Annotated in this window: 53 protein-coding genes (2 of these 53 cut by a window edge); 29 read left to right on the top strand and 24 right to left on the bottom strand. The window is 67.9% G+C overall.

The genetic code is table 11. The features are described 5' to 3' along the window. Positions 1-416: the 5' end (the start) of an acyl-CoA dehydrogenase family protein gene (locus DJ018_RS02175; protein WP_111513165.1), read on the bottom strand. 808 nt of this gene lie to the left of the window's left edge; only the first 416 of its 1,224 coding nucleotides appear in the window; the start codon lies at positions 414-416; the stop codon falls past the left edge of the window. Between the two features lie 148 nt (positions 417-564). Here DJ018_RS02175 and DJ018_RS02170 point away from each other — a divergent pair, with 148 nt between their 5' ends. Then, positions 565-2,241 carry a GNAT family N-acetyltransferase gene (locus tag DJ018_RS02170; protein WP_111513164.1) on the top strand — a complete coding sequence of 559 codons (1,677 nt, stop codon included), beginning with the start codon at positions 565-567 and terminating at the stop codon, positions 2,239-2,241. Here the strand turns inward: DJ018_RS02170 and DJ018_RS02165 are convergent. Further along, positions 2,238-2,447, bottom strand: coding sequence for a hypothetical protein (locus DJ018_RS02165; protein ID WP_111513163.1), 210 nt, complete (start codon positions 2,445-2,447; stop codon positions 2,238-2,240). The two genes, DJ018_RS02170 and DJ018_RS02165, sit on opposite strands and share 4 nt — an antisense overlap. A gap of 167 nt (positions 2,448-2,614) precedes the next feature. On the opposite strand from DJ018_RS02165, the gene DJ018_RS02160 reads away from it, so the two are divergent. Genes DJ018_RS02160 through DJ018_RS02150 form a run of 3 tightly spaced genes read left to right on the top strand, consistent with a single transcriptional unit; the run spans position 2,615 to position 7,085 of the window. After that, the gene (locus DJ018_RS02160) at positions 2,615-5,365 is read left to right on the top strand and encodes an SEL1-like repeat protein (RefSeq protein WP_111513162.1); all 2,751 of its coding nucleotides are present in this window, start codon (positions 2,615-2,617) and stop codon (positions 5,363-5,365) included. Between the two features lie 41 nt (positions 5,366-5,406). Then, a complete protein-coding gene (locus DJ018_RS02155; RefSeq protein ID WP_111513160.1) occupies positions 5,407-6,330 on the top strand; it encodes a sulfite exporter TauE/SafE family protein in 924 nt (307 codons plus the stop codon). Continuing rightward, positions 6,327-7,085 (top strand): TIGR02186 family protein, encoded by a 759-nt coding sequence (locus tag DJ018_RS02150; RefSeq protein WP_111513158.1) that lies wholly within the window; start codon positions 6,327-6,329, stop codon positions 7,083-7,085. Before DJ018_RS02155 ends, DJ018_RS02150 begins: the two co-directional genes overlap by 4 nt. Here DJ018_RS02150 and pdeM read toward each other — a convergent pair. Then, on the bottom strand, positions 7,082-7,807 hold the full coding sequence (gene pdeM, locus DJ018_RS02145; protein ID WP_240609431.1) for a ligase-associated DNA damage response endonuclease PdeM: 726 nt from the start codon (positions 7,805-7,807) through the stop codon (positions 7,082-7,084). The two genes, DJ018_RS02150 and pdeM, sit on opposite strands and share 4 nt — an antisense overlap. Continuing rightward, a complete protein-coding gene (locus DJ018_RS02140; RefSeq protein ID WP_111513156.1) occupies positions 7,804-10,269 on the bottom strand; it encodes a ligase-associated DNA damage response DEXH box helicase in 2,466 nt (821 codons plus the stop codon). Before DJ018_RS02140 ends, pdeM begins: the two co-directional genes overlap by 4 nt. A 156-nt stretch (positions 10,270-10,425) precedes the next feature. On the opposite strand from DJ018_RS02140, the gene DJ018_RS02135 reads away from it, so the two are divergent. Beyond that, positions 10,426-10,920, top strand: a complete 495-nt coding sequence (locus tag DJ018_RS02135) for an RcnB family protein (protein ID WP_111513154.1) — start codon at positions 10,426-10,428, stop codon at positions 10,918-10,920. 69 nt (positions 10,921-10,989) lie between these two features. On the opposite strand, the gene DJ018_RS02130 is transcribed toward DJ018_RS02135, so the two are convergent. From DJ018_RS02130 to DJ018_RS02115, 4 genes are read right to left on the bottom strand one after another with little or no spacing between them, the layout of a single operon-like run. After that, on the bottom strand, positions 10,990-11,286 hold the full coding sequence (locus tag DJ018_RS02130; protein WP_111513153.1) for a hypothetical protein: 297 nt from the start codon (positions 11,284-11,286) through the stop codon (positions 10,990-10,992). A gap of 51 nt (positions 11,287-11,337) precedes the next feature. Beyond that, a complete protein-coding gene (locus tag DJ018_RS02125; protein ID WP_111513151.1) occupies positions 11,338-11,922 on the bottom strand; it encodes a YdeI/OmpD-associated family protein in 585 nt (194 codons plus the stop codon). Between the two features lie 2 nt (positions 11,923-11,924). Continuing rightward, a complete protein-coding gene (locus tag DJ018_RS02120; protein ID WP_111513149.1) occupies positions 11,925-12,266 on the bottom strand; it encodes a VOC family protein in 342 nt (113 codons plus the stop codon). Positions 12,267-12,306: 40 nt separating this feature from the next. Continuing rightward, on the bottom strand, positions 12,307-12,972 hold the full coding sequence (locus DJ018_RS02115; protein ID WP_111513147.1) for a class I SAM-dependent methyltransferase: 666 nt from the start codon (positions 12,970-12,972) through the stop codon (positions 12,307-12,309). Positions 12,973-13,137: 165 nt separating this feature from the next. Between DJ018_RS02115 and DJ018_RS02110 the strand changes: the two genes are divergently transcribed. Further along, positions 13,138-15,036: an ATP-binding protein gene (locus DJ018_RS02110; protein ID WP_111513145.1), complete on the top strand. Its 1,899-nt coding sequence runs from the start codon at positions 13,138-13,140 to the stop codon at positions 15,034-15,036. On the opposite strand, the gene DJ018_RS02105 is transcribed toward DJ018_RS02110, so the two are convergent. Next, positions 15,033-15,551, bottom strand: coding sequence for a MarR family winged helix-turn-helix transcriptional regulator (locus DJ018_RS02105; RefSeq protein ID WP_111513144.1), 519 nt, complete (start codon positions 15,549-15,551; stop codon positions 15,033-15,035). The two genes, DJ018_RS02110 and DJ018_RS02105, sit on opposite strands and share 4 nt — an antisense overlap. A gap of 183 nt (positions 15,552-15,734) precedes the next feature. Between DJ018_RS02105 and DJ018_RS02100 the strand changes: the two genes are divergently transcribed. Both DJ018_RS02100 and DJ018_RS02095 read left to right on the top strand, forming a co-directional pair. After that, positions 15,735-17,228: a methyl-accepting chemotaxis protein gene (locus tag DJ018_RS02100; protein ID WP_111513142.1), complete on the top strand. Its 1,494-nt coding sequence runs from the start codon at positions 15,735-15,737 to the stop codon at positions 17,226-17,228. A 146-nt stretch (positions 17,229-17,374) separates the two neighbouring features. After that, complete coding sequence (locus DJ018_RS02095) at positions 17,375-17,965, top strand: carbohydrate binding domain-containing protein (RefSeq protein ID WP_165842772.1); 591 nt, start codon at positions 17,375-17,377, stop codon at positions 17,963-17,965. Between the two features lie 3 nt (positions 17,966-17,968). Here the strand turns inward: DJ018_RS02095 and ubiA are convergent, their stop codons facing one another. Further along, entirely contained in the window at positions 17,969-18,979 is a 1,011-nt protein-coding gene (gene ubiA / locus DJ018_RS02090) for a 4-hydroxybenzoate octaprenyltransferase (RefSeq protein ID WP_111513139.1), read from the bottom strand. 58 nt (positions 18,980-19,037) lie between these two features. Between ubiA and DJ018_RS02085 the strand changes: the two genes are divergently transcribed. Then, positions 19,038-20,834: an ABC transporter ATP-binding protein gene (locus DJ018_RS02085; protein ID WP_111514630.1), complete on the top strand. Its 1,797-nt coding sequence runs from the start codon at positions 19,038-19,040 to the stop codon at positions 20,832-20,834. On the opposite strand, the gene DJ018_RS02080 is transcribed toward DJ018_RS02085, so the two are convergent. Genes DJ018_RS02080 through ppk2 form a run of 4 tightly spaced genes read right to left on the bottom strand, consistent with a single transcriptional unit; the run spans position 20,831 to position 24,804 of the window. Beyond that, entirely contained in the window at positions 20,831-22,033 is a 1,203-nt protein-coding gene (locus tag DJ018_RS02080) for a winged helix-turn-helix domain-containing protein (RefSeq protein WP_111513138.1), read from the bottom strand. The genes DJ018_RS02085 and DJ018_RS02080 overlap by 4 nt on opposite strands. Further along, the gene (locus DJ018_RS02075) at positions 22,030-23,022 is read right to left on the bottom strand and encodes an alpha/beta fold hydrolase (RefSeq protein ID WP_111513136.1); all 993 of its coding nucleotides are present in this window, start codon (positions 23,020-23,022) and stop codon (positions 22,030-22,032) included. Before DJ018_RS02075 ends, DJ018_RS02080 begins: the two co-directional genes overlap by 4 nt. Positions 23,023-23,030: 8 nt before the next feature. Then, on the bottom strand, positions 23,031-24,011 hold the full coding sequence (locus DJ018_RS02070; protein ID WP_111513135.1) for an aldo/keto reductase: 981 nt from the start codon (positions 24,009-24,011) through the stop codon (positions 23,031-23,033). A gap of 25 nt (positions 24,012-24,036) precedes the next feature. Continuing rightward, the gene (gene ppk2 / locus DJ018_RS02065) at positions 24,037-24,804 is read right to left on the bottom strand and encodes a polyphosphate kinase 2 (protein WP_111513134.1); all 768 of its coding nucleotides are present in this window, start codon (positions 24,802-24,804) and stop codon (positions 24,037-24,039) included. A 180-nt stretch (positions 24,805-24,984) separates the two neighbouring features. Here ppk2 and DJ018_RS02060 point away from each other — a divergent pair, with 180 nt between their 5' ends. Beyond that, a complete protein-coding gene (locus tag DJ018_RS02060) occupies positions 24,985-25,407 on the top strand; it encodes a YciI family protein (RefSeq protein ID WP_111513133.1) in 423 nt (140 codons plus the stop codon). A 211-nt stretch (positions 25,408-25,618) separates the two neighbouring features. Here the strand turns inward: DJ018_RS02060 and DJ018_RS02055 are convergent, their stop codons facing one another. After that, positions 25,619-25,966 (bottom strand): GFA family protein, encoded by a 348-nt coding sequence (locus DJ018_RS02055; RefSeq protein WP_111513132.1) that lies wholly within the window; start codon positions 25,964-25,966, stop codon positions 25,619-25,621. A gap of 87 nt (positions 25,967-26,053) precedes the next feature. Between DJ018_RS02055 and DJ018_RS02050 the strand changes: the two genes are divergently transcribed. Next, entirely contained in the window at positions 26,054-26,776 is a 723-nt protein-coding gene (locus DJ018_RS02050) for a 16S rRNA (uracil(1498)-N(3))-methyltransferase (protein WP_111513131.1), read from the top strand. Positions 26,777-26,913: 137 nt separating this feature from the next. Further along, positions 26,914-28,269, top strand: coding sequence for a glutamate--cysteine ligase (locus DJ018_RS02045; RefSeq protein ID WP_111513130.1), 1,356 nt, complete (start codon positions 26,914-26,916; stop codon positions 28,267-28,269). Here the strand turns inward: DJ018_RS02045 and DJ018_RS02040 are convergent. Both DJ018_RS02040 and DJ018_RS02035 read right to left on the bottom strand, forming a co-directional pair. Then, complete coding sequence (locus tag DJ018_RS02040; protein WP_111513129.1) at positions 28,266-28,553, bottom strand: DUF2218 domain-containing protein; 288 nt, start codon at positions 28,551-28,553, stop codon at positions 28,266-28,268. The genes DJ018_RS02045 and DJ018_RS02040 overlap by 4 nt on opposite strands. Positions 28,554-28,597: 44 nt before the next feature. Then, complete coding sequence (locus DJ018_RS02035; protein WP_111513128.1) at positions 28,598-29,122, bottom strand: DUF427 domain-containing protein; 525 nt, start codon at positions 29,120-29,122, stop codon at positions 28,598-28,600. 184 nt (positions 29,123-29,306) lie between these two features. On the opposite strand from DJ018_RS02035, the gene DJ018_RS02030 reads away from it, so the two are divergent. Continuing rightward, complete coding sequence (locus DJ018_RS02030; protein ID WP_111513127.1) at positions 29,307-31,154, top strand: peptide MFS transporter; 1,848 nt, start codon at positions 29,307-29,309, stop codon at positions 31,152-31,154. Between the two features lie 78 nt (positions 31,155-31,232). Here DJ018_RS02030 and DJ018_RS02025 read toward each other — a convergent pair whose 3' ends face one another. The 3 genes from DJ018_RS02025 to DJ018_RS02015 all read right to left on the bottom strand — a co-directional run bounded on the left by DJ018_RS02025 (position 31,233) and on the right by DJ018_RS02015 (position 35,348). Next, positions 31,233-33,275 (bottom strand): TonB-dependent receptor plug domain-containing protein, encoded by a 2,043-nt coding sequence (locus tag DJ018_RS02025; RefSeq protein ID WP_111513126.1) that lies wholly within the window; start codon positions 33,273-33,275, stop codon positions 31,233-31,235. A gap of 101 nt (positions 33,276-33,376) precedes the next feature. Then, positions 33,377-34,807: a metalloprotease TldD gene (gene tldD / locus DJ018_RS02020; protein WP_111514629.1), complete on the bottom strand. Its 1,431-nt coding sequence runs from the start codon at positions 34,805-34,807 to the stop codon at positions 33,377-33,379. Positions 34,808-34,862: 55 nt separating this feature from the next. After that, complete coding sequence (locus DJ018_RS02015) at positions 34,863-35,348, bottom strand: MarR family transcriptional regulator (RefSeq protein ID WP_111513125.1); 486 nt, start codon at positions 35,346-35,348, stop codon at positions 34,863-34,865. Between the two features lie 373 nt (positions 35,349-35,721). On the opposite strand from DJ018_RS02015, the gene coxB reads away from it, so the two are divergent. The 12 genes from coxB (at position 35,722) to DJ018_RS01960 (ending at position 47,359) form a co-directional block, all read left to right on the top strand. After that, positions 35,722-36,765, top strand: coding sequence for a cytochrome c oxidase subunit II (gene coxB, locus DJ018_RS02010; protein ID WP_111513124.1), 1,044 nt, complete (start codon positions 35,722-35,724; stop codon positions 36,763-36,765). 17 nt (positions 36,766-36,782) lie between these two features. Beyond that, positions 36,783-38,438: a cytochrome c oxidase subunit I gene (gene ctaD / locus DJ018_RS02005; RefSeq protein ID WP_111513123.1), complete on the top strand. Its 1,656-nt coding sequence runs from the start codon at positions 36,783-36,785 to the stop codon at positions 38,436-38,438. Between the two features lie 73 nt (positions 38,439-38,511). After that, positions 38,512-39,480 carry a heme o synthase gene (locus DJ018_RS02000; protein WP_111513122.1) on the top strand — a complete coding sequence of 323 codons (969 nt, stop codon included), beginning with the start codon at positions 38,512-38,514 and terminating at the stop codon, positions 39,478-39,480. Next, on the top strand, positions 39,480-39,632 hold the full coding sequence (locus tag DJ018_RS19080; RefSeq protein WP_165842771.1) for a hypothetical protein: 153 nt from the start codon (positions 39,480-39,482) through the stop codon (positions 39,630-39,632). The genes DJ018_RS02000 and DJ018_RS19080 overlap by 1 nt, the downstream gene beginning before the upstream one ends. Further along, positions 39,610-40,257: a cytochrome c oxidase assembly protein gene (locus DJ018_RS01995; RefSeq protein WP_111513121.1), complete on the top strand. Its 648-nt coding sequence runs from the start codon at positions 39,610-39,612 to the stop codon at positions 40,255-40,257. The genes DJ018_RS19080 and DJ018_RS01995 overlap by 23 nt, the downstream gene beginning before the upstream one ends. 83 nt (positions 40,258-40,340) lie before the next feature. Further along, positions 40,341-41,216 carry a cytochrome c oxidase subunit 3 gene (locus DJ018_RS01990; protein WP_111513120.1) on the top strand — a complete coding sequence of 292 codons (876 nt, stop codon included), beginning with the start codon at positions 40,341-40,343 and terminating at the stop codon, positions 41,214-41,216. A gap of 1 nt (position 41,217) precedes the next feature. Continuing rightward, positions 41,218-41,577, top strand: coding sequence for a DUF983 domain-containing protein (locus DJ018_RS01985; RefSeq protein WP_111513119.1), 360 nt, complete (start codon positions 41,218-41,220; stop codon positions 41,575-41,577). Continuing rightward, entirely contained in the window at positions 41,570-42,337 is a 768-nt protein-coding gene (locus tag DJ018_RS01980) for an SURF1 family protein (protein ID WP_111513118.1), read from the top strand. Before DJ018_RS01985 ends, DJ018_RS01980 begins: the two co-directional genes overlap by 8 nt. Continuing rightward, positions 42,337-43,728 carry a threonine synthase gene (thrC, locus tag DJ018_RS01975; protein ID WP_111513117.1) on the top strand — a complete coding sequence of 464 codons (1,392 nt, stop codon included), beginning with the start codon at positions 42,337-42,339 and terminating at the stop codon, positions 43,726-43,728. Before DJ018_RS01980 ends, thrC begins: the two co-directional genes overlap by 1 nt. Then, the gene (locus DJ018_RS01970) at positions 43,703-44,995 is read left to right on the top strand and encodes a M16 family metallopeptidase (protein WP_111513116.1); all 1,293 of its coding nucleotides are present in this window, start codon (positions 43,703-43,705) and stop codon (positions 44,993-44,995) included. Before thrC ends, DJ018_RS01970 begins: the two co-directional genes overlap by 26 nt. 46 nt (positions 44,996-45,041) lie before the next feature. Beyond that, complete coding sequence (locus DJ018_RS01965) at positions 45,042-45,653, top strand: GNAT family N-acetyltransferase (RefSeq protein ID WP_111513115.1); 612 nt, start codon at positions 45,042-45,044, stop codon at positions 45,651-45,653. A gap of 35 nt (positions 45,654-45,688) precedes the next feature. Continuing rightward, on the top strand, positions 45,689-47,359 hold the full coding sequence (locus tag DJ018_RS01960; RefSeq protein ID WP_111513114.1) for a putative bifunctional diguanylate cyclase/phosphodiesterase: 1,671 nt from the start codon (positions 45,689-45,691) through the stop codon (positions 47,357-47,359). Here the strand turns inward: DJ018_RS01960 and DJ018_RS01955 are convergent. Then, a complete protein-coding gene (locus DJ018_RS01955) occupies positions 47,356-47,937 on the bottom strand; it encodes a YqgE/AlgH family protein (protein WP_240609491.1) in 582 nt (193 codons plus the stop codon). The genes DJ018_RS01960 and DJ018_RS01955 overlap by 4 nt on opposite strands. A gap of 96 nt (positions 47,938-48,033) precedes the next feature. On the opposite strand from DJ018_RS01955, the gene DJ018_RS01950 reads away from it, so the two are divergent. Next, positions 48,034-48,516 (top strand): peroxiredoxin, encoded by a 483-nt coding sequence (locus DJ018_RS01950; protein WP_111513112.1) that lies wholly within the window; start codon positions 48,034-48,036, stop codon positions 48,514-48,516. Here DJ018_RS01950 and DJ018_RS01945 read toward each other — a convergent pair whose 3' ends face one another. The 3 genes from DJ018_RS01945 to DJ018_RS01935 all read right to left on the bottom strand — a co-directional run bounded on the left by DJ018_RS01945 (position 48,517) and on the right by DJ018_RS01935 (position 52,816). Beyond that, on the bottom strand, positions 48,517-49,077 hold the full coding sequence (locus DJ018_RS01945) for a DNA-3-methyladenine glycosylase (RefSeq protein WP_111513111.1): 561 nt from the start codon (positions 49,075-49,077) through the stop codon (positions 48,517-48,519). It lies immediately after the preceding gene. A 36-nt stretch (positions 49,078-49,113) separates the two neighbouring features. Continuing rightward, positions 49,114-50,979, bottom strand: a complete 1,866-nt coding sequence (locus DJ018_RS01940) for an ATP-binding protein (RefSeq protein ID WP_133254202.1) — start codon at positions 50,977-50,979, stop codon at positions 49,114-49,116. Between the two features lie 88 nt (positions 50,980-51,067). Then, positions 51,068-52,816: an acyl-CoA dehydrogenase family protein gene (locus tag DJ018_RS01935; RefSeq protein WP_111513109.1), complete on the bottom strand. Its 1,749-nt coding sequence runs from the start codon at positions 52,814-52,816 to the stop codon at positions 51,068-51,070. Positions 52,817-52,945: 129 nt separating this feature from the next. Between DJ018_RS01935 and DJ018_RS01930 the strand changes: the two genes are divergently transcribed. The 3 genes from DJ018_RS01930 to DJ018_RS01920 all read left to right on the top strand — a co-directional run. Then, entirely contained in the window at positions 52,946-53,734 is a 789-nt protein-coding gene (locus DJ018_RS01930) for an SDR family NAD(P)-dependent oxidoreductase (protein ID WP_111513108.1), read from the top strand. Between the two features lie 79 nt (positions 53,735-53,813). Then, positions 53,814-54,605 carry a cytochrome b gene (locus DJ018_RS01925; protein ID WP_111513107.1) on the top strand — a complete coding sequence of 264 codons (792 nt, stop codon included), beginning with the start codon at positions 53,814-53,816 and terminating at the stop codon, positions 54,603-54,605. Positions 54,606-54,638: 33 nt separating this feature from the next. After that, positions 54,639-55,149, top strand: partial view of an L-threonylcarbamoyladenylate synthase gene (locus DJ018_RS01920; protein ID WP_165842770.1) — the 5' portion only. It continues 422 nt past the right edge of the window; the window shows 511 of its 933 coding nt (coding positions 1-511); the start codon lies at positions 54,639-54,641; its stop codon lies off the right edge, out of view.

The following is a 55,149-nucleotide window of genomic DNA, read 5'->3' as shown; positions in this document are numbered from 1 at the left end:
TAGCCCTGGCACCAGCGGATCTCGCCCCGCACGATCTTCGGCAGGTGTTCGCGCTTCTGCTCTTCGCTGGCGTATTCCAGCAGCACGGGCCCCAGCATCCAGACCCCGAACGAGGCGAGGGGAACGCGATAGCCGCCGGCCGCCAGCTCCTTTTCGATGATCCGCGCCTGTTCGCGGGAAAGACCTGCCCCGCCGTACTCCTTGGGCCAGCTCGGCGCGGTCCACCCGCGCTCGGCCACCCGGCGCATCCAGACGATCTGCGGATCGTCGGAGCCTTCGAACCTGCGTCCGCCCCAGATCGCCTCCGGATCGGTCGGGGCGCCGCCGTCACGCAGTTCCGGTGGATAGTTGGCGGCCAGCCACTCGCGCACTTCGGTGCGGAAGGCGTCGAGGTCGGAGGCTCCGAAATCGGCCATGGCGCTGCTCCAGCTGTTCGAGGCCGGCAGCTTATCGCCCGACCTCTGGCCGGCAAGCAAAATCAAACATCCGTTTGACGCTCACGTCGCGGAGGCGGTCGCGGCAAATCGGCTATAAGGCCCTCCCGTCCACTGGAGCCGAGCGCGGATGCGACTCTGGAGAGATCTCAGGCCTGCTTTCCTGGCCGCTGCACCTTTGACTGCGGCGGCCCTGACGCTGGCTGCGGGGATCATGCTGCTGGCCTCCGGCGCCACGCCTTCGGTTCCGATGCGCTTCGTGCGCCTGATCGAGATCACGCCCGTCTACCTGATCGAGGTCAGCCACTTCCTGTCCAGCGTGATGGGCCTGGCTCTGGTGATGCTGGCTTTCGGCCTTCGATCTCGCCTGGACGCCGCCTGGACCGCCACCATGTGCGCCCTGCTGATCGCCGCCCCACTGGCTCTGCTGAAGGGCATCGTGTGGGAGGAAACGGCGATCCTGGTGGCGCTGGCCGCCGTGCTCGCCCCCTTTCGGGCCGCCTTCCCGCGCAAGGCGCGCCTGTCGCGGATGGAGGTTACGCCCGGCTGGCTGTTCTCCGCCTTCTGCGCCGTACTGGGCGTGGGCCTGCTCGGCCTCTGGTCATTCACCCATGCCGACTACGGCGATCGGCCCTGGTGGCGGGTCATGGCCGACGACGACGCCGCCCGCGCCATGCGCGCCTGGGCCGGTGCAGCCATCGCCCTGTTCGCTTTCGGCATCTGGCGTCTGTTCGCTTCCGCCGCCACGCCGCCTGTCGTGGGCGAGGAAGATCCGCAGTTCGCCCGCATCCGCGCCGTGCTGGCCAAGGCCGAAGTCGCGGAGTCCAGCTCCAACCTCGCCCTGCTGGGCGACAAGCGTTTCCTGTTCTCCAGCTCCGGCGACAGCTTCCTGATGTTCGGCGTCCGCGGCCGCACCTGGATTGCGCTGGGCGCCCCTGTTGGGCGGCGGGACGAGCGGCTGGAGCTGCTTTGGCGTTTCCGCGAACTGGCCGACGCCCATGCCGCGCGGCCGGGTATCTATGGCCTCACGGCCGACGATCTGCCGGAGGTGGTGGAGCTCGGCTTCTCGCTTCAGAAGGTTGGTGAAAGCGCGGCCGTGCCGCTGGAAACCTTCTCCATCGATGGGCGCAAGCGCGGCAACCTTCGCCGCGCCTGGCGCAAGGCGGCGGAGGAGGGCGCCACCTTCGAGATCCTGCAGGGCCCGGCCGTCGAGGCCTTGATGCCCGAGCTGCAGGCCATTTCCGACCAGTGGCTCGACCACCACGCCGGCGGCGAGAAGGGCTTCACCATGGGTGGATTCTGGCCGCGCTATGTGGCCGAGTTTCCCGTCGCCCTGGTTCGCCAGGAAGGGGTTCCGGTGGCCTTCGCCACCCTTTGGACGACCGCCGCCAAGTCCACCTTCTCGATGGACCTGATGCGCTACTCGGACGCCGCGCCCAAGAACATCATGGACTACCTCTTCGTGGAGCTGATCGCCTGGGGGCGGGAGCAGGGCTACGAAGCTTTCGAGTTCGGCATGGCGCCGCTCGCTGGCCTTGAGGACCGGCCGCTCGCCCCCATCATGTCCCGGGTCGGCCGCCTGCTCTTCGAGCGGGGGGAGGAGATCTACAACTTCCAGGGCGTGCGCCGGTACAAGGACAAATACGACCCCGTCTGGCAGCCCCGCTACATCGCCGCCCCGCACAAGTGGGCGATCCCGATCCTGATGGCCGATGTCGGCCTGCTGTCCTCCGGCGGGATGGCTGGCCTCGCCAAGCGGCCGAAGAAGTCCGAGGCGGCCGCCCCCGAGCTGCCGAAGGCCGCCTAGCGGCCCTGGCCGGTCGTGAAGCCCAGCAGGTTCACCAGATGGACCACCATCATCAGCAGGACCGCCACCGTGGTCACCATGATGAAGCGCCAGGGCACCAGGCGTGGGCCCTTGTGCGGATTGGGCGGGCGCGCGCCCATCCACCCTGCGCCCACGGCCAGCGCGAGCAGGGCGGCGCAGATCGCGGATGTCACGAAAAGGTCCATCTGCGGCGCCGTATCGCAGGCTTAGGCTCCGCCGGGAAGAGATCGCCTGCGGGCGGGGCGGAACATCCACAGGACAGAGGGCTCAGACCCTACATCTTGCGTTAACGTCGCGTTTACACCCCCAGGAATCGATGAGTACCCTTCGGAAAGTTCAGGAGAACGATTCGATGAGCGCGGGGGCGCCGTGGAGCGTCAAGGGGATCGATCCCAAGGCTCGAGAGGTCGCAAAGGACCTCGCTCGGCGCTCTGGCATGACTCTGGGCGAATGGCTCAACCGGGTCATCCTGGAAGATGATATGCCGGAGGAAGTGTCCTCCGAGGCGGCCATGCCTGATCGTCCCCAACGTAGTTTCGCCGAGCCTCGGCTGGTCAGCGGCGCGCCCGTCGCGGCGCGTCCCGACGATTTCTCCCGGGTGGCCTATGCGCTGGATCGGCTGACTGACCGGATCGAAGCGTCCGAGACCCGCACGGGCCTGGCCATCTCCGGCGTCGAGCATTCCGTCCGTCAGGCTGTCGCCCGCATCGAGGCGGCCGAGCGCGAGCATGTGGCCGTGGCCACGCGCTTTGAGACCGCTGTCGATCGCGTCGGCTCCGAGCAGGCGCGCATGGAAGAGCGCCTGCGCCGTATGGAGGCCGAGCCGGCAGGACCGCGTTCCGCCGAGGCCCTGCGCGTCCTCGAACAGTCCGTCACCCGTGTCGCCAACCACGTCTACGATGGCGATGCGCGCACGCGGGAAGCCCTGACCGCGCTGGAAAGCCGCCTGCAGCGCGCCGAGCAGGCCGATCCCGCCGCCCTGATCGAGCAGGTCGTCAGCCGGCTGGGCGCTCGCCTGGCCGATGCTGAAGCCCGGACCGCCGACGCCCTGCAGGGCCTGCGCGGCTCGCTGGCCGCGCTCGACGCCCGCGTCGGCACGGTGGAAGGCGCGGGTCCCACCGCCGCCGAGCAACGTCTGCAGGCTCTGGCTGACACCCTAAGCGGTCAGGTCGAACAGGCGCGGCAGGAAATCGCTCGCCGCCTCCAGTCGACCTCCGCCGGCCGGGTGGACGAACGGTTCGCCGAGCTGGCCGCTCAGGTCGCCGCCGCCGAGCAGCGCTCGGCCCAGGCCATCCAGCGCATGGGCCATGAAGTGCTGACCATGGCCGAGGCGGTGAACCGTCGCCTCCAGACCTCGGAAGAGCGCAGCGCCGAAGCCATCGCCCAGGTGGGCGGCGAGATGGCACGCATCGCCGGCGCCGTGGAACAGCGGCTCGGCCGCGCCGAGCAGGTGCAGGCCGAAGCGCTGGAGCGTCTGGGCGGCGAGATCGGCAAGATCACCGAGCGCCTCACCGAGCGGATGATCGCTTCCGAGCGCCGCGCGGCCCAGGCCATCGACGACGTGGGCGAGCAGGTCGCCCGGGTCACCGAGCGGATCGAACAGCGTAACGAACGCGCTTCCGACGACCTCGCCGTGCGTATCCGTGAAAGCGAGGAGCGCACCGCCCGCCTGCTGGAAGAGACCCGCGACCGCCTCGAGCAGCGCTTGGCCGAAGCGGGTCAGAGCCGCGCCGAGCCGCCGCCTGCGCCCTCGGCCGCCGCCTTCGGTCCGGACCTCTTCTCCCGCGCCGAACCGGCCGATGACGACGAGGATCTCCCGCCGCCGGTCATGGAGCGTCCGAGCTTCCGCGAGGAGCCGGAAAGCCATGGCTTCGCGCCCATCCCAGAGCCGGAAGAGGACCTGTTCGGCCTCGACCAGCCCGAGCCGCCGGCCCGTGCGGAAGATCCGCGTCCGCTCTCCACCCGCGAGGTGATCGAGCAGGCGCGCGCCGCCGCCCGCGCCGCTACGCCGGCCGAGCGTCCGGAACGCCTGCAGGCGCGCGCCAAGGCCACCTGGCGCACCACGGGCAAGACCCAACCGGGCATGTTCGGCGGCCTCAAGCCCCGCGCGCCTAACACCACCCTTCAGACCGCCCTCATGGTGGCTGGCGTCGCCGCCTTCATGACCGTGGGCGCGGCCGGCGTGATGCTGATCGAAGGCCCGCCGGAGTCCGGTCCCTCGCTGGACCAGCTGGCCAACGGCTCGATCCACTCGGCTCCGCGCGCCGCCGTCGCCCTGACGCCGACCCCCATGGGCCCCATGAGCCCGCAGCCGGGCGAGAACGCCGCCCTTCCGGAAGCCCGTCGCGCGCCCGTCGGCGCGCCGCAGGCCGCCTCCGACGCCTTCGTGGAAAGCTTCCTCAAGGCGGTTCAGGGTCTCGACGCCGGCCAGCCTGGCTCCCTGGCCAAGATCAAGGCCCTGGCCGACGCTGGCCACGCGCCGGCCCAAACCTACCTCGGCCAGCTCTACGAGGGCGGCGACCACGGCGTCGTCCAGAACCTGACCGAAGCCCGCCGGTGGTACCAGCGCGCCGCCCAGGCCGGCGACACCAAGGGCATGTACAACCTCGGCCTGCTCTACTACCGCGGCCTTGGCGGCCCGCAGGACCTGCCCGGCGCCGTCAGCTGGTTCCGCAAGGCGGCCGACCGCGGCGTGGTCAACGCCCAGTACAATCTCGGCCTGATCTATCAGTCGGCCAGCGGCGTCCCGCTGGACTACCCCGAGGCCTACAAGTGGTTCTCCATCGCCGCCGCCAGCGGCGACGTGGCCGCCCGCGAAAGCGCGCTGGCCCTGGAGAAGAAGCTCACCCCGGCGCAGATCGCCGCGGCCGAGTCCCTGGCAGGCCGGTTCGGCAATGCCGGCGCGGCACGGACCTCCACCCGCACGGTGGCCCAGGCCCAGCGCATCCTCGGCCGGCTCGGGTACTACAAGGGTCCGGCTGACGGCGCGGCCAACGACAAGCTGAAGCTTGCAGTCGCCGCTTATCAGCGCGATCAGGGTCTGGCCGCCACGGGCGCGCTCGATCCGTCGACCGTTTCGCGGCTCTCCGTCTTCACGCGTTGACCGGCGTCCGCGCCGGCGGCGCCTTCAAGAGGCGCTGAGGATTGGACCTGTACCTGCCCATCGCCGAGGTGTCGGTGAACGCGCCGCTGATCGTGGCGCTGGGCGCGCTGGTGGGCTTCATCTCCGGCCTGTTCGGCATCGGCGGCGGGTTCTTGATGACCCCCGTACTGGTCTTCCTGGGCATCCCTCCGGCCGTCGCCGTGGGCTCCATGTCCAACCACGTCGCCGCCTCCTCCATGTCCAGCGTGATCGCCTACGGCCGCAAGCGGGCCGTGGACTTTCGCATGGGCGCGGTGCTGGCGGCCGGCGGCGCGGTCGGCTCGGTGGTCGGCGTCGAACTGTTTCGTTGGCTGCGTCTGCTCGGCCAGGCCGACCTCGTAGTCGCCCTGTCCTACCTCATCTTCCTGGGCGTTATCGGCGGGCTCATGCTGATGGAGTCCCTGTCAGCCATGCTCCGCCGGCGCCGCAATGAGCCCCCGCCGCCCCGCCGCGACCGCCGCCCGCCCTGGCTCTACGGCCTGCCGCTGAAGATGCGCTTCCCGCGCTCACGTCTGTATATCAGCGTCATTCCTCCAGCCTTGCTTGGCGCCTTCGTGGGCATCCTGTCGGCCGTCATGGGCGTCGGCGGCGGCTTCGTCCTGGTCCCGGCCATGGTCTACATCCTGCGAATGCCGGCCGGCGTGGTGGTCGGCACCAGCCTGTTCCAGATCATCATCACCACGGCCCTGACCGGCGTCCTGCAGGCCGGCCGCAACCAGACCGTCGACATCCTGCTGGCCACCCTGCTGCTGTTCGGCGGGGTCCTCGGCGCCCAGTACGGCGCGCGGGCCTCGGCCCGCTTCCGGCCCGAGTCGCTGCGGGCCCTCCTGGCCCTGATCGTGCTGCTGGTCGGCCTGCGCATGGGGCTTGGGCTGTTCATTCAACCGGAAGAGCCGTTCGTCCTGATGAGCGGGGCCGGCGGATGATCCTCCAGCTCTCGCCGCCACCGCCAGCGGTCTCGGCGGCGCTCACCGAAACCCAGGTGCGGGTCAGCTCGGACTTCAGCGGCGCCCGCATCGTGCTCTATGGCGCCGTCTTCGATCCCGCCCAGCGTCCCAGCGACGTCGTGGTGATCGTGCGGGGACCCGACCAGCCGGTGCGCATCGCCCGGAAGGTGCGCGTCGCAGGCCTTTGGGTGAACAGCCGTCCCGTGGTGTTCCAAGGCGCGCCGGGCTTCTACATGGCCGCTTCCAACCGACCGTTGGAAGAGATCGCCCGCTTTGGCGTGCTGCGCCGCCTGGGCGCCGGCGTCGACCATCTGCCCATCCGCGCACCGGCCGAGCAGCGCATGGAAACCCGCTACGGGGTGCGCGACGTGGTGGTCAGCAGCCTGGGCGAAGACTACCTGCAATGGCGCAGGGCCGTCGTCCGCCTGAAGGTCAACAACAGGCTCTATGCTGAGGACCAGCGCGGCGTCAGCTTCGTCGATCGTGGCCTGTTCCGCGCCGAGATCGCGCTTCCGGCGCAGGCGCCTATCGGCGACTACCGGGCGGACATCGTGCTGTTCCAGAACGGCGTGCCGGTCTCCACCCGCACGCGCACCCTGACGGTCGAGAAGGTGGGCGTGGAGCGCACGCTCTACCTTTGGGCTCATGAGCGGCCGTGGCTCTACGGCCTCGGCGCCATGGCCTTCGCCCTGCTGGTCGGGTGGGGTGCGTCCCGCGTGTTCCGCAGGGACTAGTCGGCGCTGAGCGAGCGCCAGCCGATGGCGTGCACCCGGCCGCGGCCCAGCGCTCCGGCCAGAGGTGTGCGCACGAACAGCCCGGCGAATGCTGCGTCGCGGATGTTCAGCCCGCCCGCATAGGCGCCAAAGGCGGGCAGAATGGCGCGCTCGCCGTCAGTGACGAAGCACCGGCGCCGGACGCTGCCGCGCGCGCCAGAGACCTTGGCGGCGGGGTGGAGGTGCCCGGCGACCTCGCCGGGCTGCAGCCCTGCCTGGGGCTCGTGCCGAAGGAGGAGGCCTAGGATCGAGAGCTCGTCCGCGGTCTCTCCCGGCAGCGCCTGCGGACCGTCGGCGTCGTGGTTGCCGACGACCCAGATCAGCCGACGCCCACAAGCCAATGCCCGCAGCCGCGCGGCGTCGTCCGCCGCCAGCCGCCCCTCGGACTTGCGATCGTGGAACGTGTCGCCGAGCAGCACCACGGCCTCCGGCGTCAGCGCCTCCACCTCGGCTTCCAGGCGGCTCAGCGTCTCGCGGGTGTCGTAGGGCGGCAGCATCTGGCCGCGCGCCGCATAGGACGAGCCTTTCTCCAGGTGCAGGTCGGCCACCACCAGCGTGCGCGCGCCCTCCAGCCACAGGGCGCCGGACGCGCGCAGCACCACCTCTGTCCGACCGATCCAGGTGCGCAGACCGCCGCACGGGTTCTGGGCGAAGTCGTAGGTGAAGGACGCGATCGCGTTCACTGCAGGGCCTCGGCGATGAGCTCTTCTTCCGCGTCCGCCAGGATGGCGTCGGTCGCATCGCCCGGCGAGCGCTCCTTGCCGATCTCCAGCAGGATGGGGACCGAGAAGGGCGAAAGATGCTCGAGAGGCGCGTGCCGGATCCGGTCGCGGATGCGCGACAGAAGCTGCGAGAGGCGCGCCACGTCGATGAGGCCGGTCGCCGCATCCGCCCGAGCGCAGCGGAGCAGGAGGTGGTCCGGCTGGTGCCGGCGCAGGACGTCATAGATCAGGTCGGTAGAGAAGGTGATCTGCCGCCCCGTCTTCTGCTGCTCGCCGGGAAAGCGCCGCTCGATCAGGCCGGCGATGACGGCGCAGCCCTTGAACGCCCGCTTCATCATGAAGCTCTCGTTCAGCCAGTCCTCGAGGTCATCGCCCAGCATGTCTTCGGCGAACAGCTCGTCGAAATCGAGCCCGTCCATCGGCTTCAAAGCCCAGACCGCCAGGGCGTAGTCGTTGCACACGAAGCCGAGCGGTCCGACGCCAGCCCGCTCCAGACGACGCGTGAGCAGCATGGCGAGCGTCGTGTGCGCCAGCCGACCTTCGAAGGGATAGCAGACCAGGAAGTGCCGCTTCCCGCGAGGGAAGGTCTCCAGCAGCATCTCCTCCTCGCTGACGATCAGCGAGCGGTCCTTCTGCGCGCCTAGCCACTCGCAGACGTCGCGCGGCAGCACGCTCCAGTGGCTCTCGTCGAACATCAACTGGCGCACGCGCTTCGCGAGAAAGGTCGACAGGGCGAACTTCGAACCGCCCCAGGACGGCATCTTGGGATCCTTGTCCGCCGCAGGGCTCACCAAGACGTCGAGGTTGGTGACGCCTTCCAGCCGCCAGACCTGGCCGGCGAAGACGAAGGTGTCGCCGGGGTCCAGCATCTCCAGCATGCCCTCCTCGACTTCGCCGATCTTGCGCCCGCCGCGTCCGCCGCGCCCGGCCATTCGCACGCTGAGCACCGCCGGTGAAACGATGGCGCCGACATTCAGCCGGTGGCGCTGGGCGGTGGCTTGGTCGCGCACCTTCCACAGACCGTCGCGGCCTTTCACGATCCGGCGGAACCGGTCGTAAGTCTTAAGGGCGTATCCGCCGGTAGAGACGAAATCGACCACCTGTTCGAAATCTTCCCAGGCCAGATCCCGGTAAGGCCCAGCGGTTCGGACTTCGTCGTAGAGCTGCAGCAGGTCGAACGGCTCGGAGCAGGCGCAGCCCATGACGTGCTGGGCGAGCACGTCCAGTGCGCCGATCCGTGGCGGATCCCCATCGAGTGTGTTCTCGGCGATCGCCTCGCGAGCCGCCTGGCATTCCAGCATCTCGAACCGGTTGGCTGGAACGAACAGGGCGCGGGAGGGCTCGTCCAGCCGATGGTTCGCCCGCCCGATCCGCTGCACCATCCGCGAGGCGCCTTTGGGGCTGGCCAGCTGGATCACCAGGTCAACGTCGCCCCAGTCGATCCCCAGGTCCAAGGTCGAGGTGCAGACCACCGCGCGCAGCTCGCCGCGCGCCATCGCCGCCTCCACCTTCCGACGCTGTTCGGCCGCCAGGCTGCCGTGGTGCAGGGCGATGGGCAGGTTGTCCTCGTTCAGGCGCCAGAGCTCCTGGAAGGCGAACTCGGCCTGGAAGCGCGTGTTGACGAACACCAGCGCGGTGCGCGCCTTCTTGATGGTCTCGTAGACCTCCTCCATGGCGTGGCGCGCCGTATGGCCGGCCCACGGAACGCGCCCCTCGGAAAGCAGGATGTCGACCACCGGCTCGGCCCCGCCGGGTCCGCGGACCAGGTCAATGCTTTCAGGGCCGCCGATCCCGCCCATCCAGCGCTTGATCACCTCTGGGTCGTCGACGGTGGCCGACAGGCCCACGCGGCGCATGTTGGGCGCAAGCTGCTGGATGCGAGCCAGATCAAGCGCCAATAGGTCGCCGCGTTTGGAGGAGTGCAGGGTGTGGATCTCGTCCAGGATCACGCATCGCAGGCTCTCGAAGAAACCGCGCGCGCCTTCCCACGCGCAAAGCAGGGCCAGCTGCTCAGGCGTGGTCAGCAGGATGTCGGGCGGGGTCAGCCGCTGCCGCTGCCGTCGGGAGACGCCCGTATCCCCCGTGCGAGACTCCGCGGTTATCGGCAGACCCATCTGCAGGATGGGGGCGTTAAGGTTGCGCTCCACATCAACCGCCAGGGCCTTCAGCGGAGAGATGTAGAGGGTGTGCAGGCCAGGATGGGTGTTGGCTTTCGGGCGTTCGGCGAGCTCGATCAGACTGGGGAGGAAGCCCGCCAAGGTCTTGCCGCCGCCGGTGGGCGCGATCAGCAGGGCATCACGACCGGCGCGGGCTCGTTCGACCATCGCCAGCTGGTGTGGGCGCGCGCTCCAGCCGCGCTTTTCGAACCACGCCTGGAAGCGGGTGGGCAGGAGGTCAGGTGCGTTACCTGCGGCGTCAGCCATTCCCGCCCATATAGCACGTTCCCGTTCCGTTTCAGCCGGCTGCGTCAGATCGCGCGGTTCTGCGGTTCAGGCTGATGAACCGTGGCTGAACGCGCGGCGCTGGGAGCGTTCAGACGACAGGGCGCATTATCCGCGGCAAGAGAGGAGAGTGCCCCTATGAAGAAGCTCATTCTTGGCCTCGCCGCCGCCGCAATGACCCTGTCCAGCGGCGCGGCCCTGGCCCAACCCTACGGCTACGGCCCTGGCCGTGGCTACTACCGTGACAGCGACCGCGACGGACGGCCGGACCGTCGTGAGTGGAACCGGGATCGCGACCGCGATGGGCGACCGGACCAATTTGACCGCTACGACAATCGGCGCGGCTATCGCGGCGGCTACCGTGGCAACTACTACAGCGGCCAGCGTTGGAGCCGAGGTCAGGTCTACCCGTATTGGCGCGACCGCGGCTACTACATCAGCGACTATCGTGCCTACCGCCTCCCGCCGCCCCGTCCGGGCTATCGCTACTACCGTTCGGACAACGGCGACGTCGTGATGGCGGCCATCGCCTCCGGCCTCATCGGCCTGGTGATCGGCGGCGCCCTCAGCGACAACAATGACCGCGGCTATTACGGCAACGGCTACTACGGCAACGGCTACTACGGCTACTAGCCGCCGTCCGAGCTACTGGAGAGGGGAGGCCCGGTGTCCGCTGCGGACGCCGGGCCTTCCTTTTGGGCGTCAGCCGCCAGCGACCCGGTTGTTCTCGCCAGCGCCGCCGCTGTGGGGCGGCCGGTCGCCGTCACCCTGCTGGTTTCCGGTGTCTGGACCTGGATCGCTGTCGTCCAGCCAGGAGCCGGAGCCGACGTCCGCGGCGCCGTAGGGCGGACCGTCGCCCACAGGCGTCGTATGGCTGCTGGCCGATTGACCCGTCGGAATGGACGCGCCGGGGCCGGCCTCAGGCAGAGGGGCGTCGTTCACATCGCGCGTGTGAACGTGGCGGTCGGTCCCGCCGGATTGAGGTGTGCTCTCGTTCATGGGCTGCTCCTTCTCTCCCGCGTAACCGGCGGGAGAGGGAGCGGTTGCGGCTCAGCTGCCGCCAGAACGCCGCTTGAGGTGGGGCAGGTCGTCACCTGCGGTGCAGACTTCGATGAGGCTCGCAAGACGCCGATCGCGCGTTTCCGTCCGCTTTGCGGAGACCACCCACCAGACCGCGGCATGCCGGTAGGACGCAGGCCGTGTCTGGAAGTGGGCCCAAGCCGGAGCCTGCATCTGAAACTGCGCCGCCTCCGCTTCCGAAAGCTTCGCGTCCCGGTTCTCGAACGAGTAGCGCCCGGTGTTCTCGCGTCCTGCCTCGAACACTGCAAGTCCTGCCTCGGTCATCCGCCCGCTCGCCTGAAGCTCCGCCACCTTGCGGATGTTAACCGCGCTCCAGATGCTGCCGCGTCTGCGAGGTGTGAAGCGAATGCAGTAGCTGTCGTCGTCGATCCGCCGCCGCACCCCGTCGATCCAGCCAAAGCACAGCGCCTCGTCGACGCTTTCAGGCCAGGTGATCGATGGCTTGCCAGTTCCCGCCTTCCAGAAGCCGACGAAAATCTCCGTCGCGCCCTGGTGGTTGGCCTTCAACCAGGCGCGCCATGCGGCAGGCGTTTCGAAGAAGGCCGGCTGTGGCAAGCCTACTCGCTCCAGGCCGCCAGCTCGACGCCGCCCGGGTCGCGGAAGTGGAAGCGCCGTCCGCCGGGGAAGCTGAAGATCGGGCGCGTGATCTCGCCGCCGGCTTCGCGGACCCGCGCCTCCAGCGCTTCGAGATCTTCAGCATAGAGGACAACCAGTGGGACCTTCGCACCCGTGTCGTCCGCCCCGTTGTGGAAGCCTCCCTCCAGGCCCTCGTCAAACGCGGCGTAGTCCGGGCCGTAATCCGTGAAGCTCCAGCCGAACGCCTGCGCGTAGAAGCTCTTGGTCGCCGGAAGGTTGGTCGAAGGCATCTCGACGTAATCCACCTTGCCGTCCTTGCGCATCGGAGCCTCCGTCGTTCTTGATATGTTCGGGTCTAGGCGTTCAGTCGGAGACTGTCCAGACCGACGTTCTCTTGATCTCGAAATCCTCGAGCTCGCGCGTGGTGGGCACTTGGTATTCTGCGAGCTTCCGCAGACCGGTCTTCGGGAAGTACGTCCGGCCTGGATCGCCCACCAGCACGGTGGCGCCCTGAGCGCGCGCCGCATGCAGCCAAGCCATCACCTGCTCCGCCAGTGGCTTCTCATAGCAGATGTCACCGGCCAGGATGACCTCCGCCCAGCCGGGCGGGGCGACCTCCAGGAGGTTCTCGCCAGTGTAGCGGCACTCAACGCCGTTGGCCTCGGCGTTCAGCTGTACCGCCGCCTCGCAGAACGGGTCGATGTCGGCGGCGAGCACATCCGCAGCGCCCGCCATCATGGTGGCTATCGCCACGATCCCGGAGCCCGAGGCGAAATCGACCACGCGCTTGCCCGCCACGACGTTGGGGTGATCCAGCACATAGCGGGCGAGGGCCTGGCCGCCGGCCCAGGCGAAGGCCCAGAACGGCGGCGGCACGCCCATGGCTTCCAGGGCTTCTTCCGTCAGCCGCCAGATGGGCGTGATTTCGTCCGCCAGTTGCAATCTGAGCTCGGGCGTGTGCGGCGGATGCTGCTGGCGGGTGTTCTGGAGGATGAAGGCGCGTCGGCCCTCGAGGCTGGGCTCGATCATGCCGGCACCATGACCCCAGCGCTTGTCAGGTCAATCGCCGCCGCCGAACAGATCAAGCTGCGTCAGACAGTTAGCGGCGGAAAACTGCGGTTCCTTCAGAAATTGGTCCTTAACACATGTAAGACCAGATGGCCGTCTGAGATCTGACCCGAGGGGCGGGCCGGAATGGCTGTTGCAACTCTTCCGTTTGTCGCCCAGCGGGCGCGGCTGCAGGCCCAAGTGGTCGGCGTTGCGCTGACCGCGACCATCACGGCGCTGCTTGCCGCTTTTGCGATCTATCAGTGGACCAACTGGAGTTCCGATCGCGAGGACCTCGCGCACCAGTCGCTGGAGCTTGCCGAGACCTTGGCCGGTGCTGCTCATGCCGGCCTCATGCAAGGCGATGAGGAAGCTGTGCGGCGCGCAACGGCGCTGCTCATTGGAAGCGAGCACACCGTAGACGCAGCCTATATCGCGGTGGACGGCCGGAGGCTGGAACTTGGCGGACAGGACGGGACCTTGGCCCGTCTGGAAGCAAACGGCGCGCGCGTCCCCACGGTGATCTTCCGCCGTCCAGGCCTGGAAGTGCATGTGCCTCGCTACGAGAGCGAACGCCGGGTGGGCGAGCTGATCCTGCGCGCGAACGACAGCAAGCTGGTGGATCAGCGGCTGCACAACATCGCGATCGCGCTGGTCCTGTCTCTTCTGGCCACTGCAGCGGCGGGTCTGATGGCCAACCGTCTTGCGAAGCGCGCCCTTCAACCCCTGGCGGCGCTGAACAGCGCGGTGGAGTCCCTGGCTGCCTCGCGCGACTTCACGGCCCGGGCGCCGGTGACCACCGACGATGAGGTGGGCCGGCTGACGCGCAACTACAATTCCCTTCTGCAGGTGCTGCAGGACTACGACGCCGAACTGCGCAGGGCGCTCGACGAGGTGATCGCCGCGCGCGACGAAGCCGAAGAAGCCAATGTGCTGAAGTCCCAGTTCCTGGCGAACATGGGCCACGAGATCCGCACCCCGCTGAACGGCGTGCTCGGCATGACCCAGGCTCTGCTGATGGATCGTCCGAGCGCCCGCCAACGCGAGCGCTTGGAGGTCATTCAGGACTCCGGTTCGGCCTTGCTCTGCGTTCTGTCGGACGTGCTGGATCTGGCGCAGATCGAGTCCGGCGACTTGGCGCTCGCCTGCGCACCGTTCGAGCTCGAAGAAGTGGTGCGCGAAGGCTGCGCGGTGGCCAATACCTTGGCGGAATCGCGCGGCGTCGGCTTTGCGATCTACCTGGAGTCGGGTGTGCAGGGGCGCTGGCAAGGCGACGCGGTTCGGCTGCGGCAGGTGATCTACAACCTCGTTTCGAACGCCCTGAAGTTCACCGAGACCGGGCAGGTGCGGGTCACCGTCGCCGTCGACGACAAGAGCCAGGGCGTGGTGATCAGCGTGATCGATACCGGCATCGGAATCTCGCCAGAGCTGCTGCCGCGTCTGTTCGGCAAGTTCGTCCAGGGCGACGCCGGCGCGACCCGCCGGTTCGGAGGCGCTGGCGTGGGGCTGGCCATCTGCCGCAGCCTCGTCGACCTGATGGGCGGCGAGATCGAGGTGGAGAGCCGACAGGGCGATGGCAGCGTGTTCCGCGTCCGCCTGCCGTTGGCGCGCACCGAAACCGACGCAGCGGAGGCCGAGGCGGAGGCGCGGGATCTCACCGAACTGCGGGTGCTGGTCGCCGAGGACAACGAGACCAACCAGCGCGTCGTGCGCACCGTTCTGAACGCGTTGGGAATCGATCCCGTGGTTGTCGCCGACGGCCGCGCCGCCGTGGAGGCGTGGAGCCGCGAGCGCTTCGACCTGATCTTGATGGACATTCAGATGCCGGTGCACGACGGCGTGGCCGCCACCCGCGACATTCGCCAGCTGGAAGCTGAAAAGGGCCTGCCCCCGACCCGCATCGTCGCTCTCACCGCCAACGCCATGCCGCACCAGACCGCGCAGTACGCGGCGGCAGGCATGGACAGCGTGGTGCCCAAGCCGATCATGATCGATCAGCTCGCGGCGGCGTTGGCTGGGGTCGGACCGGAGCTCCGAGCCGCTTAGGCGGGATCGCTCTCGACGGGGGCCGCACGGAGCATTGCGGCGTTCAGGACCTGCAGGGTGGAACGCAGCTCGGCCAGCTCTTCACCCGTAAGCGGAATGCGGCGACCCACTTCGCGCCGGATCTCCGCCACCTGATCGCGTAGCTCCCAGCCTCTTTCGGACAGGTCCACCCAGACCCGACGTTCGTCCTGGGTGTCACGGGTGCGCTTCAACAGGCCGCCCGACTCCATGCGCTTCACCAGCGGGGTGATGGCACCGGTGTCCATGTGCAGCGCCTCGCGCAGGTCGCCCATGGTGCAGCGGCCCCGCTCCCAGAGCACCAACAGCACCAGGTACTGCGGGTGCGTCAGGTCGAGCGGCTTCAGCAGGTTGCGGTAGATTCGCGTGATCAGGCTGTCCGAGACCTGCAGCGCCAAGCACAGCTGACTGTCGAGGCAAAGCTCGGGGTAGGGCGGCAAGCCTTCCGGGCGCCCGGCGCCGCGCGACAACCTAGGGGCTGGTTCTGCTTCGAACATGCAACCATCACGGCTGTTCGTGCTGAAGATTCGGTAAAGGTGAAAAGGTTCCCTGCAATTATTTGCAAATTGATCCGGTCGGGATCGAAAATATCGAGTGCGATATAATCTTCCTTAAGCCTGATGCTTCAAAAGGTCGCGGCATGAAGGGCTCACGCCCCGTCCCGAACCGAAGGAGCTTGCATGTTCAAGACCGGGAAGGCCCGCGAGAACGCGCGGCGACAACAGCAGCATGTGGCCGATCTTGAGAGCATCGTGAACGCGATCGAGCGGTCCCAGGCGGTGATCGAGTTTCAGCTGGACGGCACCATCGTGCGCGCCAACAGCAACTTCCTTGGCGCGGTGGGCTACACCGCTGACGAGGTCGTCGGCCGCAAGCACAGCATCTTCGTCGACGCCGAATACGCCGCCAGCCCCGAGTACCGGGATTTCTGGGCCGCGCTGAACCGCGGGGAGTTCTTCTCCAACAAGTACCGCCGGCTCGGAAAGGGCGGCCGGGAGATCTGGATCCAAGCCACCTACAACCCGGTGTTCGACGCCGAAGGCCGCCCGTTCAAGGTCATCAAGTTCGCCAGCGACGTCACTGAGGTCGAGCAGGAGCGGGCGCGCAACGAACGCGAGCGCCGCGAGATCAAGGCGCGCCAGGACCAAGCCATGTCGGAGCTGGGCGCGAAGCTGTCGGGTCTGGCGAACGGCGACCTGCGCGGTCGCATCGGCGACGACTTCCCCGAGGAATACGGGCCGCTGAAGGCGGACTTCAACAATGCCGTAAGCCGCCTGGCGGAAGTCATGGGCGTGATCATCTCGACGGCTGACAGCATCGGCGCGACCACCAGCACCATCAGCCAGGCCGCGGATGATCTTTCTCGCCGCACCGAGCAGCAGGCCGCCAGCTTGGAAGAGACGGCGGCGGCCTTGGACCAGATCACCGCCACCGTGAAGCGCTCTGCCGAAGGCGCTCGTCAGGCTAACTCTGTCAGCACGGCTGCGCGGGACGACGCCCACGCCTCGGGCGACGTGGTGCGTAACGCGGTCGCGGCCATGGGTCAGATCGAGCAGTCCGCTCGCCAGATCAGCCAGATCATCGGCGTCATCGACGAGATCGCCTTTCAGACCAACCTCCTGGCCTTAAACGCGGGCGTGGAAGCGGCGCGGGCCGGGGAAGCCGGTCGTGGTTTCGCCGTGGTTGCTTCTGAAGTGCGCGCCCTGGCGCAGCGTTCGGCGGACGCCGCCAAGGAGATCAAGGCCCTCATCTCGACCTCAAGCGATCAGGTGAACACCGGGGTCGAGCTGGTCCGTAAAGCCGGCGAGGCGCTGGAGCGCATCGTGGGTCAGGTGGGCGAGATCAACGGCTTGGTGGCCGAGATCGCCACCGCCGCCCAGGAGCAGGCCACCGGCATCAACGAGGTCAACACGGCCGTCAATCAGATGGACCAGATGACCCAGCAGAACGCCGCCATGGTCGAGGAGTCGACGGCCGGCAGCCACGCCCTGGCGCAGGAAGCCTTGGAGCTCACCCGCCTCATGAAGATGTTCGCGGTCGACGAACAAGCCGGTCGTCCGGCGTCCCATGCTGTGTCCCACACGCCCTCGTACGAGCGGGTCCGCCGCGCGAGCGCCAACGGCGCGGCCCTGAAACTGGTCACGGCCAGTGATGCGGCCTGGCAGGATTTCTGACGGTCAGGCGCGGGATTACCGAGCTTGATCCGGCACTTGCCTGTGCACCGGCGACCGTGCAGCTTGGGCGCGTCGCCGCTGCTGCGGTGATGCGGCGCCGGGCGCAAGACCCGGGCCGGGGAAAGGGAACAGCTCGGGAGATCCCCATGAGACAGGCCAAGATTCTGGCGGCCATCGTGCTTGGCCTTGCGGCCGGCGCGGGCCTGGCCACCGGCGCCTTCGCGCGGCAGGACGACATCCTCAAGAACCGGATCGACGATCCAAAGAAGGATCACTGGACCACTCAGGGAACGGAGCAGAAGACCTCGGTCGCCAAGTCAGACGGCGTACCGGGCGGTTTTGCGTACCGTGTGAAGGTCAACACCGCGGGGCCGAACGACTGGTCGACGGCCGCCTCAACCACGATCGCGGGGCCGATCAAGAAGGGCGACGTGGTGCTGTTCGCGTTCTGGGCGCGGGCCGAGAAGCCGCCGAAGGGCGCTGAAGCGGTTCGGGTGAATGCGCGCGTCCAGCAATCCGCTGCGCCTTACACGGGGGTGGTGGAGGCCTTCGATGTGCCGATCGGGCCGGAGTGGAAGATGTATTTCGCCAGCGGCAAGTCGCCGATCGACCTTGGCGCCGGCCAAGCCAACGCCGCCGTGCACCTGGGCAAGGCGGTCCAGACGGTGGACCTTGGTCCATCCATGGTCCTGGACTTCGGCCCGGACTACCCCCTGGCCAAGCTACCGAAGAACTGAGGCTCAAAGCGGCGGGGCGTGGAAACTCCCCGCCACGATCGCGGCGAACAGGATCAGCCCCGCCCAGGCGTTCGACTTGAAGAGCTTGAGCGCCAGGATCGGCTGATCCATCCGCACCTTCCAGGCTTGCTGGAACAGCCGAACGGCATAGAGGCCGAGCAGGGCGTAGAAGGCCCAGTTCATCCCTGCCAACCAGCCGGCCAGGGCGGCGAAGGCGACGGTCAGACCATAGAAGCCGGCGACGGCGCGAGGCGTCGCCGCACCCAGCCGCCGCGCGGTGGACTTCACCCCTGCCAAGGCGTCGTCCTCCAGGTCCTGAATGGCGTAGATCGTGTCATATCCGAGCGTCCAGAAGATGCCGGATGCATAGAGCGCCAGCGCAGGCCATCCGAGCTCGCCCCAGGCTCCCGGAACGAACGCGATTTCCTCGCCGCTGCTCGCCAGAACCCAGCCCCAGAGCACCAGAAGACCGCCGCCTGGCGCAGCCGCATAGCCCAGCAGCGCGCCCCAGTTGAAGGTCAGGCCCAGCCAGGCCTGCGGCCACCAGGTGATGCGCTTCATGAAGGGATAGGCGGCCACCAGCGCCAGCGAGGCGACGCCAAGTCCGATCGCCAGCGGCGACAGGGTGAAAAGGATCACACAGGAGATCAGGCTGCAGGCGATCAGAAAGCCCCAGGCTTGCTTCACGCTGATCTGTCCGGACGCGACGGGGCGCCCGGCGGTCCTGGCCACCTTGGCGTCGAAGTCGCGATCGACGATGTCATTGAAGGCGCAGCCCGCCGCCCGCATCAGCGCGGCGCCGACGAAGATCTCCAGCAGCAGGAAGAAATCCGGCCGCAGGCCCTGGACGGCCGCCGCCAGCGCCACCCCCTGCCAGCCGGGCAGCATCAGCAGCCATATTCCCGCCGGGCGGTCGAACCGTCCGAGCTTCAGCCAAGGCCGCAGGGGCGCCGGTGCGAGCCGGTCCACCCAGTTGGTTGGGGCGGCGTCGGGAAGCGGAGCGGTGTGGGTCATGCCGCCGTCCTAGCAGAAACTGGCGCACAGGCGGGACTCTCCCCATGTGCTCGGCCTCATGAGCGAAGACTTCGACGAGGACGAGGGCGGCAAGCGCCCGCGCGTTCTGAACAACCGCCAGGTGATGGGCTTCATCGCCCGCTTCTGGGCGCGGCGGCCCTGGTTGCTGACCGGGACGGTGGTGCTGACCTTGGCCGCCATCGGCTTCGACCTGGCGCTGCCCTGGGCGGCCGGACGGCTGGTGGATGCGGTGAGCGCGGGACCTGCGAACCTCGATCCGGCATGGACCGCCTGGGCGACCTTCGTGGGCGTCTACTTCACCTTCTCAGTGGTGCGGAACATCGCCATGCGGTTCTGGATTCCGCTCGCCTCCGCCAACATGAAGGAGATCACCGACGAGGGCTTCGCCAAGGTGCAGTCGTTCTCGTCCGACTGGCACGCCGACACCTTCGCCGGATCCACGGTGCGGCGCCTCTCGCGGGCCATGTGGGGCTATGACGCCGTCTCCGACGCGGCCCTGATCTGGCTGGGCCCCGCGATCCTGGTGCTCCTGGGCATGTGCGGCATGATGCTGATGCGCTGGCCCATCGTCGGCGCCTTCGCCATCGTGGTGGTGGCGCTCTACATCGCCTCGAACATCATCCTCACCGAGAAGTACGCCCGACCCGCCAACCTGAAGTCCGTGGCCATGGACTCCAAGATCGGCGGCGTGCTGTCGGACGCCATCTCCTCGATCGCGACGGTGAAAAGCTTCGGCGCGGAAGACCGCGAGCAGAGCCGTATCGGGCAGGTGACGGAGGAGTGGCGGATCGCGTCCAACCGCACCTGGACGCGCTTCACCGACATCTGGCTGGTGCACAATCTGATGCTGGTCGGCCTCCAGGCTGGGCTTACCGGGCTGCTCGTCTGGCTGTGGTCGCAGGGGCGCGCCAGCCCCGGCGACGTGGCCTTCGCTATCACCTCCTTCATGCTGATGAGCGGCTACCTGCGGAACCTGGGCGAGAACATCCGCTCCACCCAGAAGGGCCTGGACGACGCCGAGGACGTCGCCCGCTATATGGCCATGAGCCCGCAGGTGGAGGACGCGCCCGACGCCCGCGACTTCCATCCCGAGTTCGGCGGCATCGAGTTCCAGGGCGTGACCTTCGCCTACAAGGCCGCTGCCGGACCCCTCTATGATCGCTTCTCCCTCAGCATCGCGCCGGGCGAGAGGGTGGCTCTGGTGGGGGCGACCGGGGCCGGCAAATCGACCTTCGTGAAGCTGATCCAGCGCCTCTACGATATTCAGGGCGGCCGGATCCTGATCGACAGCCAGGACATCGCCCACGTGACGCAAGGCTCCCTGCGTCGGGCCATCGCCGTCGTCCCGCAGGACCCCGCCCTGTTCCACCGCACCCTGGCCGAGAACATCGCCTACGCCCGCCCCGACGCGACGGAGGACGAGATCATCCTGGCGGCCAAGCGCGCCCGCGCCCACGAGTTCATCACCCGCCTGCCGGAGGGCTATCAGACGCTCGTCGGCGAGCGCGGGGTGAAGCTTTCCGGCGGCGAGCGCCAGCGTGTGGCGATCGCAAGGGCCTTCCTGGCCGACGCCCCAATCTTGGTGCTGGACGAGGCGACGTCCTCGCTCGATGTGGAGACCGAAAGCCAAGTGCAGGAGGCTATGGAGGAGCTGATGGTCGGTCGCACGACTATCGTCATCGCCCACCGCCTCTCCACCATCCGCGGGGCGGATCGCATTCTGGTGTTCGAGAACGGTCGCGTCATCGAGGAAGGCCGCCACGCCGACCTCGTCAAACGCGGCGGCGCCTACGCCCGCTTGAACGCGGTTACGGAAGGCGCCGGGCTCTCCTAAGCGAACGCTCCGGCCAACCGCTCCGCCAGATCCCCCTTCGGCTCCACCCGCACGCTCTGCAGCCCTAGCCATTCGGCCATCAGCCGCAGCTCCTCGGCCAGCCGCACCGGCGTCGTCGCGCTCGCCCAGGGTTCGGCATGCGCCGCTTGCACCACCAGGATGCCCGCCTTGCGCTCGGCCTTCAGGTCCACCCGCGCGGTGATGGCGTCGCCCTCGAGGAAGGGCAGGACGTAGTAGCCGTGGGTGCGCTTCTCTGCGGGCGTGTAGATCTCCAGCCGCACGCGCACGCCAAACATCCGTTCCGTGCGCTCCCGGAACCAGATCAGGTTGTCGAAAGGCGAGAGCAGGGCCTGCATATCCATCCGCCGCGGGCGGCGGGCGTTCGGATCCAGATAGGCCGTCTCCCGCCAGCCCTTCACCGTCACGGGAAGCAGCTCGCCAGCCTCCGCCAATTCGGCGACGCGCGCCTTGGCCTCGGCCACGCCCATTCGGAAGTAGTCCCGCAGGTCCCGCTCGGTAGCCACGCCCATGGCTCGCGCGGCGATGCGGACCAGTTCGCGCTGCGCGTCTTCGCGGCTCGGCGTCGGCGTCTCAAGGATGGCGCGCGGCAGCACCTTGTCGGGCAGGCCGTAGACACGCTCGAACGTCCCGCGCCGTGTGGCGGTGGTCAGCTCGCCGGTCCAGAACAGGCACTCAGCCGCCCGCTTGGCGTCGCTCCAGCCCCACCAGCCGCCAGCGCCCTTCACGCCGATCTCCAGGTCGGACGCCGAGAGCGGCCCGCGTTCGCGGATCTGCTCGAGCGCCCGGTCCACCACCGGCCGATGTTCCCGCAGGAACCGCGCGACGTTCTTCCATACCCCTACACCGTCGTGCGCATCCGCCATGCGCCAGCGCAGCAGCGGCTGGGCGGCCAGGGGCAGCAGGGAGGCCTCATGCGCCCAGTATTCGAACAGCGGCCGCTTCTTCCCCCAGGCCAACTCCTCGAGCATCTCGCGCGGGTAGGCCCCTAAGCGGGAAAACGCCGGCAGGTAATGCGTACGCGAGACGACGTTGACGCTGTCGATCTGCACCACGCCCAATCGCTCGATCAGCTTCGTCAGCTGCCGGCGGGCCGTGTCCGGTCCGGGCCGCACCCCTCCGAAGCCCTGCGCCGCAAGGGCGATGCGCCGGGCCTCGCCGGCCGACAGCGTGGCTTTCATTCGCGCGCCAGGCCCTGCAGCAACGCCGCGTGGAATTCGTCGGGCGCTTCGATCTGCGGCGCGTGACCCAGGCGGGCGAACTCCACCAGCCGGGCGCTCGGGATACCGCGAGCCGCCGCACGGCCGAGCGCCGGATAGTCGCCGAGCGTCTTCTGAACCTCCGGCGTGGCGCGCGTGCCGCCTGGGGCAGTCCGGTCCGTCTGGCCGATCAGCAGCAGGGTGGGGACCGAGATCCTTGCAAACTCGTAGACCACCGGCTGGGTGAAGATCATGTCGCTGGTCAGGGCCTGGTTCCAGGCCACCGCCCGCTTGCCTGGCCCGGCATACAGGCCCGCTTGCATGCCCACCCACTTGTCGTACTCGGGCCGCCAGCCGCCTGGGTAGTAGAACTTGAGTTGGTAGGCCTTGATGCTCTGGAACGTCGTCTTGAGCTCGGTCTGCAGGTTCTCGTCCACCGTGGCGTAGGGCACGCCCTTGGCCTTCCAGTCCTCCAGCCCGAGGGGGTTGACCATCACCAGCTGCTCCACCTCGGTCGGATAGGTGAGGGCGTATCGCGCCGCCAGCATTCCGCCCATGGAATGGCCGACGATCACCGCCTTCTCCACCCCTCGCGCCCTCAGCAACGCCCGCGTGTTGGTCGCCAGCTGGTGAAAGCTGAACTGATAGGCGGATGGCTTGGACGATTTGCAGAAGCCGATCTGGTCCGGCGCGATCACCCGGTAACCTGCGTCGCTCAGCTTGCGGATCGTGGCTTCCCACGTTCCAGCGCAGAAATTCTTGCCGTGCAGCAGCACAACGGTGCGGCCGTTTGGGCGGCTCGGCGCCACGTCGATGAAGGCCATTTCCAGATCCTGGCCCTGGCTCGTCAGGGCGAATTGCTGGACCGGAAAGGCGTACTCGAAACCCTCCAGCCGCGGCCCATAGCTTTGTGTCTGGGCGGCCGCCGGAGCGGCGGTCAGCAGGACGGCAAGGCTCAAGGCGCGCAGCATGAAAGCTCCTAGGCGTGGTCGAGCACCGGCTTGGGCTGGTACGGCGCTTCCAGCTTGGCGGCTTCGTCGTCGCTCAGAACGACGTCCAGCGCCGCCAGAGCCTGCTCCAGGTGATGCAGCTTGGACGCCCCGATGATCGGCGCGGTGATGGCCGGATTGCGCAGCACCCAGGCGAGCGCCACCTGGGTGTTGCTTAGTCCACGCGCCTCGGCGACGTCGCTGACGGCCTGAACCACCTGCTGGTCCGCATCCCGGAAATAAAGCTTCGGGGCCAGCTCATCGGTCTGCGCCCGCTTGGTCTCGCCCTGCTTGGGCGCGGCGCGGCCCCCCGCCAGGAAGCCGCGGGCCAGCGGCGACCAGGGAATGACGCCCACGCCCTCGGACCGGCAGAAGGGCAGCATCTCGCGCTCCTCTTCCCGGTAGACCAGATTGTACTGCGGCTGCATCGAAACGAACTTGGTCCAGCCGTGCCGCTCCGTGACCGCCTGCATCTTGGCGAACTGCCAGGCGTACATGGATGAAGCGCCGAGGTAGCGGGCCTTGCCGGCCTTCACCACGTCATGCAGCGCCTCCATGGTCTCCTCGATCGGCGTCTCGTAGTCGAACCGGTGGATTTGGTAGAGGTCGATGTGGTCCACGCCCAGGCGTCGTAGGCTCGCGTCCACTTGGCTCATGATGTGCTTGCGCGACAGACCCTTCTCGTTGGCGCCGTCGCCCATCGGGAAGAACACCTTGGTGGCGATCACCACCTCGTCGCGGCGCGCGAACTCACGCAACAGGCGGCCGGTGATCTCCTCGCTTCGGCCCAGCGAGTACATGTTGGCGGTGTCGAAGACGTTGATCCCGCCCTCGATCGCCTTCTGGAAGAAGGCGCGGGCCTCGTCTTCCTCCAGCACCCAAGGGCGCCAGCTCGGCGAGCCGTAGGTCATGCATCCCAACACAAGGCGCGAGACCTTCAGCCCGGTGTTTCCCAGCCGCACGTACTGCATCTCGATCCTCCTGAAGGCGCTCCGTTCAGCGCTCCAGCCGACCGTCCGTCAAGGCGGAGATCTCGAACGGGAAAAGCACGTCCGGATCCGGCGAGGACACCGTCTCGGCGATCTCAGCTGGCGCGAGCGTCTTGACCAGGTGTGAAAGGATGGCGAGCCGCGCCCGCTTCTTGCGATCGGATCGGACGCAAATCCACGGCGCGGCCTGAGTGGAGGTGCGCCGCAGCATCTCGTCCCGGGCCACCGAGTAGGCGTCCCACTTGCTCTGGGCGACCTCGTCCAACGGAGAGGTCTTCAGCACCTTCAGCGGATCGGTTCGGCGCTCTTCCAGACGCTGAGCCTGTTCGTCCTTGGAGACATCCAACCACAGCTTGACGATCTTCAGCCCGCTCTCGGCCAGCATGGTTTCAAAGGTCGGCACGTCCCGCAGGAAGACCTCCTGCTCCTCCGGGCTGGAGAAGCCCATCACCCGCTCGACGCCCGCGCGATTGTACCAGGACCGGTTGAAGATCGCCGTCTCCCCGCAGCTCGGCAGAAAGGCGGTGTAGCGCTGGAAGAACCACTGGCTCTTCTCGCGATCGGACGGCTTGGGCAGGGCCACCACACGGGTGTTTCGCACCGACAGGTGCTCGGTGATCACCCGGATCGATCCGTCCTTGCCCGCCGCATCGCGGCCTTCGAAGATGATCAGCACCTTCTCGCCGCCGGTCATCGCGCGTTGCTGCCAGCGCACCAGCGCCAGTTGCCGGGCTTCCAGCTCCTGCTGGTACGAACCATCGTCGTGGTGGGCCATGGGCTCTCCCGTTCAGCCGTAGGGCAAGCGTCCACATTGGGACCGGCTCTGCAACACGCGGGCGGACGGTCCGGCTCCCGACATACGAATTCTCGTGTTGCGAATGTCGGCGTGAAGTGGCGCCCTGCGTCCTAGGGGCGAACGGGCCGGCTGGCCCAGTGAATGCCAAGGGAGAAGACAATGCGCGTGATGGTCCTGGTCAAAGCCACCGCCGACAGCGAAGCGGGAATGATGCCGTCGGTCGAGCTCATGGAAGCCATGGGCAAATTCAACGAGGAGCTGGCCGCCGCCGGGATTATCCAGGCCGGCGAAGGCCTGAAGCCGTCGTCTGCCGGCAAACGGGTGGCGTTCGACGGCGCCAGCCGCGTTGTAATGGACGGCCCCTTCGCCGAGACCAAGGAGCTGGTCGCCGGCTTTTGGCTCTGGAACGTCAAGGACTTGGATGAAGCCGTCGAGTGGGTGAAGCGCTGCCCCAATCCCATGCCCGGCCCCAGCGAGATCGAGATCCGTCCGCTGTACGAGATGGAAGACTTTGGCGACGCGCTGCCGCCGGAACTCGCTCAGCAGGAACAGCGCCTTCGCGATCAGTTGGAAAAAGCCTGACGCGCGGATGTCTGGCGCGCCGGGCAGGCGCGCCAGACGAACGCGGGATCTTCAACCCAAGCCGGGCTTACAAGGGGGAGCGCTCCCGTCCCAGGGCCACCAGGCTGACCTGGCTTAGCGTGGGATGAGGGCCCGCCGCCTACCCGGCGCGAGGCGTTGGCTTCGATCAACCTTCGTGAAAGCGGCCGGTTCCAGCGCTTGCGATGAGTCCTTAGAGCTCCGCGCCGTCGAACGCCTGGACGCTCAGGGCGTCCAGGTCGATGGCGGGAACGCAGCGCAGGTTCACTGCGCGGGTGGCGGCGCCGTCTGGGCCTGCGCCTTGAGCGAAAGGCTGTACGCCGCAGGCCCGGCAGAACATGTGCGCCAGCCGGTGGGTGTTGAAGCGGTACTCGGTGAGGGACTCCTCGCCCGTAACCCGCACCTGGGTCGCCGGGTAGAACGCGAGCAGGAACCCCTTGCGCCGGCAATGCGAGCAGTTGCAGCTGATCGCCTGATCGGGCGCTTCGGCCTCCACCGTGAAGGTGACCGCGCCGCAGTGACAGCTTCCCTCGAACGACATCCGTATGTCTCCCCAACTCCCGAATGCGTCGGTGACGACGCGTGCGGGCATTTTGCTTGATCGCCTGGCGCCTCTACAACGGCTCGCATGATCCGCCTCTTCACGCCCCAGGACTTGATCGCCGGCGCAGAGCTCCAGTTGGACGAGGGACAGAGCCGCTATCTGGGCGCCGTCATGCGCGCGGAAGCCGGCGACGAGCTGCGCGTGTTCAACGGTCGTGATGGCGAGTGGCGCGCCCTGGTAGCCAAGGTCGGCAAGCGGGCGGTGACCTTGCAGATCGTCGATCCGGCGCGGGTGCAGTCGCAGGGGCCCGACGTCGACCTGCTGATCGCCCTGGTCAAGCGTGGCCCGCTTGAGACAATCGTGGAGAAGGCGGCCGAGCTGGGCGTTCGCCGCATCCGGCCGGTGATCACCGAACGGACCAACGCCGACCACACGCGGGTCGATCGCTTGCGGGCGATCGCCGTGGAAGCTTCCGAGCAGACCGGCCGCCTGGACGTGCCCGAGGTGCTGGAGCCGGCCAAGCTCGACAAGCTGTTGGACGCCTGGGACGAAGGTCGCCGCATCATGTTCTGCGACGAGGCGGGCGACGCGCAGCCGGCTGCGGTTGTTTTGGCCGATCAGCCGCCTGCGCCTTGGGCGGTGCTCGTCGGTCCGGAAGGCGGCTTCTCGCCAAGGGAGCGCGAGGTCCTCCGCAGCCTTGATTCCGCTGTGGCGGTATCCTTAGGGCCGCGGATCCTGCGCGCCGACACGGCGGCGATTTCGGCGCTTACGATCTGGCAATCGGCTCTAGGCGATTGGTCTGCCTGAGCTAACGCTCTTGAGCTTGGCTGATTTGCACCCATCTCACGGGCCAGCGTAAAGAACCCGGCCGCGCGGGACCCCGCCCGCCGCCAGTTTAGTTTTGAGCCTTGTTGAGCTCGCGGGGACGGGGAAGAGGATACCGGATGGCCGAAACGGCGTGCGACGAGCGTCCCCTCGTGTTCGAGGATCTGGTCCGTTGGTTCGAAAAGGGCTCCAAGCCCGCGGACCAATGGCGCGTGGGCGCCGAGCACGAGAAGTTCGTTTTCCAGCTGGGCAGCCATCAGCCCGTTCCGTATGAGCCCAACGGCATCAAAGCCCTTCTCGAAGGGCTGACCCGCTTCGGCTGGCAGCCAGTCTATGAAGGCGACAAGGTCATCGCGCTGGGGCGCGGCATGGCCAATGTCAGCCTCGAGCCGGGCGGCCAGTTCGAGCTTTCCGGCGCGCCGCTCGAGACGATCCACGACATCTGCGAAGAGACCGGCTCGCACCTTCAGGAAGTGAAGGTCGTGGCCGACGAACTCGGCCTGGGCTTCCTTGGCCTCGGGTTCACGCCAATCTGGGCGCGCGATCAGATCCCGGTGATGCCCAAGGGCCGCTACAAAATCATGCGCGAGTACATGCCCAAGGTCGGCAAGCTCGGCCTGGACATGATGTTCCGCACCTGCACGGTGCAGGCGAACCTCGACTTCGGCTCGGAAGCCGACATGGTGGCCAAGTTCCGGACCAGCCTGGCGCTGCAGCCCATCGCCACCGCCCTCTTCGCCAACTCGCCGTTCGTGGAAGGCAAGCCGACCGGCCTGGTCTCCTCCCGCGCCAACGTCTGGACCGACACCGACGCCGATCGGACGGGCATGCTGGACTTCGTGTTCCGCGACGGCTTCGGCTTCGAGGCCTACGCACGCTACGCCCTGGACGTTCCCATGTACTTCGTGAAGCGCGAGGGCCGGTACATCGACGTCGCCGGCCGTTCCTTCCGAGACTTCATGGAAGGCAAGCTCGCCGAGCTCCCGGGCGAGCGCCCGACGCTCAAGGACTGGGCCGACCACACCACCACCATCTTCCCGGAAGTGCGTCTGAAGCAGTACCTGGAGATGCGCGGCGCGGATTCCGGACCCTGGAGCCGCCTGTGCGCCCTGCCGGCCCTCTGGATGGGCGTGCTCTATGACAGCGCCGCGCTGGCCGCGGCTTGGGATCTTGCCAAGGACTGGGACATCGATGACCACGAGCGCCTGCGCGCCGACGTGGCGCGCCTGGGCCTGAAGGCGCAGGTGGGCGGCCGCAGCGTCCAAGACGTGGCCAAGGACATGCTGGCCATCGCCCGAGAAGGTTTGAAGCGCCGAAACCGCCTGTCCGGCGGCCTAGTGGATGAAAGCGGCTACCTGGGCGAGTTGCACGAAATCGCGGAAAGCGGCGTCACGCCCGCCGAACGGCTGCTCGAGCTCTACAACGGCCCCTGGGCCGGCGATGCGTCGAAGGTCTTCGAGGCGTTCGCCTACTAGCTGCGCCGCCATTCGATCGTCAGCTCTTCACGGAATGCGAAGCGCTGGAGGTGTTCAGCTACGACCTGTTCGAAGCGGGCAAGGTCGGAGTCCCCGGCGGCGGGGTCCAGGCGGATGTGAAGCGCCTGCTCGTCGGCGTCCAGGGCGCAGGCGCCCAGCGGAAGCTGGATGACGCCGTGCTGCGACGTGAACTCGACCGGGAACTTGTGTCCCCAATGCTTGCAAAGCTGCTGGAGGTAACGGCTCGCGGAAGCCGTCGGAGCGGTGGCTGTCGAGATGGTCATGGGCGGGAGATGGGCCGCCGGGCCCTCTCCCGCAACGACGTGGTCTAGCGCAGACCGCCTTGGGGGCCTTCGACGTTGGGCTCCCACCGCTCGCCTTGGCTGCGGCCGTCGCCGGCGTCGGTGTGCTTCACGACCTCGTCGACATCCAGGTCGGCCTGCATGGGGTCGCGGCCATGCTGGTTTCGATCGCTGGCATCCTTGTGGTGGTGCGGGTTCGCCACCTCTTCCGACACCGGGTAGAGCTCCACTTGCGCAGGATCGAACGCGATGAAGCCGCCTAGCGACCCGGCGGCTCCGGTCGGCTCGTCGAACGTCCAGGCGGCGTTCTCGGCGATCGTCGAGGAGATGCGCAGAGTGTAGAAGGATGCCTCCCCCTTCTGCGGATCGTGCTGCGTGTGCGAGGTCTTGCCGGCGATCTCCATGCTGACGTCCTCGCGGGGGAAGAACACCACGCCGCCGACCATCAGCGCATTGTGGCTGTCGGCGATCACGTGATCCTCGAGCCGCGCACGCCAGCGCGTTCCGGCTGGCTGGATGTTCAGCGATGCGTCAGTTCCACTGGGCTGCATGGTCGGGTCCTCCTGAGACCTGCTGAACGCTCAGGCTGCGGGCAGGCTCCCAGCCGCAGGACGGCGAGGGCGACGTTTGCTTGTGCTCAGGCGGAGTGCGTGATTTTGTCCCCTCAAACGGGCCTGCTTGCGTGAAAGCGTACTAAGAGCCTGAACTCGCCCAGGAACTGGAACCAGTCCAAGTATGAATCTTATCGTCCTGATCGGGATCGCCATCACGCTGCTGACCGGCGCGCCCGTGCTCATCCAGCTGCTGAGGAACCACCCGCGCGGCCTGATCGTGCTGTTCTTCGCCGAGATGTGGGAGCGCTTCTCCTATTACGGCATGCGCGGCCTGCTGATCTTCTACCTGACCCAGCACCTGCTGTTCGACGACAGCGTGGCCAGCGCCCAGTACGGCTCCTACACCTCCCTGGTCTATCTGCTGCCCTTGCTGGGCGGCATCCTGGCCGACCGCTATCTCGGCACCCGCAAGGCGGTGGCCTTCGGCGCGATCCTCCTTGTGGCGGGGCACTTGGCCATGGGTGTCGAGGGTCGCCCGGCGACCCAGAACCTCACCTACGCCGGCCAAAGCTATCCGGTGGTCTCGGAGGGCCGCATGGAAAGCCGCGACGTCCGCGTGATGATCGGCGGCCAGCCCTACGAGTTCGCCGCCACCGAGACCGGCGGCCTCAGCATCAAGAACCTGCCGGCCACCGCCACGCTTCCGGCCGAGCTGCCGCAGGGCTCCTTCAGCCTGGAGAGCAAGGCCGACCCGTTCGGCCAGACCGCGTTCTACCTGGCGATCTCGCTGATCATCATGGGCGTGGGCTTCCTGAAGCCGAACATCTCCACCATGGTCGGCCAGCTCTATCCGCAGGGCGACCCACGCCGGGATTCCGGCTTCACGCTCTACTACTACGGCATCAACCTGGGCTCGTTCTGGGCCTCCATTCTCTGCGGCCTCCTGGGCGAGACCCTGGGGTGGTGGGCCGGCTTCGGCCTCGCCGGCATCGGCATGGCCGCCGGCCTGGTGGTGTTCGTCCTTGGCAAGAAGCACCTGCTCGGCAAGGGCGAGCCGCCCAATCCCGAGCTTCTGCGCAAGCCGTTCCTGGGCCCCGTCAACCGCGAGTGGCTGATCTACGGCGCGGGCATTCTAGGGGTCATTCCGATCTGGTGGCTTGTCCAGCACCACAAGGTGGTGGGAACCGCGCTCAGCATCTCCACCATCCTAGCCTTTGTGTTCATTGCCTACGTCATCGCCGTGATCTGCAAGACCTGGGCGGAGCGGCAGCGCATGATGCTGGCGGTGGTGCTGATCATCGGCGCCGTCATCTTCTGGACCCTGTTCGAGCAGGCGGGCAGCTCGCTGAACCTCTTCGCCGCGCGTAACGTCCAGCTGATGGGCATGTCGGCGGCGCAGACGCAGTCGTTCAACGCCGGTTGGATCCTGATCTTCGCCCCGGTGTTCGCCGCACTTTGGGCCGGCCTCGCCGCCCGTGGCCGCGATCCCGATCCGACCTTTAAGTTCGGGCTGGCGCTGCTGCAGGTCGGCCTGGGCTTCATGATCGTGGTGTGGGGCGCGAGCTTCGCGGACGCCCAGTACCGGCTGCCGCTGATCCTGCTGGCGCTGCTTTATCTGTTCCACACAACGGGCGAGCTTTGCCTCTCGCCGGTTGGCCTGTCGCAGATCACCAAGCTTTCCATCCCGGCGGTCGTCTCGTTCATGATGGCGGTCTGGTTCCTCGCCACCTCCATCGCCCAGTACGTGGGCGGCATCATCGCTGGTCACGCCAGCACGGCGACTGTGGGGGGGCAGGTGCTGGACCCGCGAGCGGCGCTGGAATCCTCGCTGACGGTGTTCAACCAGCTTGGCCTGTGGGGCATGGGGCTGGGCGTCGGGTTCCTGATCCTCAGCCGGTTCATCAAGGGTTGGTCGCACGGGGCCGACGATCATGGCCACCATGCGCAGCCTGAACCCATCGCGCCCACCGTCGACGGTGAGCTGTTGGGCGTCAGCCCCAAGGCGGTGCGCGACGAGCGCGACAGCTGAGGATCGCCTGATCCAACACAGTCGAAAGGCCGGGCGTCAGCCCGGCCTTTCTTCTTTCAACGGCCGACGCCGGGGAGCTCAGCCGCCGAAACTCTTGCGGACGTGCATGTAGAACATCGGCCCCACATCGACGTCCCGGTCGTAGGTGACCTGCAGGTCGGAGGTGTTCCGCGGGCCGGCGAAGATCTGGCGGTTGCGGCGGAAACCGCGGGAGGTGGCGTTCATCACCTCGCCGCGCACCAGCACCGTCGGGCTTGGCTTCCACTCGGCGAAAAGCACCACATAGGTCCGCAATTTGTCGGTAGAGATTTCGTCGAAGCGGTAGAAGCGCCGACGCCAGCCGCCGTACACGTCCACGCCGTAGGCCAGCTTGAGGCTGGGAAGCTGCTGGTTGTAGTGCGCTTCCCATTCCAGCGGCCGCAGCCCGGAGATCTCCCGCTCGGACCCTGTGGTCGGGTCGGTGACCTCGCTGCGGCGCGCGACGACGAAGCCGCGGAACTCGCCGCGCCGGACGCCGAGGCGGTCCAGCGGGATGTTCACGTCGAGCTGCAGTTCGTCCTTGGTCCCTTGGCCGATGTTGGCCGGCGCGTCGAACACCCCTGAGGCGTCATAGATGGGCGCGCGATCGATGGTGTCGCTCAGGGCGAAATGGCGCGCCGTCAGGGTGACCACGGCCGAGCGCCAGAAGCGCTGCTCCACGCTGGCTTCCGTGACCCAGGCCTGTTCCGGCACAAGGTCAACGTTACCCGCGCGCACCACGCCTTCGTTCAGCGAGGCCGACGAGACGAAGTCGTCGAAGTCGAGCTGGCCGACCACGCGCTCGAACCGCAGGCGCATCTGGGTTCCGGGCCGGGCCTGCCAGGCGCCCGTCACGCGGGGCTTGGTGAAATAGAGCGTCTTTTCGGTATGGGCGGCCGCCCGGTCGGGCGCATCAGGGTTGGACGTGTCCGAAGTGATCTTGGAGCCCTCCTGGCGCAAGCCGCCTTCGAAGGTCCAGGCGGTGGTGGGCTGCCACACTGCCTTGGCGAAGATCTCGCCCCGCTGCTCCTTCACCTCCGCCTGGGCGGCGGGCAGGTCGGCGGGCGTACCCCGCACCTTGTACTCCGTGGTGCTGTCGAGCGTATTCACGGCGAACTCGGCGCCGCCTTCCCAGGACATGCGGTCGTTCTGCCGGAACCGGAGCACCGACCGGCCGATCGTCTCCACCGTCCGAGCATCCTGGCCGTAGTTGAAGTCATTCAGCGGGATCGTGGCGTTTGAATGATAATCCCAATGCTCCGTTTGGCGCAGGCCGACCACTTCGAGCCGCGTACGCGTGGTTAGGGCCCGATCGTAGCGTAGGCCAACCTCGCTCTGGGCCAGTTCCTGGCCGTCTTCGTTGGATAGTACGGTGGTGCTCGGCGGCAGGAAGGTGCTCGCCTCGTTAAACCTGTAGTGCTCGTAGTAGGCTCGGCCGTTGACCTTCAGCCGGCCGCCGGCCAGCGCGTGGTCGTAGGCGCCGGTCACAGTGACGTCGCGCACTTCTGCGTGGGCCTTTATCTGCGAACGATCCCGAATTTGTCCGTCCGGATCGATCACCAGATAAACCGTGTTGCTGGCGCCATCGTCGGTGCCGCCGCCGGTGCGTAACGCCGCTTCCCACTGACCGCCAGCCGCGGCGCCGGAGCCTTCCGCCCGCAGGCCCACGAAGTTGCGACCGAAGTCGGTGTCCAGCTTGTCGGAGATCTGCAGCAGCCCTTGCATGCCGCCGCCCTTCTTGCGGACGACGTTAGCCAGAACGGTCTTGCCCTGCATGTCGATACCGGGCGCGCCGCCGCGGATCAGGTCGATCCGTTCTACCTGGCTGGCGGGGATCCGGCTGAGGATATCGTCGAGGTCGTCGCTTTTAGTCGCTGGACGAACGCCGTCGATCAGCACATTGCCGGCCGCGCCTTCGAAGCCGCGAACCGACTCGCCCACATCGAGCGTGAAGCCCGGCAGACGGTTGACCATCTCGAGCGCGGTGTTGGGCCGATAATCCGCGAAGAACCCCGGCGGATAAGCAGTGACGCCTTGCGCGGCCGGTGCGGCGACCGGGCTGACCGCAGCGGCGGCCTGTGCAAGGACGAGTACGAACGACATAAGAAAACAGCTCCCCAGCAATGTGGGGAACTGAGCCGTCGCGGGCCTCTCCAGCCAGTTAAATGGCCGTAAGGTGGATTAAATCGCAGACAGGCTGAGGGTCAGAGGCTGGTGCCGCCGACCGTCAGGCCCGTGATCTTCAGGGAGGGCTGCCCCACGCCGACCGGCACGCTCTGGCCCGACTTGCCGCACACGCCGATGCCGGGATCGAAGCCGAAGTCGTCGCCCAGCATGGTGACCCGGGTCAGGGCGGACGGGCCGTCGCCGATCAAGGTGGCGCCCTTCACCGGCGTCGTCAGCTTGCCGTCCTCGATGAGGTAAGCCTCGGTGCACTGGAACACGAACTTGCCGTTCGTGATGTCCACCTGGCCGCCGCCGAAGTTGGCGCAGTAGAGCCCGCGTTTGGTGGAGGCGATCATCTCCTCGCGCGGCGTGTCGCCGCCAAGCATGCCGGTGTTGGTCATCCGGGGCATGGGCATGTGGGCGTAGGACTGGCGGCGGCCGTTGCCGGTCGCCTGCTCGCCCATCAACCGGGCGCTCATGCGATCGTGCATGTAGCCGACCAGGATGCCGTCCTCGATCAGGACGGTGCGGCTGGTGGGGGTGCCTTCGTCGTCCACCGTCAGCGAGCCGCGACGCCCGAGGATCGAGCCGTCGTCGAAGACCGTGACGCCGGGCGCGGCCACCCGCTCCCCGATGCGCCCAGAGAAGGCCGAGGTGCCCTTGCGGTTGAAGTCGCCTTCCAGGCCGTGCCCCACCGCCTCATGCAGCAGCACGCCGTTCCAGCCCGGGCCCAGCACCACATCCATCTCGCCGGCCGGCGCAGGGACCGCCTCTAGGTTCACCAGCGCTTGGCGCAGCGCTTCATCCACCTGGGCTTGCCACTGGTCGGGGGTGATCCAGGCTTCGAAGCCGGCGCGCCCGCCAGCCCCTGTGTAGCCGCTCTCGCGACGCCCATCGCGCTCTACGGTGATCTGAACGTTGATCCGGCACAGCGGGCGCACGTCGCGGATCAGCCGCCCGTCGGCGCGGAGGATCTCCACCGTCCGACGCTCGCCCGCCACAGCAGCCATCACCTGCACGACGCGCGGATCGCGGGCGCGAGCCCAGGCGTCGATCTCTTGCAGCAATGCGACCTTCTCCGAGAAGGCCGGGGAGGCGAGGGGATCGTCCTCGCCGTAGAGCTTGGTGTTGGTGGCGCGAGGCGCCTCCGCGGCCACGCCCTCGTACCCGCGCTTGGCGAGTGCGGCTGAGTCCGCGGCCCGGCCGATTGCCGCTTCCGAGATCTCGCTGGAATGGGCGTAGCCGGCGGTCTCGCCCGCCACGACGCGCAGCCCAAAGCCTTCGGTCGCGTCATAGGATGCGGACTTCAGCCGCCCATCGTCGAAGAGGAAGGACTCGCTCTCCGAACGCTCGACGAACAGCTCGCCGTCATCGGCCCCGCTCAGGGCATTGGCCAGGATGTCCTGGGCGCGGCGGGGATCGACGCCAGCGGAGTCGAGAATGGAAGGCGCGGGGGAATGGGCGTTCATGTCAGGGAAGATAGGCGCCGGCGCCCGCGCCGTCACCCCACCCGGCCGCGGCCTTTCAGACCTTCTCGAGCCCGGCGCGAAGCTGCTTGAGCACGTGGAGGGACGTGTTGAGCGCCTCCAGCTCGAACTGCGCCATCAGCTGAACGCGCAGCTCGGCGGCGATCTGGTCGCCCTCGGCCAAGGCTGCTTCGGCCGCGGGGGTGGCCGTGATGATCTTGGCGCGCCGGTCGTCCGGGTCGGGCGTGCGGACAACCAGGCCCTGCGCCTCCAGCTGATCCAGGATGCGCACAAGCGTCGGCGTTTCTATTCCGACCCGCTCGGCCACTTCCCGCTGGTTCAGCGCGCTCTCAGCGGTGGCGATCCAATATAGAGTGGCCCATCGCGCATTGGTCTGCCCGATCTTGCTCAGCCGTTCGTCCAGCCTGGCCCGCCAGCGGCGCCCGACCAGCACCACCTCCCGCGCGAGCTCCAGTTCGATCTGTGCACGATCGAAGAGCGGGGCGTCGGCCAAGAGGGCTTTGGCGGAGGTCGGGTCGTCCATCGTGAACTCGTACGCGTGCGGGCCGTGGACCAGCCTGCATGAAAGAAGGACCGATTTCGGCGGAGACGCAGCATCGCCTGATTTGCCGCCGCGGGACAACGGGCCGGCAGCCCGCTCAGAATCACGGCACGGACCTCTCCTTCACCCAACGAAGTTCTCCGCAGGGAGGAGGAATCCACCCGAAAGGCTTCGCTCCACAGGCGTCGGCCGTCGTGACCCCTGCGGCGGCATGCAAGCGCCTTGGCAAGCTTATGGGATACGCGTATGCACGCGCGCTGTAGGGCCGGGCGGCGTGAAAGCGCTTGCGCGCGCCTTCTGTCAGTCGGCAGGTCGTCAGTTCCGGACGCGGCCGGCCAACCAAGACCGAGGGGACATGAAGTCGAGGTTTCAGGGGATGCGGACGCTGGCGGCCGGCGCCGCTGCGGGCGCAATGACGGCGTTCTGGGGCGCAGCCGCCTTCGCCAACGATCTGATCGGCCAGCCGACTCCCGGCGGCATCGATCTGCAGCCGGGCGTCACCCCGCTGCGGCACGACGCGATCTTCTTCCACAACGCGGTGCTGCTGCCGATCATCACGGCCATCACCCTGTTCGTGCTCGGCCTGCTGGTCTGGGTGATCGTGCGCTATAACAAGCGCGCCAACCCCGTTCCGGCCCGCTGGAGCCACAACACCCCGATCGAAGTGATCTGGACCCTGGTTCCGGTCCTGATCCTGGTGTTCATCGCGATCTTCTCGTTCAAGCTCCTCTTCGCCTACCACGACATGCCCAAGCCGGACCTCACGGTGAAGGCGACCGGCTATCAGTGGTACTGGGGCTACGAGTACCCCGACCAAGAAGTTTCCGAGTTCGTCTCCAACATCCTGCCGGAAGAAGAGGCGCGCGCCCGCGGGGTGCCTTTCCGCCTGGCCGCCACCGAGCCGATGGTCGTTCCCGTGAACACCAACGTGCGAGTGCTGGTGACCGGCGCCGACGTGATCCACGCCTTCGCCGTTCCCTCGTTCGGCGTGATCACCGACGCTATTCCGGGCCGGGTGAACGAAACCTGGTTCCGCGCCGAGCGCGTGGGCACCTACTACGGTAACTGCCGCGAGCTCTGCGGCGTGGACCACGCCTTTATGCCGATCGAGGTCCGCGTCGTGAGCCGCGCCGACTTCAACGCCTGGGTCGCTCGCAAGGGCGGCAAGCCGCCGGCGCCGACCCCGACGACGCTGAACGCCATCGGCAACGCCGGCGGCGCGGCGAACACCCCGCCGAACGCGGCGGCCGCCGGTCAGCCGGCCTCGGCCGTCACCTCGGCGAACAATCCCGCGGCGGCCCCGCCGCAAGGCGCGCCCGCGGCCGCGGCGACCCCCTCGTCGCCCGCCGCTCCCGCCGCCACCACTCAGCCTGCGCCGTCGGCGCCGGCCGCGCACTGATCCAGGATAAGCGTAAGATGGCTCAAGCCGCCGCTCACGATCATCACGACAGCCACGACCACAAGCCCAGCTTCTTTGTTCGCTGGCTGTTCTCCACCAACCACAAGGACATCGGCACCCTCTACCTGCTGTTCGCCATCATGGCGGGCCTGGTGGGCGGCGCCCTGTCGGGCCTGATCCGCTGGGAACTGGCCGAGCCGGGCATCCAGGTGTTCCGGGAAGGCAGCCTGCTGGCGACCCTCGGCCTGATCGAGCCTTCCAAGCACGGCTACAACGTCGTGGTGACCGCCCACGCCCTGATCATGATCTTCTTCATGGTCATGCCGGCGATGATCGGCGCCTTCGGCAACTGGTTCGTCCCGCTCATGATCGGTGCGCCGGACATGGCCTTCCCGCGGATGAACAACATCTCGTTCTGGCTGCTGGTGGCGGCGTGGGTGCTGCTCTGCACCTCGATGTTCGTCGATGGCGGCCCGGGCATGGGCTTCGGCGGCGGCTGGACGGCCTATCCGCCCCTGTCCACTACGGGCCACGCCGGTCCGGCCTTCGACCTGGGCATCCTGTCGCTCCACCTCGCGGGCGCCAGCTCGATCCTGGGTGCGATCAACTTCATCACCACCATCTTCAACATGCGCGCGCCGGGCATGACCCTGCACCGCATGCCGCTGTTCGCGTGGTCGGTGCTGATCACCGCCTTCCTGCTGCTGCTGTCGCTGCCCGTTCTGGCCGGCGCCATCACCATGCTGCTGACGGACCGGAACTTTAACACCCAGTTCTTCAACGCGGCCGGCGGCGGCGACCCGGTGATGTACCAGCACCTGTTCTGGTTCTTCGGTCACCCCGAAGTGTACATCCTGATCCTGCCCGGCTTCGGCATCATCAGCCACATCGTGTCGACCTTCTCGCGCAAGCCGGTGTTCGGCTACCTCGCGATGGCATACGCGATGGTCGCCATCGGCTTCATCGGCTTCGTCGTGTGGGCGCACCACATGTACACCGTGGGCCTGAACATCAACCTGCGCGCCTACTTCGTGGCGGCCACCATGGTCATCGCGGTGCCGACGGGCGTGAAGGTGTTCTCGTGGATCGCCACCATGTGGGGCGGCTCGATCGACTTCAAAACGCCGATGCTCTGGGCGATGGGCTTCATCTTCCTGTTCACCGTCGGCGGTGTGACGGGCGTGGTGCTGGCCAACGCCGGCATCGACTACAGCCTGCACGACACCTACTATGTGGTGGCGCACTTCCACTACGTGCTCAGCCTCGGCGCGGTGTTCGCGATCTTCGCCGGCTTCTACTACTGGTTCGAGAAAATGTTCGGGGTGAAGTACCGCGAATGGCTCGGCCAGCTGCACTTCTGGGTCATGTTCATCGGCGTGAACCTGATCTTCTTCCCGCAGCACTTCCTCGGCTTGCAGGGCATGCCCCGCCGCTACGTGGACTATCCGGAAGCGTTCACCTTCTGGAACCAGGTCTCGTCGCTGGGCTACGCCATCACCCTCGTCGGTGTCGGCATCTTCCTGGTGGTCCTGCTGGAAGCCATGGTCACCCGCCGCAAGGGCGTTGCCAATCCGTGGGGCGAAGGCGCCACCACCCTCGAGTGGACGCTCTCCTCTCCGCCTCCGTTCCACCAGTTCAACGAACTGCCGGTGGTGAAGACCGAAAGCCACTGACCGGTTCGGTCACGAAACATCGAGGGCGCGCGCCGGCTTCGGCGCGCGCCCTTCGAACGTTCAGAGTAAGCTCATGGCCATGTCTCAGGCCCTCGACACTTCCCGCGCGCCGTCTCGCTGGCAGGACTTCCTCCAGCTTCTGAAGCCTCGCGTCATGTCGCTGGTGGTCTTCACCGGGCTGACGGGCCTCGTCTGCGCGGGCCAGCCGGTGAACCCGATCCTGGGCGCAGTCGCGATCCTCTGCATCGCAGTGGGCGCCGGCGCCTCGGGCGCGCTGAACATGTGGTACGACCGCGACATCGACGCGAAGATGCGCCGCACGCGCGGCCGTCCGGTGCCCGCCGGGCGGGTGCAGAGCGCCGACGCCCTAGCCATGGGCGTGGTGCTCTCCCTGTTTTCGGTGATGTTGATGGGCATGGCCCTCAACTGGCTCGCCGCCGGCCTGCTGGCCTTCACCATCCTCTTCTACGCGGTGATCTACACCGTCTGGCTGAAGCGTTGGACCGCCCAGAACATCGTCATCGGCGGGTTGGCCGGGGCGCTTCCTCCGGTGATCGGCTGGGCGGCGGCGACGGGGTCAGCCCCGCTGAACGCCTGGCTCCTGTGCCTGATCATCTTCATGTGGACACCGCCGCACTTCTGGGCCCTCTCGCTCTACACCAGCGAAGACTACGCCAAGGCCGGGATCCCGATGATGCCGGTGGTGGCGGGCGCCGCGTCCACGCGTCGCCAGATCCTGATCTACAGCCTGTTGTTCGTGCCGATCTGCATCGTGCCCGCCTTCACGAGCCTTGGCGGCGCCGCCTATCTGACTGTGGCGGGGATCGGCGGCCTGGTGTTTCTGCTGCTGGCGTGGCGGCTGTTCCGCAGCCATGCGGGCGAGAGCTCCGATCCACGCAATGACGCAGGGCTCTATGACGTGCGGGCGGGCGCCAAGGACGCGCGAAACCTGTTCGCCTTCTCGATCCTCTACCTGACCCTGCTGTTCGCCACCCTGCTGGTGGAGCATGTGGTCGGCCTGCCTGCCCTGGAGCTGTTCTGATGAGCGATCCGTCCCGCGAGACCGAGGCCGAGACCAAGGCCCGCCGGGGGCGCAATATCGCGCTCGGCCTGGGGTTGGCCCTCTTCGTGATCCTGATCTTCGTCGTCACCATAGTGAGGCTCGGCGGCAATGTCGCACAGCGTCCCTTCTGATCGGCCGGCGCCCACGCCCGCCGAACGCCGGAACAAGCGGGTCGCCCTCATCTGCGGGGTGGCCTTCTTCGGCATGATCGGTGCGTCCTACGCCGCCGTGCCGATCTATCGCGCCTTCTGCCAACTGACCGGCTTCGACGGCACCGCCAAGCGGGCCGAGGCGGCGCCGGACGCGGTGCTGGCCCAGAAGCTGACGATCCGCTTCGACGCCAACGTGCGGGGCGGCCTGCCTTGGACCTTCAAGGCGGATCAGACCTCGCAGGACGTGAAGATCGGTGAGACGAAGATCGCCACCTTCAAGGTCACGAACAACTCCGACCAGGCGATCACCGGCCGCGCGGTGTTCAACGTCGTGCCCGAACAGGCTGGCGCCTACTTCAACAAGCTCCAGTGCTTCTGCTTCTCCGACCAGACCATCGGCCCGCGTCAGACGGTGGACATGCCGGTGCTCTATTTCGTCGACCCGAAGTACGCGAGCGACTTCGAGACCAAGGGAAAGAAGGAAGTGACCCTGTCCTACACCTTCTTCCCGTCCGTGGAGGCCGCGCCGGCAGCGAAAGTGGCGCAAGCTTCCACCACAAAGCCTGTTTCGGCCCTTGGCGGATCGACCGCCGCAGGGCTATAGCGTCACGCGAACCGGCCTGCGGCCCACGCCGAGTCTGCGGGGCCATGGCCGTGCTCGAGGTTTGAGAGGGGTTTAGGACCGAAATGGCCGACGCGAGCGTCAAGCACGACTACCACCTGGTCAATCCGAGCCCCTGGCCGCTCGTCGCGTCGATCTCCGCCACGGTCATGGCCATCGGCGGCGTGATCTGGATGAAGGGCCTGTTCGGCATCGACAAGGGCACCCCCTGGGTGTTCTTCGCCGGTCTCGCGGGCATCCTCTACACCATGGTCGGCTGGTGGTCGGACGTGGTGAAGGAAGCCAACCAGGGCGATCACACGCCGGTCGTCTCGATCGGCCTCCGCTACGGCATGATCCTGTTCATCGCCTCCGAGGTGATGTTCTTCGTCGCCTGGTTCTGGATGTTCTTCGAGATGGCGCTCTTCCACGAGCACCGGACCCTGTCCGCCATCGAGGAAGTCCGCACCGCCTGGGCCACCTGGCCGCCGACCGGCGTTGAGACCGTTCCCGCCTGGCACCTGCCGCTGGTGAACACCCTGACCCTGCTGCTCTCGGGCACGACGGTCACCTGGGCTCACCACGCCATCCAGCAGGACGATCGCAAGGGCGCCAAGATCGCGCTCACGCTCACGATCATCCTCGGCGTGCTGTTCTCCTGCATCCAAGCGTACGAGTACCACCACATCCTGGAGCACAAGTACTTCTTCTCGGAAGAAGCGGCGAACTCCGGCCTGTATGGCTCGACCTTCTTCATGGCCACTGGCTTCCACGGCTTCCACGTTCTGGTGGGGACCATCTTCCTGGCGGTCTGCCTGCTGCGTCTGATGCGTGGCGGCTTCACCCCGCAGAAGCACTTCGGCTTCGAAGCGGCCGCCTGGTACTGGCACTTCGTCGACGTCGTCTGGCTCTTCCTGTTCGCCTTCATCTACGTGGTGTTCGCGGGCGCCGGAGCCCACTGACGTGCCCCGCGCGGCCAACCCGCTCCTGGCGGGGGTCGCGGGGCGCTGCCCCAACTGCGGCGAGGGCCACCTGTTCGAGGGTTTCCTCAAGGTGGCCCCGCGATGCGAAGCCTGCGGCTTCGACCTTGCGAAGGCCGACTCCGGCGACGGCCCGGCGGTCTTCGTCATTCTGATCGCCGGACTGCTGGTGGCCTTCGGCGCCCTCTTCACGGAGGTCGCCCTGGCCCCGCCGGTTTGGGTTCACCTGATTGTCTGGCTGCCCGCCACGCTGGTGATCGTCCTGGCGCTCCTTCGACCGTTCAAAGGCGCCATGCTGGCGGCGCAGTTCATGAACAAGGCCTCCGAAGCTCGCCATGACTGACGGGTGGGAGCCCCAGCTCCCGCCGGCGGAGCATGCGCGCGCGGTCCCAGTCCGCTTCCCCGTAGGCATGACCATCGCCACGGTTATTGCGCTTGGGATCCTGATCTTCCTCGGCAGCTGGCAGCTCCAGCGGATGAAGTGGAAGCAGGAGCTGCTGGCCCATGTCGAAGCGCTGAAGTCCGCTCCCGCCCAACCTGTCGGCCCCGTGCTGGATGCGCTTGGCGAGGGACGCGACGTGGCCTTCACCCGCGTGCGAGCCGTCTGCCCCGGCCTGGCCACAGCGCCCTTCGTTCAGCTCTATGGCATCCAGTCTGGCCAGGCCGGATCGCGCCTGATCTCCGCCTGCCAGGTGGAGAGCGCGCCCTACCGCCACATCCTGGTGGACCGGGGGTTCGTCCCTGACACCGTCTCGGCCCGCCCGCCCGTCGACCCATCGAACCAAGCCCCTGTGGAGGTGGTCGGGGTTCTGCGCGCGCCGGACGCCGCGAGCTTCGTCACCCCCGCCAATCACCCTGAGCAGAACCGCTGGTTCTCGCGCGACGCGGTCGCCATGGGCGAGGCGCTGGGCGCATCCCAGGCCGCGCCCGTTTTCCTGATGGCCGAAACCCGGACCAATCCCGAGTGGGCGGCGCTCGTCCCTGCGCCGCTGCCGGCGGAGATCCCGAACCGCCATCTGGAATACGCCCTGACCTGGTTCGGCCTTGCCGCAGCGTTAGCCGGCGTCTATGCCGCCATGCTCCTGAGAAGACGGAAGATCTGATGCGTTACGTCTCGACCCGCGGGCAGTCACCTGCGGTCGGCTTCGTCGATGCGGTGCTGGCCGGCCTGGCTCCCGATGGGGGGCTCTACATCCCCGAAGCTTGGCCCACCTTCACGGCCGAGGAGATCGCCGGCTTCGCCGGGCGGCCCTACCACGAGGTGGCGGCGGCGGTGATCGGCGCCTTTGCAGGCGACGAGATCAAGCCTGCGGCCCTGCTCGAGATGTGCCGCGAGGCCTACGCGACCTTCAACCACGCCGCCGTCGTGCCCATTGTGCAGATCGGCCCCGACGCCTTCATCGCCGAGCTGTTCCACGGCCCGAGCTTGGCGTTCAAGGACGTGGCCATGCAGATCCTGGCCCGCCTGTACGATCACGTGCTGGGCGGTCAGAACCGCACCCAGACCATCATCTGCGCCACCTCAGGCGACACTGGCGGCGCGGCGGTGGAAGCCTTCCGCGGCCGCAAGAACGTCAAGATCGTCGCCCTTTTCCCGGAAGGCCGCATCAGCGAGGTGCAGCGCCGTTTCATGACCACCGCCGCCGAGGCGAACGTCGCGTGCGTGGCGGTGCAGGGCACGTTTGACGACTGCCAGGCGATCGTGAAGCAGACGTTCCAGGACCAAGTCCTGCGCCAGGCGGTCGACCTGTCCGGCGTGAACTCCATCAACTTCGCCCGCATCGCGGCGCAAGCCGTCTACTACTTCACCGCCGCCGTCGCCTTGGGTGCGCCGCTGCGTCCGGTGAACTTCTGCGTGCCTTCCGGCAATTTCGGCGACGCCTTCGCCGGCTACGTGGCCAGCCGCATGGGCCTGCCGCTGGGCCGGATTGTCGTGGCGACTAACTCCAACGACATCCTGGCTCACGCCTTCGAAGACGGCCGCTACGCCCGCGGCGTCGTCCAGCCGACGATCTCCCCGGCCATGGACATCCAGTCGGCGTCCAACTTCGAGCGGCTCTACTTCGAAGCGGTGAAGCGCGAACCGGTTGAAACGGCCCGCGCATTCCAGGCCTTCAACGAGGCCGGCGCGATCGACATCCCGCCGCAGGCCTTCGCCGCCATGCGCGAGCTGTTCCGCGGCGTCGGCGTGTCGGAGGATGAGACCCGTCGCACCATCGTCGCCACGCTGAACGAAACGGGCGAACTGATCGACCCGCACACGGCCGTCGCGGTGGCCGCCCTGCGCCGGGTGGAGGATCTCGATGGTCCCGTGGTCGTGCTGTCCACGGCTCACCCCGCCAAGTTCCCTGATGACGTGGCCGCCGCCAGCGGCGTGACGCCGCCGCTCCCTCGCGGTGCAGCGGACCTCGCCGAGCGCCCGGAGCGTTTCGACCGTCTCCCGGCCGAAACGGAGACCATCAAGGCCTATGTCCGCGCCTTTGCCGAAGCCTGAGGCCCGCGTCCCAAGCGTTCACACCCTGCCCAACGGGGTGCGGGTGGTCTGCGACCCCATCCCCGGCCTCCAGACGGTGGCGCTTTCGGTCGTGGCCGGCCGCGGCGCTCGTTGGGAGGACGCCCATCGGTCCGGCTGGTCGCACCTGCTCGAGCACATGGTGTTCAAAGGCGCAGGCGGCCGCTCCGCGCGTGACATCGTCGAGGTGATCGAGGCCGAAGGCGGCCAGATCAACGCCGCCACGGGCTACGAGCGCACCAGCTATCAGGTCCGGGCGCTCGCCGGCGGCCTGGACCTCGGCTCGGCCGTTCTGTCCGACCTCGTGCTACGGCCGTCCATGGACGCCGGCGACCTCGCCCGTGAGAAGCAGGTGGTGGGCCAGGAGATCGCCGAGGCCGCTGACGCGCCTGACGATCTGGTCTTCGAACTCGCCCAGGAAGTAGCCTTCGCGGCCCATCCGCTCGGCCGGCCGATCCTCGGGACGAATGAGAGCATCGGGCGCGCCACGCCCGACACCCTGGGCGCCTGGCGCAGCGCCATTTACGGCGCCCAGAGCCTGGTGGTCAGCGCCGCGGGCGCGGTGGAGGAGGGCGAGCTTCTGCGCCTGGCCGAACGCGACTTTGGCGCAGCCAACGGCCAGATGCTGCCCGAGCCGGAAGCCGCCGCCTTCACCGGCGGCGAGCGGGCCGTGGCCAAGCGCCTGGAGCAGGCCAACGTCGTCCTTCTGCTGCCCGCCGTCGGCGCGATGCACCCCGACTACTTTGCCTTGCGTCTGTTGGCCGAGATCCTCGGCGGCGGCATGGCCTCGCGCCTGTTCCAGGAAGCGCGGGAAAGGCGCGGTCTCGCCTATGCGATCGACGCCTATTCCGAGACCTATTCCGACACGGGCGTGCTGGGCATCTTCGCCGGCTGCGCGGCGGGTGACGCCGAGGAACTGGCCAAGGTCGCCGCGGGGGAGATCGAGGGCATGCTGACGCCGGTGGGCGAGGCCGAACTCGCCCGCGCGAAGGCTCAGCTCAAGGGCGCGATGTTCATGGCCCGCGAGTCTCCCTTGGCGCGCGCCGAACAGGCCGCCGCCCAGGTGCTGATGTTCGACCGGGTCCTCTCGCCCGAGGAAGTCGCCGCGGAGGTCGACGCTGTGACCGCAGGCGATCTGGTGCGCCTCACGGGGCAGATCCTGGCCAACCGCAACGCCGCCGTCGCCGTGCTCGGACCGAAGTCGGCGCTCAAGGCGGCGCCTGCTTTCCGACGCGCCCTGTTCGGCTAGCGCAGCGCACGCTTGACCTGCGGCTGATTTGGGCGAGGCTCCTCGCATGGCCCTGTTGGACTGGATGACGCCGGAGAACGGCCTTCGCGTTGACGGCGAGGCCATCTTCCTGCGCGCGCCCCGAGCCTCCGACTACAACGAATGGCGGGACCTGCGAGCCGCCTCGCGCAGCTTCCTGCAGCCGTGGGAGCCGACCTGGCCGACCGACGATCTGTCCAGGGCGGCCTTTCGCCGTCGGCTCAGCGCCTATGCCCGGGACCGCGACCTTGGCGTCGCCTATCCCTTCTTTGTCCACCGGGCCGAGGACGAGGCGCTGACCGGCGGCATCACCCTGTCGAACATCCGCCGCGGCGTCGCCCAGATGGGTTCGATCGGCTACTGGTGCGGCCGCCCCTTCACCCGTCAGGGACACACCTTGGCCGCGGTGCGCGCGCTTTCCGAATTTGCTTTCCGCACCCTCGGCCTCCACCGCCTGGAAGCGGCCTGCATTCCCGACAACCTCGGCTCTCGCCGGCTGCTCGCAAAGGCCGGCTTCACCGAGGAAGGTTATGCCAAAGCTTATCTGAAAATTAACGGCGTATGGCGAGACCATGTCCTGTTCGGCCTCACCACGCCCTTCAGCGTGCTGGAAGGCCCGGACGAGGGGGTTTCGGTCTGACCGGAGCCTGAGGTTTTCCCGCTGGGGCAGGCGACTTGGCCGAGACGCCGAACGACCGCTGGAACTGGGACGCCGCCGCAACCCTGGACGCTCTGGGCGCCGCGGCCGTGGCGATCTGGAGCTGGGAGCCGGAGGCTGACCGCCTGCGCCTGACCGGCGGCGTTCGCGCCCTGGGCCTCGCCCCGCTTGCCCCCGACTGCTCCTCCGCCGCCCTGCGCGCCCTGGCGCTGCCTCAGGACCGCGCCCTGGCCGACGATCTTCTTCGGCCCCGTTCTGCCGGCTCGGAGGTCGCCCTGCGCGTGCGCATCCGCGGCGCCGGCGTGTGCGTCTGGCGCGGCGTCTGGCGCGAGGATGGGCGGGCGAGCGGCGTCGTCGCCGCGGAGACGGCTTTCGCTGCCCCTGAACAGGATGACCTCACCGGCCTGATGCGGCGTCGCAGTTTCCTGGCGCAGGCGCGAGAGCGCCTGCAGGCGCCCGGCGGTCACGAACTGATCGTCGCCGATCTCGACCGCTTGAGGCGCTTGAACGAGGCGCTCGGCCACGAACGCGCAGATCTGGTGCTGGCGGCCCTGGCCTCGCGCCTGGCTACCGCATTCCCGCCCGGCGCCCTGCTGGGTCGCGTCGGCGAGGACGAGTTCGCGGCGCTGTGTCCCGCCGAGGTATCCCCGGGCGCAGAGGCTATGCGCAAGGCGCTGGAGACGCCGCTCCGCATCGCCGGGCTCGATATTCATCCCACCCTTTCTATTGGCGCCGTCCAAACCCAGGGCGGGGAAGACGCGCCCGAAGCGGCCGAACTGCTGCGCCGCGCCGAGCTTGCGGTGGAAGCGGCCAAGACCGCCGGGAGAGGCGGCGCCGCCGACTACGGCCGCGCCTTGGAAAGCGACGGGCTCTCCCGCCTTGCCCTGGAGGGCGAGATCAAGGGCGCACTGGAGCGCGGCGAGTTCATCCCGTTCTACCAGCCGGTGATCCGGCTCGGCACGGGCGCTCTGGCCGGGTTTGAAGCCCTTGTGCGGTGGCGTCACCCTCGCCGCGGCCTGCTGCTGCCCGAGCAGTTCCTGCCCATGTGCCAGGAGCTCGGCCTGATGAGCGCCTTGGGTTCGGCCGTGCTGAGGGAGGCCGCACGCCAGCTGTCGGTCTGGCGGGCCCGGCATGAGGCGGCCGCGGGTCTTTCAGTGGCCGTGAACCTCTCCACTGGCGAACTGGACCGCAAAGGCCTGCTGGCCGAGATCATCGAGATCCGCAACGCCACCGGTCTGCCGCCAGGCGTGCTGAAGCTCGAGGTGACCGAAAGCGACGTCATGCGCGACCCCGACCGCGCGGCCATCACCCTGCACAAGCTCCGCGCGGCCGGCGTCACCCTTGCCCTGGACGACTTCGGAACGGGCTTCTCGTCCCTGTCCTACCTGGCGCGTCTGCCGTTCGACACGCTGAAGATCGACCGCTATTTCGTGCGCACCCTGGCCACCAACTCCGGCTCGGAGAAGATCGTCTCCTCCGTCGTGAAGCTGGGGCAGGACCTGGCGCTGGAGGTCGTCGCCGAAGGCGTGGAGAACGCCGGCATGGCCCGCCGCCTCCTGGCGCTCGGGTGTGACTACGGTCAGGGGTTCGGATATTCGCCGGCGCTGTCCGCGCATGACGCGGAGAGCTTCATCCTGCAGTGCGGAGCCGACGGCGCGGCGCCCATCCGGGCGCGCAACCGCGCTTAGGCGTGTCCGGCCGCCGAGCTCAGCCGATGCGGATCGATGCCCAGCTTGGCGAGCGCCCGGGTCCACTTCTGCTCATGGTCTGACCCGAAGATCAGGCTCTCGTCCGCTTCGCAGGTCAACCAGACGTTTTCACGAATCTCCAGCTCGAGCTGGCCGGCGCCCCAGCCCGAATAGCCCAGCGCCAGGATCGAGCGACGCGGCGGGCCAGAGCCGCCCATGGCCTCCAGCACGTCGCGGGTGGCGGTCAGCGTCAGCGCATCGGTGACCTCGATGGAGTGTTCGCTGGCGTAGTCTGCGGTGTGGAGTACGAAGCCGCGTTCCCGCTCCACAGGCCCACCCAGCAACACTAGATCCTCCGGCGCCTCGGCCTCGGACGTGATCTCCAGCCGCTCGAGCAGGTCCGGCACCGTCAAACCTTCGACCGGTCGGTTCAGGGCCAAGCCCATGGCGTGCTGGTGGTCGTGGGCGCAGATCAGGATCAAGGCCCGCTCGAAGCGGGGGTCGCCGATGCCGGGCATCGCGATCAGGAGCTGGCCCGAAAGGAAACTCGCTTCCATTCCCTCCAGAATGAGCGCAATCGCGGCGCTTTCAAGAGCATGCGATGCGGCCGCCTGTTGCAGCCGACGCGGATGGCGCTATGTCGCAGGCTCCAACGAACGAGCAAAGGGACGGACATGACGATCAAGGTTGGCGACAAGCTGCCCAGCGTGACTCTCACCCAGGCCACCGCCGAAGGCCCGCGCCCGGTGGGAAGCGATGAATTCTTCGCCGGCAAGAAGGTGGCGCTGTTCGCCGTCCCGGGCGCCTTCACCCCCACCTGTTCGGCCAAGCACCTGCCCGGCTTCAAGCAGCTGGCGCAAGACATCCGCGGCAAGGGCGTGGACGTCATCGCCTGCGTCTCCGTCAACGACGCCTTCGTGATGCGCGCCTGGGGCGAGGAGCAAGCCGTGGGCGAGGACATCGTCATGCTGGCCGACGGCAATGGCGACTTTACCAAGGCCGTGGGGCTGGAAATGGACGGCTCCAAGTTCGGCATGGGGCTGCGCTCGCAGCGCTACTCGATGGTGATCGAGGACGGCGTCGTAAAGGAGCTCAACGTCGAGCAGCCGGGCGAATTCAAGGTGTCCGCCGCCGACTACCTCGTCGCGCAGCTCTGATCACGCCTTCGGGAAGGGCTTGCTGAGATAGCGCGAGCCCTTCTCCCCGAACCGCCAGGGTAGGTCGGCCGCCCGGCTGATGCCGATGCGCGGACCTGTGACGAGATCGGCCGGCGGCCCGACCTCCAGGACGAAAGGCGGGGCGTCCAGCCGCGCGCCGTCGTGCTCCCTCGTGACGCCCAGCGCCTGGCACAGCCGCCCTGGACCGGAGCAGAGCACCCGCGGATCCTGCAGACCGCGCCTGTCGCGCATGAGGTCCAGCCCCGCCGTGGGCTCGATCGCGCGGATCAGCACCGCGCTGCCCGGCGCATCCCCGCACACGAAGTTCAGGCACCAGTGGATGCCGTAGGACCGATAGACGTAGGCCCGGGCGACTGGGCCGAACATGGCTGCGTTGCGCGCCGTGGGACCTGAGAAGCTGTGCGAAGCCGGGTCCTCGTGGTGATAGGCCTCGGTCTCGACAATGCGGCCGCCGACGCCAGCCACCAGCAGGGTCGATCCGATGAGGTCGCGGGCCACTTGGACCGGATGGCGGGCGAAAAAGGCGTCGGCATGCATCATGAGGCCAACGCATAACCGTCCGCGGCGGCTTCGGCGTCAGGCCGATCGCGCTTGGTCGGCGATTTCCGGACGCGGCGCTGACACGGCTCGGGCCATGGCTTCCAGCAGGTCCTGGATGTGGAACGGCTTGGTGCTGTGGTCGGTGAAGCCCAGGTCCAGATAGCGCTGGCGCCCGCCGGAGGTGACATCGGCGGTCAGGGCCACCACAGGCGCGAAGCGGTTCGGCCCTTCAGTGGCGCGCAGGCGCGCCAGCACCGTCTCGCCAGTCATGCCTGGCATCTGGATGTCCATCAGAACGAGGTCGAATACCTGGGCGGCCAGGCTGGACAGGGCTTCGGGACCGCTCGCCGCCTTGACGAGTTCGTGCCCCAGGCTGGTCAGCAGCTGGTCCAGGACCATGAGGTTGACCGGGTTGTCGTCGACGGCCAGCACCCGCAGGTGGTCGATCTGCGGCGCCTCGGTGCGCGCTGGCGCGGGGCGATTGGCGCCGAACGCCTGCGCCAGCTCCAGGGGCAGTTCCACCGTGAAGGTGGAGCCCACGTCCGGCGTGCTCTCTACGTTGATCCGCCCGTCCATCAGCTCCGTCAGCTGCTTGGCGATGGAAAGGCCAAGGCCGGTGCCGGCGCCACGCGTGTCGCTCAGATCGGCCTGAGAAAAGCGGTCGAAGAGGGTGGGCAGGGCGTGGGCTGCGATGCCAGGTCCGGTGTCCTTCACCGACAGCCTGACCATCACCAGGCCGTCGGCGTGCGGACGCGCCTCGGCGATCACCTGGACCGAGCCCTTGGCGGTGAACTTCAGGGCGTTGCCGATCAGGTTGAACAGGATCTGCCGCATCCGCAGCGCATCCATCCAGACGAAGTCCGGCACGTCGTCCGTCACCTGGAGTATCAGGCTGACGCCCTTCTCCTGCGCGCGGGCGTTCCAGAAACCGACCAGCCGGTCGAGGAACAGGCGCAGGTCCTCCACGCCTCGAACAATCTTAAGGTGGCCGGCGTCGATCTTCGAGACGTCCAGCACGTCGTTGAGGATGGCGAGCAGGTATTCGCCGCTGTCGATCAGGGTCGCCAAGCGTTCGATCTGGACCGGGTCCTTCTCGTCGCGCTGCAGCAGTTGAGCCATCCCCAGCACGCCGTTCATGGGCGTGCGGATCTCATGGCTCATGGTGGCCAGGAAATTGGACTTGGCGAGGTTCGCCTCGCGAGCTGCCTCGCGCGCCTGGTCGGCGGCCGCATGTTCGGCCAGCGCCTGATCCCGGGCGGCGGCCAGGTCCCTCACCAGGACGAGGTTCGCCTCGAACGCCGCTTGGCGGCCCTGCACCATCTTCACGGCCCGCTCGGAGATCACCAGCAGGACGCCGAGCAGCGCGGCCAGTGCAATGCCTAAAGCCGCCAGGCCACCGGCGGTCAGGTGGGTCGCGGCGAAGGCGACGGCCGCCACGGGCGGCGCGGCGAGGCTCCAGAACACGGCGCGCGAGGCCGAGCCCGCGGCCGGCGCGTAAACGATCACCGTCAGGCAGACGACGGCCAGGTAGAGCGCTTCCGGCACGTCGCCCATCAAAGACATCAAGACTGGCGGCGCGAGATAGATGATGGTCCGCAACAGCGAGGCAACGGCGGCGGGGCCAAAGCGGCCGGTGTCCCGCGCCTCGCGCGCTCGCTCCGTCAGCCAACGGCGCATCCAGATGTGGAACAGAACCTCATAGCTCAGGGCCGCCACAAGCCCGCCCAGCGCGACCAAGGGATGGCCGAGCAGGGTGCCGCAGAGCGCCGCAGCGAAGTTCACGGCGAACCGGACCGGCAGCGGCAGGCGCACCTCGGCGGCGGTGAGCTGCAAGCTTTTCAGCTCGACTCCCACCCCGGCGGTTTCCTCGCCGGACTCGGTCCTGTGCTCTCGAGCGACCATCAACACCCCAATTTGGGCGAAACTAGCCGCGATTGGTAAAGCTTAGAGAAACAACCAAAAAAGTTCCTGGTCGGAGCCCTGGGGCGGCTCAGGCCGAGAGCGCTTCCGCCGCAACGGCTGCGAGGTCGTCCGCTCCCGAGCGGAGTCCTTCGGCGACACCCGGCGCAAGGGCCAGAACATGGTCGGCGTAGACGCGGGCCAAAGCCAACTTCGAACGGGCCCAGGCCTCGTCCGAGCCGGCTGCCGCAAGGGCTTGCCGGGCCAGCATCCAGCCGCCGATGACGTCGCCGGCCAAGCGCAGGTACGGAGTGGCCGCCGCCAGCGTGTCCGCGCCGGGGTGAGCCAGGATCCAGTCGCCCGCCTCCTGGAGCGCCGCCGCCCCAGCCGCCAGCCGCCGGCCGACGCCTGCCAGCTCGGCCTGTCCGGTCAGTTGCTCCGCGGTCAGCAGGATCTCGGCGCACAGCTCCCGCATGACCGCGCCCTGCGCCATGGGCAGCTTGCGGCCGACCAGGTCCATGGCCTGAATGCCGTTGGTGCCTTCATAGATCGGCGCGATGCGGGCGTCGCGATAGTGCTGGGCCGCGCCAGTCTCTTCGATGAAGCCCATGCCGCCGTGGACCTGCACGCCCATGGAGGCGACCTCCACACCGACGTCCGTCGACCAGGCCTTGGCGATGGGCGTGAGCAGCTCCTGCCTGGCCTGAGCCGCCGCTCGCTCGGTCTCGTCCTCAGCCAGCCGCGCCAGGTCCGACAGCACTCCAGTGGTGAGGCAGATGCCGCGCGCCGCCTCGATCTTCGCCTTCATCAACAGCAGGGTGCGGCGCACGTCGGGGTGGTCGAAGATCGCGGCCGGATAGTCCTGCGACCACACTGAACGGCCTTGCCGGCGTTCCTGAGAGAAGGCGAGCGCCTGCTGGAAGGCCCTCTCGGCGATGCCCACGCCTTCCACGCCCACCTGCAGGCGCGCGGCGTTCATCATGATGAACATGTGGGCGAGGCCCTTGCCCAGTTCGCCAACCAGCTCCGCCTTCGCGCCTTCGAACAGCATCACGCAGGTGGGGGAGGCGTGGATGCCCAGCTTGTGCTCGATGCCGCCTGGCCGCAGCTCGTTGAGCTCACCCAGCGAACCGTCGTCGTTGACCAGCCGCTTGGTGGCCAGGAACAGGCTGATGCCCTTCACGCCGGGCGGCGCATCAGGGGTCCGGGCGAGCACCAGGTGGCAGATGTTGTCCGTGGCGTCATGGTCGCCCCAGGTGATGTAGATCTTCTGGCCGTAGAGCCGGTACCCGCCCTCGCCATCCGGCTCCGCGCGGGTTGTGAGGCCGGCCAGGTCCGATCCCGCCTGCGGCTCGGTCAGGTTCATGGTGCCGGTCCATTCGCCGGACACCAGCTTGGGCAGCACCAGCCGCTTCTGGCGCTCCGTCCCTTGCAAGGTCAGCGCTTCAATGGCGCCCTGGGTCAGGGTCGGGCAAAGGCCGAACGCCATGTTGGCCGCGTGCACCATCTCGAACACGGCCAGCTCCAGCGCCTTGGTCAGCCCCTGGCCGCCATGCTCCGGATCGGCGGACAGCGAGTTCCAGCCGGCCTGGGCGAAGGCCCGGTAGGCGTCGGCGAAGCCTGGCGCTGCGGTCACTCGCCCGTTTTCGTACCGCGCCCCTTCCAGGTCGCCGCGGCGGTTCAACGGGGCCAGCACCTCGGTGGTGAAGGCGCCCGCCGCTTCCAGCACGGCCGCCACCGTCTCCTCGTCCAGCTCCGGGAATGCCCGTGCGATCAGGGCGTCGTGGCCAACGGTCTTGAGCGCAAACAGCAGATCTCGAACGGGGGCGCGGAAGGTCATGGGCAAGCCTCTGATGTGTCCAACAACCGTTTAGGCGAAGGGCAGGGCGGCTCCAAGGCTGCCCCAAGGGGAACCATCGGACCCACCCAGGGTTGGGCGTCCGAATCTCCGCTCCGAGGAAAAACCTAAATGTCTGAAGCCCTGAAACCGCTCGCCGTCGTCACCGGCGCCTCCTCCGGCATCGGCTACGAACTGGCCAAGATCGCCGTCGAGAACGGCTATGACCTCGTCATTGCGGCCGACCGTCCCGAGATCGTGGAGGCGGCGCAGGCCTTCCAGGGCATGGGCGCCAAGGTCGATCACCTGCAGGTGGACCTTTCCACCAAGGAGGGTGTCGACGAGCTCGTTCAGCTGATCGGCGGCCGCCCCGTTGACGCCCTGCTGGCGAACGCCGGCCATGGCCTCGGCCATGCTTTCCTCGAGCAGAGCTTCGAGGACATCCTGCACGTGGTGAACACCAACATCACCGGCACCATCTATCTGGTGCAGCAGGTCGCCAAGCCAATGGTCCAGCGCGACAAGGGCAAGATCCTGTTCACCGGCTCCATCGCGGGCCTGATGCCCGGGACTTTCCAGGCGGTCTACAACGGCACCAAGGCGTTCATCGACTCCTTCTCCTTCGCCCTGCGCAATGAGCTGAAGGACACTGGGATCACCGTCACCTGTCTGATGCCCGGCCCCACCGACACCGACTTCTTCGAACGCGCCGGCATGGAAGACACCAAGGTCGGCTCGGACAAGAAGGACGATCCCGCCATGGTCGCCCGCGTCGGCTGGAACGCCATGGAGAAGGGCGAGGGCGACGTCGTGGCCGGCTTCAAGAACAAGGTGCAGGCCGCAATGAGCGCCATCACCCCGCAAAGCGGCCTGGCCGAGATGCACCGCGGCATGGCCGAGCCTGGCTCCGGCCAGCAATAGCTCCGCTCTTGGGCTGGACAGGATGGGGGGCGCCGTGCCCCAAATCGCATCCTGTCCTTCCTTGAGCCTGGAGTGACCCATGAGCGATGTGCGGCGGCGGCCCGAGCAGGTTGGAAGCGGGCGCTATCCGGCTGTTGCGATCCTGCTGCACTGGACGATCGCCGCCCTGATCATCGCCCAGGTGGTGCTGGCGGGCCGGATGGAGGGCCCGCGCTCGCCCGAGACCTTCGCCGTCGTCCAGCTCCACAAGTCGATCGGCGTGACGGTGCTGCTGCTGACGCTGGCGCGCATCGCGTGGCGTCTGATCAACCCGCCGCCGCCGATGCCAAAGACCATGCCGCACTGGCAGCGCGTGTTGGCCGGGGCTACCCACGTCGGCTTCTACGTCATCATGCTGGGCATGCCGCTGACCGGCTGGATCATGAGCTCGACCAGCGCTCTGGCCCGACCTTTCATCCTCTATGGCGTGGTCCCGTGGTTCAACATCCCCGGCCTGCGGGGGATGGAAGCGCTGCATGATGGAGCCGAGACGGGCCACAGCTGGCTGATCAAGGTCTTCTACGTGCTGATCGCCCTGCACGTGGCCGGCGCGCTGAAGCATCAGTTCTTCAGCCGCAACGAGCCGGTGCTGGCCCGCATGGCGCCTGGCGCGATGGCCGGCCGCATCCTGGAGCCGCGCCTGCTGCTGATCGTGCTGGGTGTGGCGGGGGTGATCGCCGCGGCGCGTTTCCTGCCGCCTCCGGACCCGGGCTTCCGGCCCGCCCCCGCCACCGTCTCGCCTGCCGCCCCGCCGGAGCCGGCGGAGGCCAGCGGCCCCCACGAAGAGGCTGCGGGGCGTGACCTTGGCCCGCAACAATCTCCGCAGCCCTAGGCGCGAAGGCCGGGCCGGTGTAACCGCCCGCTGGTGAGCACGCCCGACGCCCAACAGATCGCCGCCGCGGCCGACGCCCTGCGCGCCGGCGGGCTGGTGATCATGCCCACAGAGACAGTCTACGGGCTCGCGGCGAATGCGGCCGACCCTCGCGCCGTGGCGGCCGTCTACGAGGCCAAGGGCCGCCCCAGCTTCAACCCTCTGATCGTCCATGTGCCCGATGTGGCCGCGGCTCGCCGCCTCGGACGCTTCGACGCCCGCGCCGAAGCGCTCGCTCAGCGGTTCTGGCCGGGCCCGCTCACCCTCGTGCTGCCGGTGGCGGAGGAGGGCGCGGTCAGCGACCTGGCTCGCGCCGGCCTGGACACTGTCGCGCTCAGGGCGCCCGCTCACCCTGTGGCCCGCGCCCTGCTGCAAGCCTTCGGCGGCCCGGTGGTGGCGCCCTCGGCCAACCGCTCCGGGCGGCCCAGCCCCACCACCTACGCCGATGCGGTCGACGAGACCGGCGCCGCAGCATCGGGCGCCCTGGACGGCGGGCCCTGCGCCG

The organism is Phenylobacterium deserti (assembly GCF_003254705.1).
In the GTDB taxonomy this organism is placed as follows: domain Bacteria; phylum Pseudomonadota; class Alphaproteobacteria; order Caulobacterales; family Caulobacteraceae; genus Phenylobacterium; species Phenylobacterium deserti.
This window is presented reverse-complemented; position numbering and strand designations above follow the sequence as displayed.

Excerpts from the sequence above, each read along its gene's own strand:
- DJ018_RS01930 (WP_111513108.1), top strand. The coding sequence starts at position 52,946 with ATGTCTGAAGCCCTGAAACCGCTCGCCGTCGTCACCGGCGCCTCCTCC.
- ppk2 (WP_111513134.1), bottom strand. The coding sequence starts at position 24,804 with ATGGCCCACCACGACGATGGTTCGTACCAGCAGGAGCTGGAAGCCCGG.
- DJ018_RS02085 (WP_111514630.1), top strand. The coding sequence starts at position 19,038 with ATGAGCGAAGACTTCGACGAGGACGAGGGCGGCAAGCGCCCGCGCGTT.
- DJ018_RS19080 (WP_165842771.1), top strand. The coding sequence starts at position 39,480 with ATGAGCGATCCGTCCCGCGAGACCGAGGCCGAGACCAAGGCCCGCCGG.
- DJ018_RS02050 (WP_111513131.1), top strand. The coding sequence starts at position 26,054 with ATGATCCGCCTCTTCACGCCCCAGGACTTGATCGCCGGCGCAGAGCTC.
- thrC (WP_111513117.1), top strand. The coding sequence starts at position 42,337 with ATGCGTTACGTCTCGACCCGCGGGCAGTCACCTGCGGTCGGCTTCGTC.
- DJ018_RS02130 (WP_111513153.1), bottom strand. The coding sequence starts at position 11,286 with ATGAACGAGAGCACACCTCAATCCGGCGGGACCGACCGCCACGTTCAC.
- DJ018_RS02045 (WP_111513130.1), top strand. The coding sequence starts at position 26,914 with ATGGCCGAAACGGCGTGCGACGAGCGTCCCCTCGTGTTCGAGGATCTG.
- ctaD (WP_111513123.1), top strand. The coding sequence starts at position 36,783 with ATGGCTCAAGCCGCCGCTCACGATCATCACGACAGCCACGACCACAAG.
- DJ018_RS01980 (WP_111513118.1), top strand. The coding sequence starts at position 41,570 with ATGACTGACGGGTGGGAGCCCCAGCTCCCGCCGGCGGAGCATGCGCGC.
- DJ018_RS01945 (WP_111513111.1), bottom strand. The coding sequence starts at position 49,077 with ATGATGCATGCCGACGCCTTTTTCGCCCGCCATCCGGTCCAAGTGGCC.
- DJ018_RS01990 (WP_111513120.1), top strand. The coding sequence starts at position 40,341 with ATGGCCGACGCGAGCGTCAAGCACGACTACCACCTGGTCAATCCGAGC.
- DJ018_RS02105 (WP_111513144.1), bottom strand. The coding sequence starts at position 15,551 with ATGTTCGAAGCAGAACCAGCCCCTAGGTTGTCGCGCGGCGCCGGGCGC.
- DJ018_RS02100 (WP_111513142.1), top strand. The coding sequence starts at position 15,735 with ATGTTCAAGACCGGGAAGGCCCGCGAGAACGCGCGGCGACAACAGCAG.
- DJ018_RS02140 (WP_111513156.1), bottom strand. The coding sequence starts at position 10,269 with ATGGCTGACGCCGCAGGTAACGCACCTGACCTCCTGCCCACCCGCTTC.
- DJ018_RS02095 (WP_165842772.1), top strand. The coding sequence starts at position 17,375 with ATGAGACAGGCCAAGATTCTGGCGGCCATCGTGCTTGGCCTTGCGGCC.
- DJ018_RS02000 (WP_111513122.1), top strand. The coding sequence starts at position 38,512 with ATGGCCATGTCTCAGGCCCTCGACACTTCCCGCGCGCCGTCTCGCTGG.
- DJ018_RS02070 (WP_111513135.1), bottom strand. The coding sequence starts at position 24,011 with ATGCAGTACGTGCGGCTGGGAAACACCGGGCTGAAGGTCTCGCGCCTT.
- DJ018_RS01965 (WP_111513115.1), top strand. The coding sequence starts at position 45,042 with ATGGCCCTGTTGGACTGGATGACGCCGGAGAACGGCCTTCGCGTTGAC.
- tldD (WP_111514629.1), bottom strand. The coding sequence starts at position 34,807 with ATGAACGCCCATTCCCCCGCGCCTTCCATTCTCGACTCCGCTGGCGTC.
- DJ018_RS02080 (WP_111513138.1), bottom strand. The coding sequence starts at position 22,033 with ATGAAAGCCACGCTGTCGGCCGGCGAGGCCCGGCGCATCGCCCTTGCG.
- DJ018_RS01935 (WP_111513109.1), bottom strand. The coding sequence starts at position 52,816 with ATGACCTTCCGCGCCCCCGTTCGAGATCTGCTGTTTGCGCTCAAGACC.
- DJ018_RS02060 (WP_111513133.1), top strand. The coding sequence starts at position 24,985 with ATGCGCGTGATGGTCCTGGTCAAAGCCACCGCCGACAGCGAAGCGGGA.
- DJ018_RS01950 (WP_111513112.1), top strand. The coding sequence starts at position 48,034 with ATGACGATCAAGGTTGGCGACAAGCTGCCCAGCGTGACTCTCACCCAG.
- DJ018_RS02110 (WP_111513145.1), top strand. The coding sequence starts at position 13,138 with ATGGCTGTTGCAACTCTTCCGTTTGTCGCCCAGCGGGCGCGGCTGCAG.
- coxB (WP_111513124.1), top strand. The coding sequence starts at position 35,722 with ATGAAGTCGAGGTTTCAGGGGATGCGGACGCTGGCGGCCGGCGCCGCT.
- DJ018_RS01970 (WP_111513116.1), top strand. The coding sequence starts at position 43,703 with ATGTCCGCGCCTTTGCCGAAGCCTGAGGCCCGCGTCCCAAGCGTTCAC.
- DJ018_RS02025 (WP_111513126.1), bottom strand. The coding sequence starts at position 33,275 with ATGTCGTTCGTACTCGTCCTTGCACAGGCCGCCGCTGCGGTCAGCCCG.
- DJ018_RS02035 (WP_111513128.1), bottom strand. The coding sequence starts at position 29,122 with ATGCAGCCCAGTGGAACTGACGCATCGCTGAACATCCAGCCAGCCGGA.
- DJ018_RS02160 (WP_111513162.1), top strand. The coding sequence starts at position 2,615 with ATGAGCGCGGGGGCGCCGTGGAGCGTCAAGGGGATCGATCCCAAGGCT.
- DJ018_RS02170 (WP_111513164.1), top strand. The coding sequence starts at position 565 with ATGCGACTCTGGAGAGATCTCAGGCCTGCTTTCCTGGCCGCTGCACCT.
- DJ018_RS02015 (WP_111513125.1), bottom strand. The coding sequence starts at position 35,348 with ATGGACGACCCGACCTCCGCCAAAGCCCTCTTGGCCGACGCCCCGCTC.
- DJ018_RS02120 (WP_111513149.1), bottom strand. The coding sequence starts at position 12,266 with ATGCGCAAGGACGGCAAGGTGGATTACGTCGAGATGCCTTCGACCAAC.
- DJ018_RS02135 (WP_111513154.1), top strand. The coding sequence starts at position 10,426 with ATGAAGAAGCTCATTCTTGGCCTCGCCGCCGCCGCAATGACCCTGTCC.
- DJ018_RS02165 (WP_111513163.1), bottom strand. The coding sequence starts at position 2,447 with ATGGACCTTTTCGTGACATCCGCGATCTGCGCCGCCCTGCTCGCGCTG.
- ubiA (WP_111513139.1), bottom strand. The coding sequence starts at position 18,979 with ATGACCCACACCGCTCCGCTTCCCGACGCCGCCCCAACCAACTGGGTG.
- DJ018_RS02040 (WP_111513129.1), bottom strand. The coding sequence starts at position 28,553 with ATGACCATCTCGACAGCCACCGCTCCGACGGCTTCCGCGAGCCGTTAC.
- DJ018_RS01995 (WP_111513121.1), top strand. The coding sequence starts at position 39,610 with ATGTCGCACAGCGTCCCTTCTGATCGGCCGGCGCCCACGCCCGCCGAA.
- DJ018_RS01940 (WP_133254202.1), bottom strand. The coding sequence starts at position 50,979 with ATGGTCGCTCGAGAGCACAGGACCGAGTCCGGCGAGGAAACCGCCGGG.
- DJ018_RS02115 (WP_111513147.1), bottom strand. The coding sequence starts at position 12,972 with ATGATCGAGCCCAGCCTCGAGGGCCGACGCGCCTTCATCCTCCAGAAC.
- DJ018_RS02075 (WP_111513136.1), bottom strand. The coding sequence starts at position 23,022 with ATGCTGCGCGCCTTGAGCCTTGCCGTCCTGCTGACCGCCGCTCCGGCG.
- DJ018_RS02055 (WP_111513132.1), bottom strand. The coding sequence starts at position 25,966 with ATGTCGTTCGAGGGAAGCTGTCACTGCGGCGCGGTCACCTTCACGGTG.
- DJ018_RS02150 (WP_111513158.1), top strand. The coding sequence starts at position 6,327 with ATGATCCTCCAGCTCTCGCCGCCACCGCCAGCGGTCTCGGCGGCGCTC.
- DJ018_RS02030 (WP_111513127.1), top strand. The coding sequence starts at position 29,307 with ATGAATCTTATCGTCCTGATCGGGATCGCCATCACGCTGCTGACCGGC.
- DJ018_RS01925 (WP_111513107.1), top strand. The coding sequence starts at position 53,814 with ATGAGCGATGTGCGGCGGCGGCCCGAGCAGGTTGGAAGCGGGCGCTAT.